The sequence below is a fragment of the Kitasatospora sp. NPDC051984 genome, assembly GCF_044593455.1.
Classification (GTDB): domain Bacteria; phylum Actinomycetota; class Actinomycetes; order Streptomycetales; family Streptomycetaceae; genus Kitasatospora.
The window spans coordinates 1-55829 of sequence record NZ_JBIUCB010000027.1; the positions used below are offsets into that span (position 1 = coordinate 1).

Consider the following 55829-nt stretch of genomic DNA (forward strand, 5'->3'; position numbering starts at 1 on the left):
GCTGGGCAGACCAGCGGATGCCCCACACCCACCCACCGGCCAACCCCCCACGAACCTCCGAAACGATCACACTCGCATCGGCCGGTGGATTCGGGCTGAGACGCACACCGGCTCCCCTGGACAGCCCGGCCCGGCGGTCCCCCGCTCAGTCCCTGGACCGGCGCGGAACAGGCGTTCACCTCGGCGACCGGCGGCGAGGCCCGCCCGCGGGACCTGCACGTGACGATCGCCGCGCTGCTCGTCGCGCACGGCTGCAACGTTGGCTACACCCCGGGCCGGCTCCTGGTGTCAATGCGGCGTGACCTTGCCTGCTGGCTGATCACTTCGCCTGGGAGAGCGAGACCGCGTCGGGGCCCGCGGGGAATCGCAGCTGGCCCGTCGTGTCGTGCACGGCTCGCCATACTGTCTCGGCGACGTCGCTCTCCTTGGTGAACAGGTCCTGGCCCGTGAAGTCGCCCATGGCCTTCTTCGCCCATGGCGCGTAGGGCGCCGGGACCAGCTCGTCCAGCGAGGCGCCCTTCGTCGCGTTGGCCGCGAAGTTCGTCGTCAGGCAGGCGCCCGGCTCGACCGTCTTGGCCTGCACACCGAAGGGCGCGAGCTCGAGCGCGAGGGATGCGGTGAACCCCTCGATGGCCATCTTGCTTGCCTTGTAGACGGCCGAGAGCGGCATGTGGCCCAGCACCACGCTGGAGGTCACGTTGACCACCACGCCGGAGCCGCGCTCGCGGAACTGGGGCAGCACCGCCTGCGTCGTCGCCATCACGCCGAACGTGTTGGTTTCGAAGACTTCCCGCACTCGGGCCATGGGGGTGCCCTCGAACACGCTGATCGACGGGACGCCCGCGTTGTTGACCAGGACGTCGATGGGCCCGGCCGCCTCGAACGCGGCGGTGATGGTCTGGGGCTTGGTCACGTCGAGCTCGACGACGCGGAGCCGGTCCGACTCGGGCAGGACGCCCGCGCGCGGCGTCCGCATCGTGGCGATGACGTTCCACCCCTGCGAGTGGAAGTACAGGGCGGTCTCCCGTCCGTATCCGGATGAGGCACCAGTGATCAGAACTGTCTTCATGCGGTGATCCTTGCGATGTAGTGGGATCCGCGAATGGACAGGCATTTTCCTGCCCCGCGGAAGAACCGGTGATCCCATTGAATCGCTCTGACCTGCTGGAATAGTAGAACTATTGTCGCTTCGTCTTGCACGATCCTCCCTCACGGTCCGGCCGCTCAAGGAAGGACGCCTGCAGTGCTTCGCAGGCGGGCCGCGTCCCGGCTCGGGGGTGCGCCGAACTGGCGGCGGTACTCGCGGCTGAACTGCGACGGGTTGTCGTAGCCGACGCGGTGGCCGACTCCGGTGACGTCGCCCGGGTGGGTGGCGAGCAGCAGCCGGGCCTCCTGGAGCCGGATCTGTTTCTGGAACTGGATGGGGCTCATCGCGGTCACCGCCTGGAAGTTGCGGTAGAACGCGGAGACGCTCATCCCGGACAGCCGTGCCACGTCCGCGACCCGGAAGGGCTCGGCGTAGTGCTCGCGGATCCAGCGCACGGCCCGGGCGACATGGCTGAGGCCGCTGTCGGCGAGGCCGAGCTGGCGCACCGTCGCGCCCTGCTCGCCGGTGATCAGGCGCCACAGGATCTCGCGTTTGACCAGCGGGGCCAGTACGGCGCGGTCGCTGGGCTCGTCGAGCAGGCGCAGTAGCCGGACCACCGCGTCGAGCAACGCGGGCGGGGCGTCGCTGACGACGATCCCCGACGGAGTGCCTCCGGCGGGGCGGGGGATGTCGCCGGGACCGGCTTGCAGTAGCAGTTCGGCGACGGCGGACGGTTCCAGCGTGAGGCCGAAGCCGAGGGCCGGCTGCTCGGGGGCGGCCTGGGTGAACTGTCCGGTGACGGGCAGGTCGACGGATGCGACCAGGTACTGCCCGGCGCCGTACGCGTAGACCCGGTCGCCCAGCGCGAGGCGTTTGGCGCCCTGGGCGATGACTGCGAGCACCGTGCCGGACATCGAGGGCGCCGGCGGATCCGGCCGGTCGACCTTGGAGATGAGGACGCCGTCGATGGCGGTGGTCCAGTCGGGCCGGGCATGCCGGGCCAGCAGGGTGCGGAGCTCTTCGAGGTGCATGCGTCCATTGCAGCACTGTTCTGTGCTGAAATTCCCGTACCCGCGAGGATCGTGCAAGTACCAGCGAGCATCGTTCTAACGTTTACGCAGGTCACGGCGATTGAATGGAATCACCGCACTCCATCAACGCAGAAAAAGGCCTCCATGATTGCCACGTACGGTTTCAACGCCACGCTGACCGCCAGGCCCGGAATGGGCGACCGGCTCGTCGACCTGCTGCTGACCGGCCTGCACGAGGGCAGCCCCGGCGCGAGCGAGTACTGCGTGGTCTACCTCGTCTCCCGTTCCGCGTCCGCCCCCGACGTCGTCCACGTCACCGAGGGCTGGACCAGCGAGGAGGACCACCAGCGGATCTTCGCCGGCGAGGCCGCCCAGGCCATCGTGGCGCAGATCGGCGGACTGCTGGCCAAGGAGTCCGAGTACACCGACTACGTGCCGGTCCGCGGCAAGGCCGCCTTCTGACCCGCCGAACACCCCGCACCCCAGCCTCTGCCGCCTCGGTGCCCGCCGAGGCGACCCCCGTCCTCGCCCGACCGTCCGCCACCACCCATGAAAGGCACGACCATGACCACGGCACGCCCCTCCCTCGACCCCGAACTGCATGAACTCCTGGCCGACATGCCACTGATGTCCCAGCTCAGCCCGGAAGTGCTGGCGCAGGTACGCCCCTTCTCCTCGATGCCCGTCGAACCCCTCCTGGAAGGTCGCGCGATCGACCGGCGCGAGGTCACCGCCGCGAGTCCGGACGGCACCCCGATCCCCTTGTCCGTCTTCAGCCCCGCGAACACCGATCGCGCCACCGCCGCCCCCTGCGTCTACTGGATGCACGGCGGCGGGATGGTCATGGGCGACCGCTTCTCACAGATCGACATCCCGTTGGAGTGGTTCGACGAGTTCGGCGCCGTCGTGGTCTCCGTCGACTACCGGCTCGCGCCCGAGTCCACCGGTGTCATCCCGGTCGACGACTGCTACCAGGGACTGCGCTGGATCGCCGAACACTCCGAAGAACTGGGCATCGACCCCGCCCGGATCATCGTCGCAGGCGCCAGCGCGGGCGGCGGCCTCGCCGCCGGCGTCACCCTGCTGGCCCGCGACCTCGGCACCCCGACGATCGCCGCCCAAGTCCTGATCGGCCCCATGCTCGACCACCGCAACACCACCGCCTCCAGCCTCCAGTACTCGAACGGGCCCGGCGTCTGGACCCGCGAGATGAACGGATTCGGATGGCGCTGCCTCCTCGGCGACCTCACCGACGACGAGGTACCCGCATACGTCTCACCCGCCCTGGCCGACGACCTCGCGGGCCTGCCGACCACCTACATCGACACCGGCTCCGCCGAAGTCTTCCGCGACGAGGACACCGACTACGCCACCCGCATCTGGGCGGCCGGCGGCCAGGCCGAACTCCACGTCTGGGCAGGCGGGTTCCACGGATTCGACGCCCTGTACCCGCAGGCGCACATCTCGGCCACAGCCCGCCGAACCCGCACTGACTGGCTCGCCCGACTCCTGCCCACGAACCCCGCCGCATAGGGGAAGTCGACGAGTTTCGGTCAACGTCCCCCGGGCCGCCCGCGCTGCCACGTCTGCCGCTACGGGGCGCCGAGCAGTTGGGTGCGGAGCGCGGCGGAGCCGGTCTCGGTGAGCCAGTCCGTGAACGTGCGCAGTCCGGGGTGGATGACCCGCAGGGCCTCGATGTCGGCGTGCCAGCGGTGTCCGGTGTCCCACTGCCGGCGGATCTCGGCGAAGCCGGGGTTCAGTGCGGTCGCTTCGTCGTGGGTGAGTTGCTCGTAGCGCACGGCGATTCCGGTCGCGGCGGTGATCGCGGCGGCGGCTTCGACCGGTGTGGGGGCGTCGCCGGCGAGTTCCAGGGTGCGTCCGGCGAAACGGTCCGGCTGTTCGAAGGCCAGGGCCGCGAATTCGGCGATGTCTTCCAGGGCGATGATTTGGAGGGGCTGGTTCGGCGTGAAGAGGTGCCGGTGGACGCCATTGACGATGCCGTCGAGGGCGAGGCCGTTCATGCCGAGGTAGTTGGTCATGAAGCGGACCGGCCGCAGGACGGTCACCAGCGGGATCCGCTCGTGCAGGTACTCCTCGATGCGCCGCTTCCCGGGTGCGGCGAACGCCGCGCCGGAGGTCGAGGCGACGCCGGTGAACACCGCTTGGCGGATGCCGGTGGCGGCTGCCGCGTCGGCGAGAGCCCGGCCGCGGGTGAACTCCAGTTCGTCGTCGCTGCCTGACGGTCCGTAGGCGACCGGCGGCACGGCGAACAGTGCGGTGGCGCCGGCCAGCGCCGGTTCGAGGCCGGCCGGATCGTCGAAGTCCGCGACGGCCAGTTCGGCCCCGGCGTCCGCGAGCGCGACGGCGGCGGGTGCGGTGCGGTCCCGTACCAGCGCGCGCACGGGCCGGCCGGCGGCCAGCAGGCGGCGGGCGGTCGCGCCGCCCTGCTTCCCGGTGGCGCCGGTCACGGCAACGACGCCCCGAACGGTTTCGGTGGTCATGCGGTCCTCCCTCTCGCCCGGGCCCGGTTGCGGATGGGTGTGCTCGGCCCGAGCTATCTGAGACACTCCAACCCGGTTGACTCCGAGGGCACAAGGGGTTTCGTGACATGACCGCAGTGATCGACGGCGGCGACCGGGCCGACGCCCGCCGCAATCGGGCGAAGGTGCTGTCCGCCGCCGGGGAGGCGTTCGCCGAGCACGGGCTCGACGTCCCGCTCGGCGACATCGCCCGCCTGGCCGGTGTCGGCGCGGGCACCGTGTACCGGCATTTCCCGAGCAAGCAGGCCCTCCTGGAGGCGGTACACGCCCAGCACCTGAGCGACCTGATCGCCTCCGGGGAGCGGCGGCTGGCCCAACTCCCGCCCACCGAGGCATTCTTCGGGTTCCTGCTGGAGGTCGTCGAGACGTCCCAGCGGCGCGGACCGGTCTGCGACCTGGTGACCGCCGACCCGAGCTGGCCGCGCCCGGTGCTCACGGCGGCCGTGCAGCGGTTCCGCCAGGTGCTGACCGCCCTGCTCCACGCCGCCCAGCGGGCGGGCGGCGCCCGTCCCGACCTCGACCCCGAGGGCGTCGCCTCGTTCGCCGTCGGGTGCACCGCGATGCTCGCCGCGCGCCGCGACCGCCAGGCCGGCCTCGCTCTCGTCCGGCTCGCCCTGGACGGTCTGCGGCCGTCCACGTTCGTCACGGAACACCCGCCTTTTCGTGACGGACTGAACGCCCGCTGCGAGGAGTGCGGCACCGCACTCACGCCCCGCCCCACCGGCCGCCCGCCGCGCTACTGCGGAGCCACCTGCCGCCAACGGGCCCACCGCCGCCGCCCGGCCGGCTGACCGAGTGCCACAATCGCGCACTCACCCACGCCGCGTCCCCGTTACCCGGGCCCGGTCGAGTACGCCGCGCCGGGTGCCGCCCTCACGATCGGTCAGCGCTGAGCGTAGGCTCCCCCACCGCCGGTTCGAGCAGCGACAGCGTCCGCCGCTCCGCGTCGAGGCCGACGCGAATGCCCACCGGCATCGGCAGGTTCGGACCGGCGTGGCCGAAGTCGACGTTGCCCAGGACCGGGATGTCACGGTCGCCGAGGACGTCGAGGACGATCTCGCGCAGGGTCGGGGACGCGCCGGGCTCGAGTCCGCCGATCTCGCGCGGGACGCCCACGACCATGCCGGAGATCCGGTCGAGGATGCCGCTGTGCCGCATCACCTGCAGGTAGCTCCACACGTACGAGGCCAGGCCGCCGAACTCCTCCCAGAACAGCACCGCACCGTCGAACCGTTGGGGCGGCAGCGCGAACGGCGTTGCCTGCGCCAGCACGATGCGGTTGATCACCCCGCCGATCAGTCGGCCTTCGGCACGACCCGGCCGCCAGCACTCCCAGGACGGGCTCGCGGGCAGCGCACCGACCGCCCCGGTCCCGGTCAGTAGGTCGAAGTAGAGCTTCTCGAGTTCCGCCTGGCGCGCCACGGACGCGGACGGCCAGCAGCCACCGAAGCCGGGGACGGCCATGTCGGCGTGGAACCCGACCAGACCGGTGCGCGCGTGGAGCACCAGGTGCAGGAGCGAGATGTCGCTGTAGCCGAGGATCGGCTTCGGGTCGGCCCGGATCGCCTCGATGTCGATCAGGTCGAGGTAGCCGAGCGCCGTCTGACCGCCGTCGCTCGCGACGATCGCGCGCACCTCGGGATCGCGCAGCAGACCGTTGAGCTCCCCGGCGATCTCCGCCGGCGTGGCCGCGCTCCACCAGCGACGGCGGCCCACTTCGAGCAGCGGAGCCCGGCGCACGCGGAATCCCATCCGCTCGAACACCGCCACCGTCCGCTCGACGTTGGGTTCGTGGGCGGCGGGCAGCGGACCGGACAGCGCGGCGATGACGACGAGATCTCCGGGCCTCAGCGCGCGCGGCCGAAGCAGGTGAGGCAGTACGGAAACAGTCACGGCGTCAGTGTCACCGATGCCGTGGGGCAGGGTCACCCGACTTTCGCCATCGGGCCGGGCCTAAAATCCCGCCGTGACAAAGGACTTGAAGTGCACCCACTGCGGGAATCCCGGACTCGACCAGGGCTTCATCGAGGACACCGGCGAGCACAGCCGCGGCGACGCCCGCTGGATCGCGGGCCCACTGGAACGCGGCCTGTTCGGCGGAGCCAAGCGAATGGGCCGCACCCGCTTCCAGATCGACGCCTTCCGCTGCCCCCAGTGCGGCCACCTGGAGCTGTTCGCCAGCCAGCAGCTCGGCTAGGACTCGTCCGACTCGGGCACCGGCCGCCGCCGTTCGCCCTCCGGCGTGAAGGTGAACGACTCCAGGAACGGCCCCTCGCCGAAGCGCACCGCCAGCAGCAGCGGCTGTTCGTACGGCGGGGGCCACTGCCCTGCCTCGCCGTTGCCCAGGTGGAAGGACACCATCGGCAGCCGGGGGTCCGCGCCGAGGTAGCCGAGCGTCTTGCCGTACAGCGGGTTGGTCCCGCCGACCAGCACCGACGGCGGCCCGAACTCCGCCGTCACCTCCGGCCAGGTCCGGTCCTCCCGCGCCCATGCGCGGGCCCGGCCCGTCAGCGCCGCGTACTCGTCCTCCGTGAGCACCCGGTCCGGCTCCAACCAGCCGCAGCGGTGCGCGAATTCGGCGTACACCGAGGAGGCCGCATATTGCTCGTCCTGCCCGGGGAGCACCTCCCGGAACGCGCCGACAACGCCTCGGCACGTCCAGACGCCCCGGGTCTCCCATTCCCGCTGCTGCCGGGTGAGTTCCTCGGGCCTGCGCTCGACGAACAGCAGGTGGTCGATCATCATCCGAAGGACGCTCTCGCCCCCGTAAATCATGATCCGGCGGAGCGCAAGGTTGGTCCGCTCCACCAGGTGGGCGTGGATCTCTTCGACGGTGGCGCGCGGGCCGGGAGCTGGCATCCCCGCAGTCTTCCCTACCGCGGCGGCTGCGACGAGCCCCCGGCACCGATCTCGGCCAGGTCGTCCGCCAGGTCCGCCAGGGTCAGTTCGGGGTTGAGGGCGGCCACCAGGTCGTCCGTCAGCGGCTCGCCGGCGAAGACGGCGCGGACGGCCGCCAGGTCGATCTCCTCCTCCAGGTAGTCCTCGGCGTGCGCGTGGTACGCCTCCGGCCGACGGTCCGTCAGCAGCGCGAACAGGCCGTCCGCGCCGTCGGGATCGGCCCCGGCCGGGAAGTCGATCGTGCCGTGCCGCCACGCCGGGTCGGTGCTCTCGCGCCACAGGCAGGCCGTCACCGCGGGGGTGCCGTTCTCGTCGCTGAACGCCGGTTCGGCGACCTGCGCGGCGAACGCGGCGGGTACCTCGCCCAGCACGCCGGGCCACACCTCGTGGTCCTCGTCGCGGTACGGGCTCATCTCCGTCTCGTGCGCGAACCCGCGCACGTACGCGCCGGCGGGGCCGAACACGATCGAGTACTCGTCGCCGCTGCCGTCCCGCATCGAGGCCATCTCCTCACCGGCCGCCGCGCCCCACCGCGCGTCGTAGCTGAAGTACCGGTCGTGCCAGACGGGCAGCAGGATCGCGTCCAGCACCGCCAAGGTCCGGCAGTGGTCCTGGAGTTCGGCGATCCCGGGCAGCGACGCAGCGACGCGCTCAACAGTCATACCGTCATCCAAGCAGGTCACACCCACACTCCACCCCGCACCGCCTGGCCCGAAAACCACATGCCCAGGGCCGCCGGCGCACAGCACAATGCCGCATGCTGATCGATCACTGGCCCGTACTGGGCCTGCGTCTGAGGACGCCCCGGCTGGAACTCCGGCTGCCCGGGGACGCGGAGTTGGCCGCACTGGCGGCGCTCGCGGCGGACGGCATCCACGAACCCGACCGCATGCCCTTCATGGTCCCGTGGACGGACCTGCCGCCCGCCGAGCGGGCCCGCGCGGTGGTGCAGCACCACTGGCGGCGGCTCGGCTCGTGGGCGCCGGACGACTGGGCGCTCAACCTCACCGTGCTCGCGGACGGGCAGGTGGTGGGCCTGCAGACCGTCGCCGCACGGAACTTCGGCGTGCTGCGGCAGGTGAGCACCGGATCGTGGCTGGGCGCGCGGTACCAGGGGCAGGGCATCGGCACCGAGATGCGCGCGGCCGTCCTGCACCTGGCCTTCGCGGGCCTGGGCGCCGACGAGGCGGTCTCGGCCGCGTTCGCGGACAACCCCGCCTCGTCCGCCGTCTCCCGCAAGCACGGCTACCGGCCGGACGGCGTCGAGCACGTCGTGGTGCGCGGCCGCCGGGTGACGTCCCACCGGTACCGGCTGACCCGCGCCGACTGGGAGGCCGGCCGCACCACACCCGTCACGATCGACGGCCTCGCGCCCTGCCTCCCCCTCTTCGGCCTGCCCGCCGCGGAACGCTAGGCCCCGCCCTCGCCCCCGCAGGAGGTGCGGACCTTCAGGGTGGGGAGCAGTTCGACGTGGTACGCGGGCAGGCCGGCTCCGCCGTCGAGGCGGCGGAGCAGGATTTCGAGGGCGGTGGCGCCGACGGACTTCTTGGGCGGGGCGACGGCGGTGAGCGGGGGTGCGGCGAGGGCGGCGAAGACGTCGTCGTAGGAGATCAGCGCGACGTCCTCGGGGACGCGCAGGCCGCGGATCCGCAGCAGGGGCGGGAGTTGGATGGCGTCCTGGTCGTTGTGGACGAGGACGGCGCGGACGCCGTCGGCGACGGCTTCGGCGATCTGCTGGGCGACCCATTCGGGGTCGGGGACGCCGGCGGGGGTGCCGGGGCGGTGCATGTCGATGACGGGGCGGGTGCGCAGGCCGAGCAGCGGGCCGGCTTCGGCGTAGCCGGTGCGGACCTGGTGGGCCGTCCAGGTGTCGGCGCGGGCGGCGAGCAGCACGGTGTCGTGGCCGAGGGTGGCGAGGTGGCGCAGGGCGAGCAGGACGCCGTGGCGGTGGTCGGAGCCGACCGCGTCGAGTTCGGCGGCGGCGCTGCCGGGGTCGGCCTTGCGTTCCACCAGGACGGCGGGGACGGGGAGTTCGGCGAGCCAGTGGTGGTCGCCGGGGTGGTGCGGCGGGTCTCCGGGCTGCCAGTTGGGGGTGAGCAGCAGGCCGTCGACGCCGGATTCGAGCAGGCGCTCGACCTGGGCGCGGTCGTCGCGGGCCTCGTAGGCGGCGATGCCGAGGACGAGTCGGGCGCCGGCGGTGGCGGCGGCGGCGCGGGCGCCGGCGATCACTTCGTCGAAGTAGGAGCCGACGGTGGGGACGAGCATGCCGATGACCCGGTCGTGGTGGCCGGGGCGGGCGTTCGGGCCGCTGTCGGGGAGGGCGACGGAGCCGTGCGAGCGGGCGAGTTCGCCCGCGTCGGCGAGGGCGGCGACGTCCCGGCGGACGGTGACCGCGGGGATGCCGAGGCGGGCGGCCAGGTCGACCACCCGGACGGTGCCGAGGTCGCGCACGACCTGCAGGATCCGCGTCCGGCGTTCGTCTGCCGTGACGGTCATGGCGTCCCCTCCTGGTTCGGGCCGCGGCCCGGGCGGGCCGCGATGGCAGTTGCCGCGACCGGTGCGACGACAACTACCCGATCAATTTTTATCATTCGATCGCCATTCGATCGAAAGGTCTGAATGTATTGACTCGATCACATGGTCAACCTACGGTGCCGGAACGGGCGCCCCATCCCACCCTCCATTCTCGGGAGTCCCAACGATGCTCCTGCACCGTTCCCTCCGGCGTGCCCTGCCGCTGGCACTGGCCGCCGCCACCCTCCTGACCCCCGCGCTGCCGGCAGCCACCGCGGACGCCGCCACCGGCACCGCGTGGTACCTGGACTGTTCGGCCGCCAACAACGGCTCGGGCAGCCAGGCCGCCCCGTGGAACAGCCTCGCCTCCGCCAATGCGCACCTCTTCCAGCCCGGTGACCAGTTGCTGCTCAAGCGCGGCGCGACCTGCACCGGCACCCTGCGGCCGCAGGGCTCCGGAACGGCCGGCGCGCCGATCATCCTGGCGGGCTACGGTACCGGCACCGCCCGCCCGGTGGTGGCCGGCGACCCGGCGAGCAGCCAGAACGCGGCCGTCCACCTCTACAACGTGGAGCAGTGGGAGATCCGCGACCTGGAGATCACCTTCCGGGACACCGCCGCCACCAAGCGGGAGCGCAACGGCCTGCTGGTGGAGATCGCCGACCTGCCGAGCGGTGTCGGCACCCACTACCTGGTGGACGACGTGTACGTGCACGACGTCAACGGCGATGCCACCAAGTGGTCGAACGGCATCCAGTTCCGGGTCTCCGGCACCACCACGCCGACCAACTTCGACGACGTCACGGTGCAGAACTCGCAGATCGCACACGTCGACCGGGAGGGGCTGACCAACCGCTCGACCTGGATGTGCCGGCCCAGCTACGGCACCGGCGACGGCTGCGGCACCACCGACAACTGGCGGGCCAGCACCCGGCTGGTGTTCCGCGGCAACACCATCCAGGACACCGGCGGCGACGGCATCGTGGTGCGGGCCGCCGACCACGCGCTGGTCGAGCACAACACCGCCTTCGACCTGGCGATGCGCCCGATGGGCTCCAACGCCGGGATCTGGACCATCAATTCGGACTTCACGACGGTCCAGTACAACGAGGTGCACCATGTGCGCCGGCTCTCCGACAACAACGACGGCATGGCCTTCGATTCGGACTACGGCAACAACGGGGCGCTGTTCCAGTACAACTCCAGCCACGACAACCAGGGCGGCTTCATGTTGTTCTGCGGCGCCTGCGGGGCGGGCTCGTCCTCGACCGGCACGGTGGTGCGGAACAATCTGAGCCGGGCCGACCAGAGCCGCTGGCTGTTCGCGGTCGGTGAGAAGAACGCCCGGATGTACAACAACACCGTGTACCTGCCGGCCGGTTCGACCACGCCGATCATCCAGCAGGGCTCCGGGACCTCGACCACCGCGCTGAGCGGCAACCTCTTCTACAACCTGGGCAGCGGCGGCTACACCGGCTTCGGCACCAGCACCTACAAGCCCGGCGACTTCAGCTGGGACGCCAACGCCTTCTTCGGCACCCACCCGGCCAACGAGCCGGCCGACGCCCGGAAGGTGACGGCCGACCCGCAGCCGGCGAACCCGGGCGGCGCCGACCCGGCCGACTACCGGTTGGGCGCCGCCTCCCCGGCCCGGGGCGCGGGCGCCGTCGTCCCCGCCAATGGCGGGCAGGACTTCTTCGGCGCCCCGGTGCCGCAGGTGTGCCGCCCCGACATCGGCTTCCAGCAGGCCAGTGCCTTCGACGACGCGGGCTGCAGCGCGCCCGACCCCGTCCGCAACGGCGGTTTCGAGGCCGGGACGCTCGCCCCGTGGACGTACTACGGCGGCGTGCAGCTGGACACCGCCAACCTGCACAGCGGCAGCGCCGCCGTCCGGGTCGGACCCGCGCAGGCCGCCGCCGAGCAGGTGATCGCCGTACATCCCAACACCAGCTACCGGCTGACCGGTTGGGGCCGGGTGTCGGCGGCCGGCACCGAACTGTCGCTGGGCGCCAAGGAGTACGACACCGCCGGCTCCAGCAACCGGGCGGCGTTCACCGCGACGGGCTGGAGCCAGGGCTCGGCCGTCTTCACCACCGGCCCGACCGCCACCACCGCGCGCATCTACTGCTACGCGCGCACCGGCAGCGGCTACGGCTGGTGCGACGACGTGACCGTCACCAAGGCCTGACGCCGCAGGAAGCAGCTCAGCGCGGATCCACCGCGTGGAGCTCACCCCCGTCCCACTCCAGCCAGCGGGTGATGCCGATCTCCCGCAGGAACGGATAATCGTGGCTGGCGACGACCAGCGCGCCCCGGTAGCCCGCGAGGGCCTGGGTGAGCTGGCGGACGCTGGCCAGATCCAGGTTGTTGGTCGGCTCGTCGAGCAGCAGCAGCTGCGGCGGCGGGTCGGCCAGCAGCAGAGCCGCCAGCGTCGCCCGGAAGCGCTCTCCGCCGGAGAGCGTGCCGGCCGGCTGATCGGCCCGGGCGCCGCGGAACAGGAACCGGGCGAGCCTGGCCCGGATGTCGTTGTCGGTGGCGGCCGGGGCGTGCGCCTTCACGTTCCGGAAGACGGTGGCTTCGTCGTCCAGCACGTCGAGGCGCTGCGGCAGGTACCGCATCGGCACCGGCGTGGTGATCATGCCCTCGGTGGGGGCGAGTTCGCCCGCGACGGTGCGCAGCAGCGTGGTCTTGCCGGAGCCGTTGCGGCCGATCAGGGCGACCCGCTCGGGGCCGCGCAGCTCCAGGTCGACCGCGCCACCGTAGGCCAGCCGCACCCGTTCGAGCAGCAGCACGCTGCGCCCGGCGGGGACGGCCGTGCGGGGCAGGTCGATGCGGATCTCCGCGTCGTCCCGGACCGCCTCCTCCGCGGTGGCGAGCCGCTCCTTGGCCTCGTTGAGGCGTTCGGTGTGCATGCCGCGCAGACGGCCGGCGGTCTCCTCCCCCTTGCCCTGGAGCTTGTCGGCCAGGGCCTTGGGGTCGTTGCGCCGCACCGAGCGGGCCTTGCCGTAGGCCGCGGACTTGGCCAGCCGCTGACTGGCCTCGACCAGATCCCGCTTCTGCCGCTTCACATCGGCCTCCGCGTTGCGGACCAGGCGCTCGGCGGTCTCCTGCTCGGCCGCCAGGGTCTCCTGGTAGGCGCTGAAGTTGCCGCCGTACCAGGTGACTTCGCCGTCCCGCAGGTCGGCGATCTGGTCGACCCGCTCCAGCAGCTCCCGGTCGTGGCTGACCAGCAGCAGCACGCCCGGAAAGGCCGTCACGGCGTCGTACAGCCGGGCCCGGGCCTGGGCGTCCAGGTTGTTGGTGGGCTCGTCGAGCAGCAGCACGTCGGGGCGGCGCAGCAGCAGGGCCGCCAGGTGCAGCAGAACGGCCTGGCCACCGGAGAGTTCGCCGGTGGTGCGGTCGAGGTGCAGCCCCGTCAGGCCGAGCCGGTCGAGGGTGGCGCGGGCGCGCTCCTCGACGTCCCAGTCGTCGCCGACGGCGGTGAAGTGCCGCTCGTCGACGTCTCCCGACTCGATGGCGTGCAGGGCCTCGCGCTTGGCCCGGATGCCGAGCGTCTCGTCCACCCGCTGCTCGGACGCGACCGTCAGGTCCTGTGGCAGGTAGGCGAGTTCACCGGCGATCCGGACGGTGCCGGAGGCCGGGGTGAGCTCGCCCGCGATCAGCCGCAGCAGGGTGGACTTGCCGGCGCCGTTCAGGCCGACCAGCCCGGTGCGGCCGGGGCCGACCGCGAGATGGAAACCGCTCAGCACAGGGCGGCCGTCGGGCCATTCGAAGCCGAGGTCGGTGCAGAGGATCGAGGTGGTGGGTTGCGCCATGGAGGGCCTCCGTCAGTTGCCGTGGGAAAGGGGACAACACGGGGAGACACCGAGGACGCGGCTGCGAGAAGGGCCGTCACGGGAAAGCAAAAACCCGCACGGGAGCCATGGATCGCTGCCCAGCCGAGGTCGCACTCGCGTCCGCACACCAGGAAACCCGGAAACAACACGGGTGTGGCGTGGCGCGGTGTCTCATGACCTCAGACAAGCAACGGCCTTCTCCAGACATGCGGGAATGTGACGCCTCCGAGCGTACGGAACCCCCGCCGCCGGATGCAACGGAATTAACTCCCGGTGTCGTACGCCCCACATCCGGCCCGGCCGGGAGCGCTTCGCTCTCCGTCTAAAATCGACTCATCATGACTGCCACTCTCGTCGTCAAGGACCTCGCCGCCGGCCACGGTGAGCGCACGCTGTTTGCCGGGCTGGACCTGGTCGTCGCCCCCGGGGACGTGATCGGGCTCGTCGGGGTGAACGGCGCGGGCAAGTCCACGCTGTTGCGGCTGCTGGCCGGGCTGGACGCGCCGGAGGGCGGCAGCCTGAAGCTGAGCCCGCCGACGGCGAATGTCGGGCACCTGCCGCAGGAGCCGGAGCGGCGGGAGGGCGAGTCGGTGCGCGACTTCCTGGCCCGCCGGACGGGCGTCGCGGCGGCGCAGGCCGCGCTGGACGAGGCGACCGAGGGTCTGGTGGAGGGCCGTCCGGGCGCGGACGACGCGTACGCGGTGAGCCTGGACCGCTGGCTCGACCTGGGCGGCGCGGACCTGGACGAGCGCGCCGAGGAGGTCGCCGACCAGCTGGGGCTGAAGGTTTCGCTGGACCTGCCGATGACGGCGCTGTCCGGTGGCCAGGCGGCCCGCGCGGGTCTGGCCTCGTTGCTGCTGTCCCGCTACGACGTGTTCCTGCTGGACGAGCCCACCAACGACCTGGACCTGGACGGCCTGGAGCGCCTGGAGTCGTTCGTCAAGGGCCTGCGCGCGGGCACCGTGCTGATCAGCCACGACCGCGAGTTCCTGGCCCGCACCGTGACCCGGGTGCTCGAGCTGGATCTGCACCAGCACCAGGTGAACCTGTACGGCGGCGGCTACGAGTCGTACCTGGAGGAGCGGGCGATCTCCCGCCGGCACGCCCGCGAGCAGTACGAGGAGTACGCGGACACCAAGGCCGGTCTGGAGGCGCGCGCGCAGATGCAGCGCAACTGGATGGACAACGGCGTCCGCAACGCCCGGCGCAAGGGCGGCGACAACGACAAGAAGGCCCGTGCGCAGCGCGCCGAGTCCAGCGAGAAGCAGGCCGCGAAGGCCCGCCAGACGCAGCGGATGATCGAGCGGCTGGACGTGGTGGAGGAGCCCCGCAAGGAGTGGGAGCTGCGGATGGAGATCGCCGCCGCGCCGCGTTCCGGTTCGGTGGTGGCGACGCTCCGGCAGGCGTCGGTCAAGCGCGGCGATTTCGTGTTCGGCCCGGTGGATCTGCAGATCGACTGGGCGGACCGGGTGGCGATCACCGGCGCGAACGGCGCGGGCAAGTCGACGCTGCTGGCGGCGCTGCTGGGCCGGCTGGAGCTGGACTCGGGCAGTGCGGCGCTCGGTTCGGGCGTGCAGATCGGCGAGGTCGAGCAGGCCCGCGGCCACCTGTTCGGCGGCGACGCCGGGCGTCCGCTGCTGGAGGCGTTCTCCGCCGCCGTGCCGGACCTGAACCCGGAGGACGTCCGCACCCTGCTGGCCAAGTTCGGCCTGAAGGCGGTGCACGTGATGCGCCCGGCCGCGACGCTGTCGCCGGGCGAGCGGACCAGGGCGGCGCTGGCGCTGTTGCAGGCCCGCGGGGTGAACCTGCTGGTGCTGGACGAGCCGACGAACCACCTGGACCTGCCCGCCATCGAGCAGTTGGAGTCGGCGCTGGCCTCCTACACCGGCACGCTGCTGCTGGTCACCCACGACCGCCGGATGCTGGACACGGTGAAGGTGAACCGGCGGCTGGTGGTCGCGGACGGCCGGGTCACCGAGGCCTGACCGACAGGTCGTGGCAGCCCTGGCACAGCCCGGCACGGCCTGACCGACAGTTCTGGCACGGCCTGGCAAGTAATGGCAAGGCCGAGCCTTCCGCTGGGTACCTGTCATGTGCTGTGCTGTCGCCCATGGTTGACAGTGCATCCACCACCGAAGCGCCGTCCTTTCCGACGGTGCCCCTGCGTCCGATGAGTGTGCCTGCCGAGCAAGCGGCGGACCGCTGCCGGGACTTCCACGAGGTGATGGCGCAGCGCCGCACCGTCCGCGACTATTCGACCCGCCCGCTGCCCGAGGGCGTGCTGGAGTGGGCGATCCGTACGGCGGCGACGGCGCCCAGCGGCGCGCACGTGCAGCCATGGCGGTTCGTGGTGGTGACCGATCCGGAGTGCAAGCAGCGGCTGCGGGAGGCTGCCGAGGCGGAGGAGCGGGAGTTCTACGCGCACCGGGCGTCCGAGGAGTGGCTGACGGCGCTGGCCCCGATCGGCACCGACTGGCGCAAGCCGTTCCTGGAGGACGCACCCGCGGTGATCGTGGTGTTCGAGGTGCACAAGGGCCCCAACTCGCCGCGCCCGTACTACACGAAGGAGAGCGTGGGCATCGCCGTCGGCCTACTGCTGGCCTCGCTGCACCAGGCGGGCCTGGCGACGCTGACGCACACGCCGAGCCCGATGCGCTTCCTGAACGAGATCTGCGACCGTCCGCAGGAGGAGCGCGCCGCGTACGTGATCCCGGTCGGCTACCCGGCGGACGACGCCCGGGTGCCGGACCTGGAGCGCAAGCCGCTGGACGAGGTGCTGGTCCGGCTCTGACGGCGGGCGGCGTGCGGGCGAGGTCGGCGCTCCGGGCGTGCGCGACCCCGCCCCGGCCCGGGCGGTGAACAAGCCGTGTTGGTACGGAATATCGCTGGTCGGAGCGGTTGCGGATGACCCATACTCGCGATCATGAGTCATTCCACCGACGCTCCTGACACCGGTGCCTCCGAGCACACCGCGCACCCGCTGACCGCGGGCCGCCCGCCCGAGCTGCTGCCGATCGGCGGCGGCGCCCACCTGCGCCGCCGCCGGCTGGCCGATGCCGCCGCGCTGAACGCCGCGGTGCTGGCCAACCTCGACCACCTGCGCCCCTACATGCCGTGGGCCGCCAACGCGCCGACGCTGCCCGAGAGCGAGCAGCTCTCGGTGCGCGGCGAGCAGGTCTGGGACGAGGGCACCGACTTCATGTACCTGCTCGGCCTGGACGCCGAACCGGCCCTCGTGATCGGCGGCTTCGGCCTGCACGGCCGGCTCGGCCCGGGCGCGCTGGAGATCGGCTACTGGGTGCACCGCGAGCACACCGGCCGCGGCCTGGCCACCGCCGCTGCCCGCGCGCTCACCGAAGCCGCGCTCGCCCTGCCGGGCATCACCCGGGCGGAGATCCACTGCGACGAGTCGAACACCGCGAGCGCCGCCGTGCCGCGCAAGCTCGGCTACACGCTGGACCGGATCGACTCGGCGGCGCCGACCGCCCCGGCGGAGACCGGCCGCAAGATGATCTGGGTGACGGGCTCCTGACGCTCGCTCGGCAGTACTGACGGGGACGGACGGCGGCCGTCCCCGTTCGCGTTTTCCGGCCGCCGAAGTTCGCGTTTCCGACGCGCTTCCAACGCGCCCTCCGACCGCCGAAGAAAAGTTCCCCGGCGACCGTGACGTCTCAGCGCCGGGCGAGCCGTTCGATCAACGCCTGCCAGCCGTCGGCGAGCAGCGTGGGGAGGTCGCCCTGGCAGCTCTCGGCGCGCTGCTCGGCATCGGCCGGGTCCATCGCCAGGAACAGCAGCGGTGGGCCTTCGAGGGCGCTGGTGAGCTGGAAGGCGAGGGTGTCCAGGTCGGACAGGCCGAGCCCCGCCTGCCCGATCAGCATCCGGATGTGCGGCTGGGTGAACACCGGCCCGCCGGCCGGAACGGCGCCCTTGCGTTCGATCGCGGCGCGCGCGATGTCGTGCCGCGCCAGCAGGAACACCGTCCGCTCGCGGCCGTAGGCGATCAGCCGGTCGATCGGGTCGGCGCCGGGGCCGAGCGGCGGCGCGCCGGTCAGCACCTCGTTCTGGAAGCACCGTTCCTCGGCGTCCAGCAGGGCGCGGAAGATGCCGGCCCGGGTGCCGAAGCGGCGGAACACGGTGCCCTTGCCCAGGCCCGCCCGTTCGGCGAGCCCGTCCATGGTGACCTTCTCGGTGCCGAGCTCGGCGATCATCTCGCGGGCCGTGCACAGCAGCGCCTCGCGGTTGCGGGCCGCGTCCGCGCGCTCGACGGGGGGTTTGCCGAAGGGGACGTCCATGGCTGCCAATTTACCTTCCGAGCGAAACGGGGTAAAGTCCGTTTCATCGAAGCGGGGTAAAGTCCGGTTCGACGGGAGCGCCACCCCAGGGCGCCGCCCCCTGCCCTGCCTGCCCACGGCCGCCTCCCCGGCGGGCCGGAATCCGAGGAGAACTGTCATGCACCTGTTCCGCCTGGACGCCAGCATCATGCCCGCCACCTCGAGCAGCTCCGAACTGGCCGACACCGCCCACGCCGAGTGGACCGCCGCCCACCCGGAGAGCACCGTCACCCACCGGCACCTGGGCACCGACCCGCTGCCTGCCGACGCCTGGACCCACGCCGCCATCGCCGCCTTCACCCCCGCCGAACAGCACACCGACGAGCAGCGCGCCGCCGCCGAGCTCGGCAACCAGCTCGCCGACGAACTGCGCGCCGCGGACGCCGCGATCATCGCCGTCCCGCTGTACAACTGGGGCGTCTCGCAGCACTTCAAGACCTGGCTCGACGTGGTGATCGCCGGCGCCGGCCCGACCGCCCAGCTGCTCAAGGACAAGCCCGTCCTGCTCGTCACCTCCGCCGGCGGCGGCTTCGCCCCCGGCACCCCCCGCGAGGGCTGGGACCACTCCACCCCCTACCTGGAGCGCATCCTGCGCGACGTCTGGGGCGCCGACCTCACCGTGGTCCGCCGCGAACTCACCATGGCCGCCGTCAACCCCGCCATGGAAAGCCTCCGCGGCCTGGCCGCCGAGTACCACACCCAGGCCCTGGACGCCGCCCGCGACGCCGGCAAGCAGCTGGTCACCGCCCAGAACGCCGAAAACCGCCTGGTCACTGCCGCCTGACGCACCACCAACGCCCGGGCGCCGGAAGGGACTTCTCCCTCTCGGCGCCGGCCGCGTTCTCCGCTCCGCTCTGCCACCGGGAACAGGCAGCCTCACCCCAGCCGTCGGAGCCGACCCGAGCCCAAGTCCCGCCCCGGAAAACCGGAAAAGCAGTCGGCCCGGTCGGCGACACCGGGAAGAATGACCCGCATGCCTCCGCTCGACGCCGCGCCGCCGCCGGCCAGCCCCCCGGCCGCACCGCGAGCCCACCCCGAAGTCCGCGCGACAGCCGACGAGCCGGCCACCGCATCGGAGTGAGGGAGTGCCGTGCCGATCAAACTGTCGAACTGCACCTTCGGTTATCGCCGCGGCCTGCCGGTCATCGAGCGGTTGAGCATCTCCTTCGAACCCGGGGCGACGGTGCTGCTCGGGCCCAACGGCGCCGGGAAGTCGACGCTGCTGGGAATCGCCGCCACGGCGCTGAAACCGAAGGCCGGTGAAGTCCGGCTCGGTGACAGCACCACCTCCGTCCGGGCGTACCGGCGCAAGGTCGGCTGGCTCCCGCAGCAGGTCCGCCCGGTGGCCGGGCTCAAGGTCCGCGAGCAGGTCGCGTACGGCGGCTGGCTCAAGGGCATGAGCCGCGCCGCCGCCTGGGACGCCTCGGCCGCCGCCCTCGCCAAGGTCCGGCTGACCCAGCTCGCCGACCGCCGCGGCACCGAACTCTCCGGCGGCCAGCTCCGCCGCCTCGGCATCGCCCAGGCGCTGGTGCACGACGCGGAGGTGGTGCTGCTCGACGAGCCCACCGCCGGTCTCGACCCGGCGCAGCGCGCGGCCTTCCGCAGACTGCTCGCCGAACTCCAGGACACCGTCAGCTTCATCGTGTCGACCCACCAGACCGAGGACCTGGCCGCGAGTTACCGCAGCGTGGTCGTCCTCGACCAGGGGCAGGTCCGGTACCAGGGCTCCATCGGCGAGTTCCTCGACCGGGCGCCGGCCGCGGTGCCCGAGGAGCGCCGGGCCGAGGCCGCGTACGCCCGACTCGTCGTCGAGGAGGCCTGATGCGCTGGTCCACTCTCCTGCGCACCTCGATCGCGCTCCGGGTCGCGCCGGCGCTGCTGATCTGGGTGGTGGCGTACGTCGGCAACCTCAACGCCTGGGTGGTGCAGGGCTATTGGGAGTCGGTCACGGCCCAGAGCTCGTTCCTGCTGGGCTTCACCGCCCCGGCCTGCGCCGCGTGCGCCGCCTGGGAGGGCGCCCGGGTGAAGGCCTCCCGGGTGCTGGACGGAGCGCCCGTCAGGTCGGCGGCGGCGATCGCCGGCCGGCGGATGCTGCCGGTCCTTGCGATGGGCCTGATCGCCGTGCTGCTGCCGCTCGCGCTGCTGGCACCGGAGGCCGCCGGGTCGCCGGGCGGTCCGACGCTGTCGGTCCTGGGCACCGAACTGCTCGTCGTGGCGGCCCACACCGCCCTCGGGTACGCCGCCGGCCACGCACTGCCGACGCTGCTCGCGGTGCCGCTGGTCACCGTGACGAGCTTCGTGTGGATGGCCTACCCGGCCTCGCTGAACACGCCCTGGGTACGGCAGTTGAACGGTCACAACCTCGCCGAGTGCTGCGCGCTCGACCAGCAGGTGCCGTACCGGGCGCTCGCCGCGACCTGCCTGGTCGCCGTCGGCCTGATCGCCGGTGCCCTGCTCCGGCTCGCCGGTGCGGCCCGGCCGCTGCGGGCGGTCTCGGCCCTCGCGGTCGCGGCCGCGCTGGCCGCCGGGTCGCTGGTCGCGATGCCGCTCGGGACCCGGGCGTCGGTGGCCCGGGACGAGAGCCTGCTGCGCTGCGACTCCGGACGTCCGCAACTGTGCCTGTGGCCGGAGCAACGCAAGTCCGAGGCCGACATCCGCACCTGGGCGGACCAGGCGCACGCGCACCTCGCCGCCGCGGGCGTGCAGGACTCCGGCCGGCTGACCCTGCTCTCCGCGACCCCCTCGCGGGACGAGGTGATCAACGCGGTCGCCCACTCCGCCGTCACCCACACCGTGCCGGACTGCACCGGCAGTTGGCCGGGCTCCCGAGCCGTCGGACCGGTCGACGCCTGGCTGACGGCCAGCGCGGGCGGCAGGCTCCGCCAGGACGAGGCCCCGCTGGTCCGCCAACTCCTCGCGTCCCCGGCCGACGCCCAACTCGCCTGGTTCCAGCGCAATGCGGAGACCCTGACGTCCTGCGACCGGACGCCGGACCTGGACCCGGCCCACTACCTCGCCGACCCACCGGGACGGGGTTAGCCGTGCTCTGGTGGCTGCGCGTCCGCGCCCTCCCGGCGGTACTGGCCGGCACCGCGCTGGCGGTACTGCTCGGCTCGCAGGCCCGGTCGCTCGTGGTGCCCGTCCCGATCGTGGTGGGCGGGATCTCCTTCCCACTGCCGATGGCCTTCCTGTTCCCGCTGGTCCCGGTCTGCCTCTTCCTGTACGGCCACGGCCGGGCCGACGCGGCCGCCGAACGGACGGCGGTGCGCCGCGTCCCGCTGCTGGACGTGGCCGCGGCGCTCACGGCGACGGCGGTGGCCGGCGCCGCCGGGCTCCACTCCGCGACGGGGGTGATGGTGGCCCGGGACTTCGCCGGCTACCTGGGCCTGGCGCTGATCGTCCGCTGGTGCGCGGGGGTGCTCACGGCGGGCCTGGTGGTGTCCGTGTTCCCGTTCGTCTGCGCCTCGTTGGGGATCCGGGCCGGCGTCCCCCGCGTCTGGGCCTGGCCGTTCCTGCCCGCCGGCTCGGTGCCTGCCGCCCTCGAAGTGCTGGTCCTGCTCTCTTCCGGCCTGCTGCTGCTGTGGCACGGCCCGCTGGAGTGGTCGCGGCGAGCGGATCTTGCCGCGAACTGACCCGCCGGAACGACCGGGAGGCCACCGTCGGGTGACGCCCCGGTGCGGTGAATTGACGTAAGGACACTGGAGGGTGACGTTCCGTCCGATTTGTTGACCGTCCGGGTCCGGTTCCGCCCACTCAGGACTACGATCGATCGATGACGGACACAACGCCCAGAACAGACGACAGAGCCGCCGTCGCGGCCAGGTTCCCGGCCCTCCACGCGCCGCAGCGCTGGGAGTGGGGCGGCATGGACGTGCAGTTCACGACGGAACTGCCCCCGGACGAACTGGTCACCAACATCCACCTGGTGGGTTTCACCGAGGGCCGCGTGGTCCTCTGCCGCGACGTCCGCGGCCACTGGTTCCTCCCCGGCGGCACCCGCGAGGCCGCCGAGAGCATCGAGTCCTGCCTGGCCCGCGAACTCCGCGAAGAGGCCGGCGCCCGCCTCACCGGCCCCCCGACCTGGATCGGCCACCACCTCGCCGTCTCCGAGGGCCCCACCCCCTACCGCCCCTGGCAACCCCACCCCGTCAAGGCCTGGCTCTGGGGCTGGGCCGAAGTCCAGGTCGACTCCGCCCCCACCAACCCCGCCGACGGCGAACAGGTCCTCGAAGTCCGCCTCACCACCCCCGAAGAGGCCCAACACCTCCTCGCCCACCACCGCGAACCCTGGTGGCCCGAACTCGTGGCCCTGGCAACGGAATCCCGCACCGGCGGGTGAGTCAGAACGGACTTCCGTCCTGGAAGTCCGTGTGCCACCACTGAACGGCGGTGAGCACCACATGGCGATGGGGGCCGGTGACGATCTCGTACTCGACGAGGGCGGCGTGACCGTCGAGCGGAATGTCACGAGTGCAGGGATCGTCGCCGATCGGCACACTGGCCCCGTCCCACGGATCTCGCATGAGACGCAACTGCACGGCCAGCAGGGCGTGGTACAGCGAGTCCGGCGCGGCAACCAGCAGCTCTTCGACCTCCAACGAGGGCTCGACGGGCCACAGGTCGGCGGCGTCGAACTCCTCGTCCACCCCTACCCCTCCCGGTTCGCCCTCCGGCTCCGGAGCGAATCCCAGGAGCCCAGCGGGAGTGTACCCGCGCGGGCGGCGGCGGTTCGGGCCTCACGCCCACCACGCCGGTCCAGGGTGGCTCGACACCACCAGACCTCCAGCAGGCGTTCGAACGCCTCACCGGTAGCGGTCCGGCCGAGCTCGACGCGGAACTGCATGCGCCTGCTCGGCGAGAGCGCGGCCGCGATGCCGTCCGGCGTGCGGGGGATCCCGGGGCTCGCACCGGTGTAGTCGTGCGGTTGAGCGCTCACCGTTGCCTCCTCAGCCGGACCGCAGGTCGCTGTTTGTCCAACTTGCACACCCACTTGTATGGGGAATCTTACGCTGCGGGCAGCACAAGACGGCCGGATCCCTGCCATGGGACCGGCCGTCGTGCGGAGGCCTGCTACTTGCCCAGGCCCGCGCGGCGGAGGGCGTCGGCCATCGCCGAGTTGGCGGGCGGCGGCGGGGTGCGGTCGTTCTGGCGGCGGTCCTGGCGCGGGGGGCGGGAGTCGCGGCGGGGTGCGCTCTCGCGGGGGGCGGCGGCAGGACGGGTCTCGTCGTCGAGGCGCAGGGTGAGGCCGATGCGCTTGCGCTGGACGTCGACGGCGGTGACCTTGGCGCGGACGATGTCGCCGGGCTTGACCACCTCGCGCGGGTCCTTGACGAAGTTCTTGGAGAGCGCGGAGACGTGCACCAGGCCGTCCTGGTGGACGCCGATGTCGACGAAGGCGCCGAACGCGGCGACGTTGGTGACGACGCCCTCCAGGATCATGCCGATCTCCAGGTCGGAGATCTTCTCGACGCCGTCCTTGAAGCTGGCGGTCTGGAACGCGGGCCGCGGGTCGCGCCCGGGCTTGTCGAGTTCGCCGAGGATGTCGGTGACGGTCGGCACGCCGAACTTGTCGTCGGCGAAGTCGCCGGGCCGCAGCGAACGCAGCACGGCGCCGTTGCCGATCAGGGCGCCCAGTTCGCCGCCGGTCGCGGCGAGGATCCGTCGCACCACGGGGTAGGCCTCGGGGTGCACCGCGGACGCGTCGAGCGGGTCGTCGCCGTCGGGGATGCGCAGGAAGCCCGCGCACTGTTCGAACGCCTTCGGGCCGAGCCGTGCGACGTCCTTGAGCGCGCGCCGGGTCCGGAACGGCCCGTTCGCGTCGCGGTGGGCGACGATGTTGTCGGCCAGGGTGCCGGTGATGCCGGAGACCCGGGTGAGCAGCGGCGCGGAGGCGGTGTTGACGTCGACGCCGACGGCGTTGACGCAGTCCTCGACGACGGCGTCCAGCGAGCGGGAGAGCTTGAGTTCGCTCAGGTCGTGCTGGTACTGGCCGACGCCGATCGACTTGGGGTCGATCTTGACGAGCTCGGCCAGCGGGTCCTGCAGGCGGCGGGCGATGGAGACGGCGCCGCGGATGGAGACGTCCAGCTCGGGCAGTTCCTGGGCGGCGAACGCGGAGGCGGAGTACACGGACGCGCCGGCCTCGCTGACCATCACCTTGGTGAGCCCGAGCTCGGGGTGGCGCTTGATCAGGTCGGCGGCGAGCCGGTCGGTCTCCCGGGAGGCGGTGCCGTTGCCGATCGCCACCAGGTCGACGTCGTGTGCCGCGGCGAGCCGGGCAAGCACGCCCAGCGCCGCGTCCCACTTGTTGGCGGGCTGGTGCGGGTAGATCGTCTCGTACGCGACGACCTTGCCGGTGGCGTCGACCACGGCGACCTTGACGCCGGTGCGGAAGCCGGGGTCGAGGCCCATGGTGGCGCGGGTGCCGGCGGGGGCGGCGAGCAGCAGGTCGCGCAGGTTGGCGGCGAAGACGCGCACCGCCTCGTCCTCGGCCTCGGCGCGCAGCCGGGTGCGCTGGTCGATGCCGAGGCGGACCAGGATGCGGGTGCGCCAGGCCCAGCGGACGGTGTCGGTGAGCCACTTGTCGGCAGGCCGGCCGCGGTCGGCGATGCCGAACCGGGCGGAGATCCGCTGTTCGTAGTCGCTCGCGCCGGGGAGGTCGGCCTCTTCGGCGCCGTCGTACGGGGAGAGTTCGAGGTCGAGGACCTCTTCTTTCTCGCCGCGCAGCATGGCGAGGATCCGGTGCGAGGGCAGCTTGGTGTACGGCTCGGCGAAGTCGAAGTAGTCGGCGAACTTGGCGCCGTCCTGCTCCTTGCCGTCGCGGACCTTGGCGACCAGCCGGCCGCGGGTCCACATCCGGGTGCGCAGCGAGCCGACCAGGTCGGCGTCCTCGCCGAAGCGTTCGACGAGGATCGCGCGGGCGCCGTCCAGCGCGGCGGCGGCGTCGGCGACCTGCTCGCCCAGGAACGTGGCGGCGAGCGCGGCCGGGTCCTGGGTCGGGTCGGCGAGCAGCGTGTCGGCGAGCGGTTCGAGGCCGGCCTCGCGGGCGATCTGCGCCTTGGTGCGCCGCTTGGGCTTGTACGGGAGGTAGATGTCCTCGAGGCGGGCCTTGGAGTCGGCGGCGAGGATCTGGGCGCGCAGCTTGTCGTCGAGCTTGCCCTGGGAGTCGATGGACTCCAGGACGGCGGTCCGGCGCTCCTCCAGTTCGCGCAGGTAGCGCAGCCGCTCCTCGAGGGTGCGCAGCTGGGTGTCGTCGAGGGCGCCGGTGGCTTCCTTGCGGTAGCGCGCGATGAAGGGGACGGTCGCTCCGCCGTCGAGCAGGCCGACGGCGGCCTGCACCTGGTTCTCGCGGACGCCCAGTTCCTCGGCGATCTTGCGTTCGACGGGCATGGTCACGATGCCGGTCACCCTTTCTGGTGGTTTCGCTTTCTCGCCCGTGCATTCTGGCAGGTCCGGCCGACGGATGTCCGTCGGCCGGGTGGCGGCAGGGGGCGTGGCGCGTTCCGGGGACGTCGGCGGACACGCACCGGCGCCCATCAAGGCGTGCCCGATTTGTCTGATATGAGAAAGTTCGCACGAAGGCTCGCCCCTGTAGTACGACCGCAGTACGACCGCACTGGAGGACACGGTGGCGCAGGTCCCCGCCCGGCCGATCCGCTGGACCCGCCCCGCGACCTGGCCGCGCGAGGTCGTCGCGCTGGCCGTGTACTGGATCGCCAGCCGGATGCTGATGATCGGCGTGATCCGCTCGGGCCGGACCGAGAACGCCGTCGAGGTGGAGTGGCTGTACCAGGGCTGGTCCCAGGTGCTGCGCACCGGCACCTTCCCGGTGAACGACGTCACCTGGCAGTACCCGCCGGGCGCGGCGCTGTCGATGCTCGCGCCCGACCTGCTGCCGTTCCTGACGTACCTCCAGGCGTTCTGGCTGCTGATGCTGATCGCCGATGTACTGACCCTGTGGGCGCTGCTGCGGGTCTCGCTGGGGCGGCCCGGCCGTTCGACGTCGGGCGCGTGGATGTGGACGCTGACGCTGCCGCTGCTGCTCGGCCTGCCGTACGGCCGCTACGACCTGGCGGTGACGGCGCTGGCGGTGCTCGCGCTGCTGCTGCTTCCGGCCCGGCCGCGGCTGGGCGGGGCGCTGGCCGGGATCGGCGCGATGGTCAAGGTGTGGCCGGCGCTGACGGTGCTCGGCACCCCGCGCGGCCGCACCACCCGGCAGGCGTGGACGTCGATGGTGGTCGCCGCGCTCGCCCTGCTGCTGGTGCTGGCCGCGCTGTTCGACCACGCCTTCGACTTCCTGCACGCGCAGCGCGCCCGCGGCGTGGAGATCGAGTCGCTGGGCGGCACGGCCTTCCAGGTGGCCCGGCTGTTCGGCTGGCCCGGCCGGGTCGAGCACCACTACGGCTCGATGGAGTTCCTCGGCCCGTACGTGCACCGGGCGTCCCAGCTGTCCCTGCTGCTGACCGCCGCCGCGTTCGGCTGGCTGCTGCTGTGGCGGCTGCGCGCCCGCCGCTGGACGGCCGCCACCCCGTACGACGCGGCGCTCAGCGCGGTGCTGCTGTTCACCCTGACCAGCCGGGTGATCTCCCCGCAGTACCTGATCTGGCTGGTCGGGCTGGCCGCGGTCTGCCTGTCCGTGCGGGGCACCTGCCAGCGGCCGGTGGCGCTGCTGCTGATCCCGGTGGTGGGTCTGACCACCGTCGACTACCCGCTGTTCTTCGAGGCGGCGATGGCCGGCGGCTGGCGGCCCACCGTGGTGATCGTGGCCCGCAACGGGCTGCTGCTGGCGGCGGGTCTGTGGTCGGCCGGCCGGCTGTGGCGGGCCACCGTCCCGTCCCGTGCCCGCCGCGCCGCGGACGCGCCCGCCGGGCCCCGGCCGGACGCCGATCCGGTCCGCACCTCCTGACCGCACCGGCCGCCGGCCGTACACTCGCGGCCATGGCCGACACCGAATTGGACCGGCTCGCCGCCGGGAAGTACCTGCTGGTCACCAGTTACCGCAAGGACGGCAGCGCCGTGCCGACCGCGGTGTGGATGGTGCGCGACGGCGACACCCTCGGGGTGTGGACCGCCGCCGAATCGTGGAAGGTCAAGCGGATCCGGCGGCGCGCCGACGTCCTGGTCGGCGCGTGCGACCTGCGCGGCAACCCCAGCGGCGAGAGCGTGCCGGCCACCGCGGTGATCGCCGACGCGGCCACCACCGAGCGCTACCGGAAGCTGCTCGCCCGCAAGTATCACGTGCTCTTCTGACTCACCCACCTCGGCAGCCTGCTGCGCCGCGGCCGGACCGGCACCGTCGGCCTCACCATCCGGCTGTCCTGACGGCGCCTCAGGCCTGGTAGGGCAGCAGCTCCGGGCGCTTGGCGGGCCGCCCGTCGCCGGAGGAGCGGCCGCGCAGCCGCCGGCCGATCCACGGGCCGACGTGGGTGCGCAGCCAGCGGGCGTCCTCGCGGACCTTCTGGCCCCGGGTGCGGGTGTCGGGCTCGGCGAGCGGCGCCCGCCAGTCCTCCTCGGACGGGCGGCCGAGTGCCTCCAGCACCGCCAGCGCGACCCGGCGGTGGCCCTCCGGCGACAGGTGCAGCCGGTCCTCCGCCCACAGCCGGCGGTCGTCGAACGCGGGCGCCGAGAACAGGTCGACCAGCACCACCCGGCCCGGGTACTCCCGAACCGTCCGTTCGACGAACGCCTTCATCCGCAGGATCGCCGGCAGCAGTCGCGCGCTGCCGGCCATCCGCCGGGTCGGGTCGGTCGAGGTGAACAGCACCACGGTGCGGCCCTCGGCGACCAGTTCGGCCGTGCACTCGCCGAGCCGCCGCTCCACCTCGGCGACGTCGCACCCGGGCCGCAGTACGTCGTTCAGCCCGCCCGCCAGCGTCACCAGGTCGGCATCGGTCGCGGCCGCCAGGCCCACCTGCTCGTCCCGGATCTGGCCGATCAGCTTGCCCCGCACGGCGAGGTTCGCGTACCGGAAGCCGTCCTGCTCGGCCGCCAGCACGCCCGCGACCCGGTCCGCCCAGCCCAGGAACTCCCCGTCCGGCAGGACGTCGTCGCACATCCCCTCGGTGAACGAGTCCCCGACCGCCACCATCGCCCGGTACTGCCGCACACCGCCTCCTGGATTTTCGCTCCTGCCCGCCCCACCCTACCCAGGCGTAACCGGGGCGCTGCGGGGCCGGGGCACCACCTCCACGGCCTCCGGGCCGTTGACGACCAGCGACGGGAGACGGGCGGGCCGCTGCCCGGGTTCGGCCAGGGCCAGCTCGGGCAGTCGCTCGAACAGGGTGCTCAGTGCCACCTCCGCCTCCAGCCGGGCCAGCGGTGCGCCGACGCAGAAGTGCGGGCCGTGGCCGAACGCCAGGTGGCTCTTGTCCGTGCGGGTGGGGTCGAACTCGTCGGGGCGGTCCGGGTGTTCCTGCGGGTCGCGGCCCGCGGCGGCGAAGCCGACCATGATCGGGTCGCCCTTGGCGATCAGCACGCCCTCGCCGAGGTCGATGTCCTCCAGCGCGTACCGCAGCGGGACGTACATGACGGGGCCTTCCACCCGCAGCGTCTCCTCGATCACGTCCGTCCAGTCGATCGTGCCCGCCCGCAGCCGGGCCAGTTGCTCGGGGTGGGTGAGCAGTTCCAGCGCGGCGCTGGAGATCAGGTTGACGGCCGTCTCGAAGCCGGCGGCGATCATCGTGAACAGCGTGCCGACCAACTCGTGTTCCGCCAGCGGCTGTTCGCCCGGCCGGTCGGAGAGCAGCAGGTCGCTGGTCAGGTCCGCGCCCGGGTTGGCCCGCTTGTGGGCGGCCAACTCGCCGAGGCGCTCGTAGAGTTCGTTCTGCACGGCGAGCGCGGCGTCCTCGGCCATGGAGGAGTCCAGCGCCCGGTCGATCAGCGCGCCCAGCCTCTCGCGCCGCTCCTCGGGCACGCCGAACAGGTCGCAGATCACCGTCATGGTCAGCGGCCTCGCCAGCGCGGACCGCAGGTCGGCGCACTCACCCGGCGCGAGCGCGCCGAGTGCCGCCACCAGCTGGTCGGCCATCGCCTGCACCTGGGGGCGCATCAGTTTGACCCGGCGCGGCATGAAGCTCGGGGCGATCCGGCCCCGGGCCCGGCGGTGCTCCTCGCCGTACCGGTTGACCAGGCTGTCCTGGAACGCCACCGACCCCAGCACCCAGCCGTCCGGTACGTCCGCCATCCCCGGCCAGTGGCGGCGGAAGTCCCGCGACACCCGCGGGTCGGTGGTCAGTGCCTGGATCACGCTGTGCCTGGTCACCGACCAGGCGCGGACCCGGCCCGGCAGCTCGACCAGCACCGCCGGGCCCTGCACCCGCAGTTCGGCGGCCTCCGCGTGCGGCGAGGCCGCGGTGGGGTCGAGAAACGGACACTTGGGAACGGAAGGATCGGACACGGCGTGCTCCCCTCATCACCGAACGCCCTTGCGATGCCTCACATCGTGGCGCCCCCGCCCGACCCCCGGAAGCCTCCCTTCACCATTGGCCTGATTCCGCCCCTCCCAACGCCAACTCCCGCTCCACTGAAGCCAATTGATCAGCCGGAGGTGAGGGACACCGAGGCCTCGGGGGTGTGCAGTTGGAAGGTGAGCGACTCCTGCAGGTAGAGGTGGACGGTGCTGTCGTCGTGCGAGAGGTAGCCGATCGACAGGTCCTCGCCGAGGTGGAGTTCGAAGTCGCCGCCGCGGGCGGAGAGCAGGATGGCGCCCTCGACGGCGGGGGCCCAGATGATGTCGCCGTCGAGCAGCCGGGCGAGGTGGTTGTGGACGGGGTAGCCGTGGTCGGAGGTCTCGTTGACGGCGGTGAAGATGTCGGCGCCGAGCAGCAGCGAGTAGGGGCCGCCGACGCCGGCCAGGCGCAGCGCGGTGAGGCCGCGGCTGACGGCGTTGGGGTACTCGCGGACGTCGGCGGGCAGGGCGACGGGGTGGTTGCTGGAGCCGTCCCGGATGCCGGTGATGCCGGCGGCGGACCAGCCGTCGAAGACGGCGCGGTCCTCGGCGAGGGCGATGGTGCGGGCGGCGTCCTTGACCGGGTCCCAGTCGGAGTCCTTGGAGCCGCGTTCGACGTCGTCCACGGCGGCCCGGGTGACGGTGAACGGGACGCGCAGTTCGACCAGTGCCCGGCATTCCCGGGCCCGGGCCTGGACGTTGTAGGACGGGGCGGCGATGTCGGCGAGGTGGCCGGTGCCGATCGCGGCGAGTTCCGGCCCGTCGGGGCCGAGCAGGTCGATCACCCGGCGGCCGGCCAGGTGCAGGGTGAAGGTGCGCCGGGCCTCCTCCTCGATTTCGGCCCAGGCGGCGGCGGAGACGGGCGCCAGCTCGCGGTGCAGGTTGTTCACGGGGAGAGACTCCTCTTCAGGCTGCCGATGTGGAGACTGCCGTCCCGGGCCGCCGAAGGTGCGGACGGTTCCGGTGGCTGCGGTGCGGACGGTGCGTCGGTGCGCGCCCGGGCCGCGTCGGGGGTGCCGGGCGCGGGCGGCGGGTCGCTCAGGAAGTCCTTGCTCGGGACGTGAAAGAGCGTCCCGGTGACGGGAGTCGAGAAGTCCAGCAGCCGGTCGTGGGTGGCGGGCCCGCGGCCGAGGAACATGTTGCGGAGCATCTCCTCGGTCACCCACGGGTCGCGGGCGTAGCCGATGAAGTAGGTGCCGCACTCGCCGCCCTCGGTGAACGAGCCGAACGGCATGTTCAGCCGCCAGATGTCGAGCCCCTCGCCGTCCGGCCCGGTGACGGTGTTCAGCGCGACGTGCGAGTCCGCGGGCTTGGCCGCATCGTCCAGTTCGACGTTGTCGAGCTTGGTGCGCCCGATGATCAGCTCCTGCCGTTCGGTGCTGAGCGCGTTCCAACCGGCCATGTCGTGCAGGTACTTCTGCACGATGACGTAGGAGCCGCCGGCGAACGCCGGGTCCTCCTCGCCGATCAGCACGGCGTCGGTGGCGTCCTGGCCGACCGGGTTCTCCGTGCCGTCGACGAAGCCGATCAGGTCGCGGCAGTCGAAGTACCGGAAGCCGTGCGTCTCGTCGAGGACGCTCACCGCGGCGCCGAGCCGGCCGGTGATCTTGGTGGCGAGTTCGAAACACAGGTCCATGCGTTCGGCGCGGACGTGCAGCAGCAGGTCGCCGGGGGTGGCGGGGGCGAGGTGCCGGGAGCCGGCCAACTCCTCGAAGGGGTGCAGCCCGGCGGGGCGGGGGCCGGCGAACAGCCGGTCCCAGGCGTCCGATCCGATGCCGACGACCAGGGCCAGCCCGTCGTGCGGGGCGCGGCTGCCGACCGAGCGGGTCAGCCCACCGAGGTCGGGCAGCAGGTCGCGGACGGTCTGCTCGCCACCGTCCTCGATGCCGAGCACCAGGAACACGGCGGCCCCGGTCAGATTGGCGAGGACCGGTTGGGGCTGCGGCATGGCGGATGCTCCCAGGGGGGACGATCGGACGCCCGCCGACCATACCGGGCAAAAGGCCCAAGACTCCGCGATAGCACCCTAATCGGGCGTGTCCCCATGCTGGGGAGCCACTGTCAGGCGGAGGCCCCGATCGCGGCCACCGTCAGCATCAGCAGCGCGAACAGGCCGCCGTACACGGCGAGATGGAAGCGGCCCCCGCGGCCGGTGAAGCGCAGCCAGTGGCGGCCCGGCTCGTCGACGGACTCGCCGCACAGTGCGCCGAAGACCGTGCCGAACAGCAACACCCCCGGGGCGTAGCCGAACAGAAGTTGAGCGAGGCCCGACTGATCGTGCTCCTCCGCGTAGAGGTCGCCGAGGGCGGTCGCGAACAGGACGACCAGCAGGAGCAGGAGCAGCGCGACCAGCACGGCGGGCCGCCGGTTCACGGGCCGGCGCTCCCACAGCGAGCGCATGGGGCCGCCCGCCGGAATGAGCGCCGCACCCAGGAGGCCGGATGGGAACTCGCCGTCGCCGAGCAGCGCCATGACGCCCCAGGCCAGCAGGATCAGGGCCACCCCCAGGCCCGCCCCGAGCGCCCCCGCCACCAGCCCGCCCAGCGCGCGCGAACGGTCGGTCTCCGGCATGTCCCCTCCTCCTACTGGGCGTTGAGCACCGCGATCCCCGAATCCCCGGCCTCGAACCCGGCGAGCAGTTCGTCCAGGGTGTGCACCGGCCCGAGGTGGTCGATCAGCAGGACGGCCTGCTTCTCGCCGTCCTGCTCGGCCGGCTCGAAGTCGGTGACGAGTTCGCGGCGCAGCAGCGTCACCCAGCCGCCCTCGTCCAACTGTCGCTCCGGTACGGCGAGTTCCTCGTCGAGCACGGCCCGCTGGGCGACCAGCGTGACGGCCAGCCGGTCGCCGGTGCGGGTGTAGCGGGCGGAGAGGTCGAAGGGCAGCAGGTAGAAGACGCCCTCCTCGCCCTCGTGGCCGCGGTCCAGCAGGCGGAAGGCGGCCTGTTCACCGGGGTCGGCGGACTCGCCGTCCAGCGAGAGCAGCACCCCGATCTCGTCCGGCCCGAACGGGGGTACGGCGGTGATCCACATGCGCGAGGAGTCGTCCATGGCCGCCAGCCAAGCACAACTCGCCGACAGCACCGGGCTATTGCGCCGGTCCTCCGCCGGTCCAGGTGTGGTTGGCGGAGCGGTGGTGCCGGGCCGCCGCGACGTCCCGGCCGACGGCGGCGCGGTGGGCCTCGGTGTGGTCGTACGCCGGGCGCCGGCGCCCGAACCGGCGGCGTGACCAGCGGTAGACATCGACAAGCATCGCGATTGGACGCAGCACAGCGGAACCCCCCGTTCGCCGCCGGGCGACCGGTCGTGCCCGGACGAGGTGATTTTACCCAACTATGGTACGGCTCAACTCATTTGGCGGCGTACCAGTGTCCGCGGAAGGCGTCGGTCGGGCGCGGCTCGCCGAGTTCGGGGGTGCCCCAGTGGGCGAGCGCCTCGATGACGGGGCGCAGTTCGGTGCCGCGGTCGGTGAGTTCGTAGACGGTGGCGTTGGCGGGGCGCTCCAGGCGGCGGCGCTCGACCAGTCCTTCGGCCTCCAGCTGCTTGAGGCGGGTCGCCAGGATGTCGGTGGAGACGCCCGGCAGGTCGGCGTGCAGGTCGGTGTAGCGGCGCGGTCCGCCGAGGAGTTCACGGACGATCAGGAGGCTCCAGCGCTCCCCGACCGCGTCCAGGGCGCGGGCGACGGCGCAGTACTGGTCGTAGCTTCGGCGTGGCATGTCGTCAGCATAGCCAAGAAGTTGGACTTTCCAAGTGCTCACTTGGTAGAACGAAGCAAGCCGGCCGCAGGGGCTCGGTGACGGGTCGGGAGGCCGCTGATGGAGTTTCGCCAGTCCAGCAAGCTGAAAGACGTGTGCTACGAGATCCGCGGCCCGGTCGTCGACACCGCCAACGCCCTGGAGGAGGCCGGCCACAGCGTCCTGCGCCTGAACACCGGCAACCCGGCGCCGTTCGGCTTCGAGGCGCCCGAGGAGATCGTCCAGGACATCGTCCGCAACCTCGCCAACGCGCACGGCTACAGCGACTCCCGCGGCATCCTGCCGGCCCGCCGCGCCGTCGTGCAGTACTACCAGCAGCGCGGCGTCCCGAACGTCGGCGTGGACGACGTGTACCTCGGCAACGGCGTCTCCGAGCTGATCCAGATGAGCGTGCAGGCCCTGGTGGACACCGGCGACGAGGTGCTCGTCCCGATGCCGGACTACCCGCTCTGGACGGCCGTGGTGACCTTCGCCGGCGGCAAGGCGGTGCACTACCTGTGCGACGAGGAGTCCGACTGGTACCCGGACCTGGACGACATCGCCTCGAAGATCACCGACCGCACCAAGGCCATCGTGGTGATCAACCCGAACAACCCGACCGGCGCGGTCTACCCGAAGGAACTCCTCCAAGGCCTGCTCGACCTGGCACGCCGTCACAACCTGATGGTCTTCGCCGACGAGATCTACGACAAGATCCTCTACGACGGCGTCGAGCACCACTGCCTGGCCGCCCTCGCCGACGACGTCCTCACCCTCACCTTCAACGGCCTCTCCAAGTCCTACCGGGTGGCCGGCTTCCGCAGCGGCTGGCTGGTCGTCTCCGGCCCCAAGCAGCGCGCCAAGGACTACCTCGAAGGCCTCACCATGCTGGCCGGCATGCGCCTGTGCCCCAACGTGCCCGCCCAGTACGCCGTCCAGGCCGCGCTCGGCGGCCGGCAGTCCATCAACGACCTGGTCCTGCCGAACGGCCGCCTCACCGAACAGCGCGACGTCACCTGGCGGGCGCTGAACGAGATCCCCGGCGTCTCCTGCGTCAAGCCGCGCGGCGCGCTCTACGCCTTCGCCAAGCTCGACCCCGCCGTCCACAAGATCGTCGACGACGAGCGCTTCGTCCTCGACCTGCTGCTCCGCGAGAAGATCCACATCGTCCAGGGCACCGGCTTCAACTGGCCCCGCCCCGACCACTTCCGCTTCGTCACCCTCCCCCGCGCCGACGACCTGGAGACGGCCATCAACCGGATCGGGCGCTTCCTGGCCACCTACCGCCAGTAGCGGCGCGTCAGCCGACGGCCGGGGCCGCTCGCCGCTCCGGCCGGGCCCCAGCCGTCCAGGGTGGGCAGCATCTTCTCGGCGAGGCGGAGCAGCGTCTCGCGGTTCACCGGGCCACCGTCGTCGCGCCACACGGCCAACTCGATGCGGCCGCCGGGGCCGTCACCGGACTTGGCCTTGCCCGAGGAGTCGAAGCTGATCCAGGACGTGGGCTCCGAGTGACCCATGGCCGGCCGACCGGCCACCGGGTCGCCGAGCGGGCTGACGCCGGTCGGCCTGCCCGCCGCGTCGTACCGGACGGTGGGGTATCCGGTCCCGGCTCGGCGCCCGGCTCAGCGCCCGGCTCAGCGCCCGCCGAACGGCCGGACCGGGGTCTGGGACGGGGACGGCCGGGGCGACTTGCCCGGCTCGGCGGCGAGCGGGGGCGAGGGCCAGCCGTCCAGGGTGGGTATCAGCTTCTCGGCCAGCGTGTTCAGCCGCAGGCCGTTCACCTCGCCGCCCTGGACGTCCCAGATGACCAGTTCGAGGGAACCGCCGCTGCCGTCCGCGTTCTGGGCGACCGACAGGTGTTCGGCCCGGCCGCTTGACCGCTCGGCAGGGGCGGCCGTACCGGGGCCGAGCCGGACGGCGATCGTCGGGTCCGAGTAGTGCATCGTGGGCCGGCCGGCGACGTGGTCCAGGCCGGCGACCACGTCGAGGAGGGCGCTGTCCGCGTCGTACTGCCGGGTGGGATGCACCGACAGGGCGACCTTGACACTGCCGATCTGCACCTCCGCCGCCGACTTGGGGGCGGTCAGCAGGAAGCCCGCGGGCTGCGCGATCGAGACGTGCTCACCCGGCAGGTTCAGCAGCTGCGGCAGATCGGGGCGGTTCAGCGCGGCGCAGGTCGCCGGATAGCCCGGGTCGTCACTCGCGGTGGGCGGCCTGCAGGCAGCCGGCTCGGCACCCCCCGGCCCGACCGCCGACGGCATCAACCCGGAGCCCCAGGCCACCGTGCCCAGCAGGACCAGCGCCCCCACCGCCGACATCCCACACACCCACTGGCTCGTGATCCGCTGCACCGGCTGCTCCGCCATGCCCCACCCTCGTGATCATCCGCTGTCGAAACCAGGCGAACCTAGCACGGCAGTTCGAACCCGCACCGGCAGCTCCCAGCAGGGAGGCTGGCGATGCGGGCACCCGGTCGCCCACAATGCGCGGCATGCGAACCTCGGCCGTCCGGGCCTTCACCCACCGTCAACTCCGCGGCCGCACCGTCATGTTCGACGGCACCCCGACCCTGGCACTGGACGGCATCGAACAGCTCGCCACCGCCGTCGCCGCCCGCACCGCCGACCCGATCACCGTCGCCGCCGTCTACGTGCACGGCCTGGCGGAACACGGCGGGTGGCGGCGCCCGCAGCTGGTCGAGGCCGGGATCGACACCCGGCTGATCGACGCCGCCGAGGCCGTCCGGGGCGAGTGGACCGCGCGCCTGCGCCTCTCCGCCAAGTCCCTTGCGCGGGGCGCCCTGATCCGCGACTGCCAGCGGACCGTACCGGGGCCGAGAGCCGCGATGGCCGAGTACTGGGCCTGGCAGCGGGCCGAAGCCGACCTGGTCCGGCACGGCGCCCCCGATCCCGCCGGCATCCGGCAGCTGATCGCCGACCTGGAATCCGCCGACCCCGAGACCGCCCATTACGCCAGGGTGATGTGCGATCGGATCCGTCCCGCGGAAGCGGTCGAACCGCTGCTCGCCGCCGCCGACCGGCTGGACCCGGCCCAGGCACACAACGGACGGCTCACGCTGATCCAAGTCGCCGCCAGCTGCATGACCACCGCCCAACTGCCGCTCGCCCTGCGCCTGGTCACCTACCCCGACGAGCTGCTGCGCGACAGCGCGGCCCGGGTCCTGCGCCGCCTCGACGACCCCGCCGCCCGCGCAGCCGTCACCGAGTACGACCTACAGCGGCTGCGCCCGGTCCTGGGGCTCGCCGAGGACGAACCGACGCCCCGCCGGCCGCAGGAGATCAACCGCCGGCTGATCGCCCTCGTCACCGCCGACCCGTCACACCTCGGCGCCGTCCGCGCCCTGGGCCGCCACGGTGACGCGTCCGCCCTGCCCGTGCTGACGGCCGCCCTCGGCCACCGGAGCAGTGTGCTGCAGCGCGCCGCCGACGAGGCGATCGAGGCGATCGGCGGCACCGAGGCCCGCCGTCGCGCCGCCCTCGCCGTGCTGCGCGACCCGACCGCCGCACCCGACCGGGCCGCGCACGTCGCCCACCGGCTCGAACTCACCGAGGCCGTCCCCGAGTTGATCGCCGCCATCGGCCGCACCAACGGGGTCGTCCACGACGTCGTGGTGGCCCTCACCCGACTCGGCGCGACCGAGGCGGTGCCCGCCCTCGTCGACGCCTTCCGCCGCGCGAAGTGGGCACAGCCGATGCTGATCACGGCCCTGACACAGCTCGGCCCCGACCCGGCCGTGGACCTGCTCCTCGCCGAGGCCCGCAACCCGCTCCACGGCAACCGCACGCTGGTCATGAACGCCCTGGCCCGCTGCACCGACCGACGCGCCACCGACCTGATCGTCACCCTGCTGCTGCACGGCGTGGTCCGGCCCGAGCTGGTCCGCCCGCTGGCCGACCGCGGCGACCCCGAACTATTCGACGTGCTGGCCGAGTTGGTCAACACCACGACCAACCGGAAGATCCGGCGACTCGCCACCCACGGCATCCGGCGGATCGCCGAGACCGACCCCGCCCTGGTCGAACGTCGGATCTCCTGGATCCGCGAACCGATCTCCCGAACCTGGCTCGAACCCCGGCTCCCGGACGGACCGGAGCGGCTGAAGCGCCTCGAAGCCGCCACCCGGGACGGCGACCAGCGGGTACGCGCCCAGGCCGTCAAGTCACTTGCGCTGATCGGCACTTCGGAGGCCTTCGCGGTGATCCGGCAGCTACGCGAGGACCCGAGCCGGCACGTCCGGGCCTGCGTCGAAGGTACGTTGCTGCACCGCGCTCCGGTTGCCGATCGATAACGAACCCATCACTCGAACTACACGGCTCGCACACACTCGGAAGGATGGCGTCCCGTCCTGAGCCGCCCTTCCGAGATGAGCCGTCTTGTCCTTCTCCCTCCGCCTGCGCCGGGCCTCCGCGGCCGGTGCGCTGCTGGCCGCCGCACTGTTCGCCACCGCCTGCGAGCCCGCCGACACGGCGCCCGCCGCGCCGTCCACACCCGCCGTCGTCAGCAGCAGCGCGCCATCGCCCAGCGCGTCCGGGACGCCGTCGCCCACGCCGACACCGAGCCCGACACCGAGCCCGACGCCGAGCCCGAGCGCCGAGACGCCGACCCCGCCGGCCACCCAGCCGCCGCAGCCCGCGCCGAAGACCACCACCGCCAAGCCGCCGGCGGAGCCGACGCACACGCAGGAGGCGGCGGGGTGCCACCCGTTGTCGAACGCGGGGAACTGTTACAAGGCGGGCCAGTACTGCCGGGCTTCGGACCACGGGGTGTCGGGTACGGACGCCTCGGGGCGCACCATCCGGTGCGAGGACAAGAACGGCTGGCGGTGGGTCGCGGCCTGAGGCCCGCTCAGCGGCGCGGTCCGTACATGATCACGCCGACGCCGGCCAGGCAGATCAGCGCGCCGAACACGTCCCAGCGGGTGGGGCGGAAGCCGTCCACGACGACGCCCCACAGCAGGGAGCCCGCCACGAAGACCCCACCGTACGCGGCCAGCACCCGGCCGAAGTTGGCGTCGGGCTGGAGGGCGGCGGTGAAGCCGTACAGGCCGAGCGCGAGGACGCCGAGGCCGGCCAGCCACCACGGGCGGGACTCGCGGACGGACTGCCAGACCAGCCAGCAGCCGCCGATCTCCAGCAGCGCGGCCACGGCGAACAACGTGATCGAACGGGCGGTACTCACCGAACAACCCTAGACGGCGGCGCCCCCGGACCCGACAGCACCGGGGCCGGGGGCGCCGCACGTGGGCGTCAGTGACCGTGCTCGCTGCGGCCCGCGCGGCGGGTGATCGAGTAGTGGTCGATCTGGGTGCCGTTCTCGGCGAGCGCGGTGACCTTCATGGTGCTGGTCGCACCACGGTGCGCCGGGGTGACGTCCACCTTGATGAACGAGTAGCCGGTGTAGCGGACCCGCGACCACTGCACGGTCTCCGCGACCTTCACGCTGCCCTTGTCGAAGTGGTAGGTGACCACCTCGTCCTGGTGGTTCTCGTGGCCCTCGTAGGTGTCGGGGGCGTCGAACGAGTACAGGCTGCGGCCGGCCGCACCGGCGGTCACGTACACCACGCCGTCCTTGGCCGGGTCGATGCCGGCACCGCTCGGCACCGCCTTGTTGACCTTGTTGCCGAGGATCGCGTCGGTGCGCTCGTACACGTGGTTGTGGCCGTTGATGACCAGGTCCACCCGGTACTTCTCGAACAGCGGCACCCAGGCGTCCCGGACGCCGCCGTCGGAGGCGTGCTGGTGGGTGGTGGAGAAGGCGCAGTGGTGGAAGAAGACCACCACGAAGTCGATCGCCTCGTCCGCCCGCAGCTCGCGCAGCTTGCGCTCCAGCCACTCGGTCTGGCGGCCCGCGGTGATGCCCAGGTTGGCCGGGATCTCGTAGGAGACGTCGTTGGCGTCCAGCGAGATGACGCCCACGTTGCCGTAGTTGAACGCGTAGACGCCGGGCGCCTTGCGCGGGTCCGGGCCGTTGGTCGGCAGGGTGAAGCGGGCGTCGTCGCCGCCGTACCCGTTGTGCGAGTACCAGGCCTCCATGTCGTGGTTGCCGTAGGCGACCATCCACGGGATCTTCGCCGCCACCGTCTCGGTCTGCGCGAGGAACGCGTCCCAGGTCAGCGCGTTGAACGCGACGCGGTCGCTGTCCTTGCCCTGGCCCATCGGGTCGGCGTAGCAGATGTCGCCGGCGTGCAGGTGGAACACCGGCTTCTGGGCCAGGATCACGTGGTCGTTGCCGGCCGCGTGCGAGGAGACGCCCTGGTCACCGAAGGCGGTGAAGGTGAACGGCTCGAACGGGCGGCCCCGCCGGCCGTTGCGGGACGGCGCGGTGGTGAAGGTCTGGAGCGTCGAGATCGCCTGCTGCGACGCCGGGTCGAAGCCCTCGTGGCCGACGCCGTAGTAGTAGGTGGTGCCGGGCTGCAGGTGGTTCAGCTCCACGTGCAGGTAGTACTGGTCGACCGGGGTGGCACCGTCGACCAGCGCGGGGGTGTGCAGCGCCCGAACCTCGGCCTCGATCTTGTGGCTGAGCTCCCACGGGTGCCGGCCGAAGCGCAGGAACGGCTTCTTCACCGGCGCCGGCACCTGCCAGGACACCCGCATCTGGGTGTCGGCCTCGGCACCGAACTGCAGGTGACGACCGACCGGGGCGACCAGCGCACCGGACACCGCGTCCGTCGCGTTGCCCTGCTTCGCGGCCTGGTCGGCGAACGCCGTGCCGGAGCCCAGCGCCCCGCCGACGGCCAGCACGCCGACCGTCACCGCGCTGGAGCGCAGCAGGGTGCGGCGGGAGAGCTTGCTGCGCAGGTACTCGTGCTGCTCGGCCATGTTCATGCGAGCGGCCAGCTGGGCGGGCACGCCCATGTTGGGGATATCCATGCGCGGGAGACTGTCAGTGACCGGTGGCCGCCATCCGGATGCTCGGTGAACGAGCGTCATCGCGTCGGTCTGGCCGAGCACATGATCAGACCATGTGTTGGTAAAGCCACCTCCGCCGCGAGGTGCCCGGCCCGATCATGACTCGTCGTCACAGCTCACAGCGGGTCACCCGGCACCTCCAGGTACGCCGCGAGGTGCCCGGCCCGATCACGACTCGTCGTCACAGCTCACAGCGGGTCACCCGGCACCTCCAGGTACGCCGCCCGCAACCGCGCCAGGCCCGCCGCCTCGACATCGAACTCCCGGCCGTCCACCGCCGCCACCGCCCGCACGCCGGTGGTCGCATTGGTCGCGAACACCGCGTCCACGCCCGCCAGTTCCCGGCCCACCCGCTCCTCACTGCCACCGCACTCCTGCCGCAGCAGCGCCATCGCCGTACCCGCCAGGTACTCCCCCTGCGGCCACACCACCTCACCGCCCCGCAGGAACCCGACGTTCCACGTCGCGCCCTCCGTCAGCCCGCCCGCCTCGTCCACGAACAGCGCGTCGTCGAACCCCGCCTGCTGCGCGAGCCGCCGCTGCCGCAACGCCCCGAACAGCGCCACACTCTTCACCTCCGGCAGATCCCGCCGATACCGCACCGTCCGCACCCTCGTCGCCCCCGGCACCCCACTCCCCGCCGAACGGGCCGTCACCAACACCCGGGGATGCGCCGGCCCCCCGACACTCCCCAGGTCGATCGCCGGATCGAACAACGTCACCCGCACCACCACCGCCCCCCGCGCCGGAGCCTGCCGCCGCGCCAACTCCCGCACCCACTCCCGATCCGGCCGCACCCCGAACACCGCCGCACAGTCCCGCTCCAACCGCGCCAGATGCAACCCCAGCCCCCGCACCCGGCCGTCCTCCACCAACATCGTGGTGAAGTGCCCGTAATTCGTCAGCGCCAACACCTGCAACTCCCCGACCGTCACCGGCCGCCCATCCAACTCCGCTCTGTTCACGCTCCCCATTCTCCGCACCCGCCCACTCAGTACCGGCACACCAGCACCCCGCCGAGGCACCCGATCCAAAATGCCCCCTCGGACTCGATCACGTCCGCCACGATCTCGGCGGCCCGCGCCACCGTCTCCCGGAACGGCACCCCGCACTGCCCCGCCCATGCCTCGTACGACGCCAGGTGCGCCACCACCGGTGCCGGATCGGTCAGTTCGATCACCCCGGGCAACGGCCGCACCCGCACCTCCCCGAACACCTCACCGAGGATCCCGGGTGCCCGCTCCAACGAGAACCGCGCACTCAGCGACACCCGCCCCGGCCCCTCCGCCACCCCGAGCACGTCCCCGGCCGCCCGCGCCCAGAGCCGGTCCAGCTCCACTTTGTCGCTCTCGCTGTTGGTCGAAGCGATCAGCACCCCGCCGGGCCGCAACACCCGCGCCAACTCGCCGACCGCGCCCGGGATGTCGCCCACGTGGTACAGCATGTGCAGGGCCAGCACCGCGCCGGCGCTGTCGTCGGCGAAGGGCAGGGCTTGGGCGTCGGCCACCAGCACCGGCTTCTCGACATCGGCGAGGATGCCGGCCGAGATGTCCGTCCCGACAACCCGGAGGTCCGGGCGGTCCCGGTGCAGGCGGCTCACGAACTTGCCGTTGCCGCACCCCACATCGAGGACGGTCCCGCTCGTATCGGCCAGCTCCTCGACGACGATCCCGGGCAGGTCGTACTGCGGCCACTGCCACCGGTAGATCGACTGGCGGGCGGCCAGGTGGCGTCCGTCGGCGTAGGCGCTGTTCGCAAGGATCGCCTTGTCCGCAACGGCGGCGTCCTGCTGTGCAGTGTTGCTCGTCACTGGGGCAACTCCGGAGGGTTCGTGGGTGCGGGCCGGGAGCAGGCTTCTCCGACACTCTCATGGAGCCTCAGGGAGCCCGCGTACTTCTCCTCCACGCCGGCTCTCTGCACCCGGTAGCCTCACCCGACGGATTTGCTGCGACGAGTGGGGGTACCGATGGCCGGACGGGTTGTGTTCAGGGACGAGGCGGGGCGGGAGCTCACGGAGGAGGACCTGGCCGGGGTGAGCGGGGAGGTGGGGTGGGAGCTCGTCGGGGGTGAGGAAGTACCGGCGCAGGCGCGGCTGTTGCATCAGCGGGGGCGGGAGGCTGGGGAGCGCGGCGAGTACGAGGAGGCGCTCGGGCTGTTGGGGCAGGCTCAGGCGCTGGCGCCGGGGTGGCCGCATCCGTCGTACGACGCGGCGTTCACGGTGTTGTTGCAGGGTGACGCTGTGGGGGCGGAGAAGCTGTACGCGGAGGTGGACCGGATCGCGCCGCGCGGGTTCTTCACCTGCAAGACCACGCTGGACACGCTGCGCCGGGAGCTTCGCGGCGAGCTGTTCGACGGTTTCAGTCAGGCGTTCCTGCAGCTGGAGTGGCTGGAGGATCCGACGCAGAAGCGTGAGCTGCTCCAGGGCATCGTGCAGCGCTTCCCGGATTTCCCGCCGGCCTGGAAGGAGCTGGCCGCGCTGCTGACCGACCCGGACGAGCAGATCGACGCCCTGGAACGCGGGCTGGCCGGGGACCCGGACGGGGAGACCCGGGGGATGCTGCTGGTCAACAAGGCGCTGCTGCTCCAGCACACCGACCCGGCGGCGGCGGTCGCCGTTCTCGGCGAGCTGGCCCTCGATCCGGAGTCCACGCTCGGCGCCGAGACCATGGCCAAGATCGTCCTGGCCCAGCTGACCGGCCAGGGCTGACCGACCCGGAAATCTCGGTGCGACCCACGCGGGCGGCCGGATAGGTTCGAAGGATGACTGCGACCGAGACCCAGCGCCGCCCCGTTCCGTTCAACGACAGCGGCGAACTCGACACCGCGCTGGCCTTCCTGAGGTTCGCCCGGGAGTCCGTCGTCAAGAAGACCGAGGGGCTGACGGAGGAAGAACTGCGCCGCGTCCTGGTCGGGACGGGGACGAACCTGCTGGGTCTGGTGCAGCACCTGACGGCGGCCGAGCGGTACTGGTTCGGGCACCATGTGGCGGGCCAAATGGCGTACGAGAACGTGGACTTCGACATGGCGGTCCCGGCGAACACCAGCGCCGGGCAGGTGCTGGCCGCATACGCGGAGGCGATCGAGGCCAGTGACGCAGCGATCGGCGCGTCCGCCGACCTGTCGCGTCCGGTGGCGGTGCCGGTCCGTGAGGAGTTGCTGTCGGTGCGCTGGGTGGTCGCCCACATGACGAGTGAGACGGCCCGGCACGCCGGTCACGCCGACATTCTGCGGGAGCAGATCGACGGCGCGACCGGCCGGTAGTACGCGGATCAGGCGGTGGCGGCTGCCGCTGCCCGGCCGGCGGTGCGGCCGGTGAAGAGGCAGCCGCCGAGGAAGGTGCCTTCGAGGGAGCGGTAGCCGTGGATGCCGCCGCCGCCGAAGCCGGCTGCCTCGCCTGCCGCGTAGAGGCCGTCCAGCACCGAGCCGTCGGAGCGCAGGACGCGGGAGTCGAGGTCGGTGTGCAGGCCGCCGAGGGACTTGCGGGTGAGTATGTGGAGCCGGACGGCTATCAGCGGTCCGGCGGCGGGGTCGAGCAGGCGGTGCGGGGTGGCGGTGCGGATCAGCTTGTCGCCGAGGTAGCGGCGGGCGCCGTGGATCGCGGTGACCTGGAGGTCCTTGCCGAAGGGGTTGGCGATCTCGCGGTCGCGGGCCTCGATCTCGCGGCGCAGCGCGTCGGCGTCGATCGCAGGGGCGCCGTCCTGGCGCTCGTTCATGCCGCGCACGAGCTCCTCCACCGTGGAGGCCACCACGAAGTCCGCGCCCCGCTGCTTGAAGGCCTCGACCGGCCCGGGTGCGCCGGGCAGCGCCCGCCCGAGCACCCGTCGAAGGGAACGCCCCGTCAGGTCGGGGTTCTGTTCCGAGCCGGAGAGTGCGAACTCCTTCTCGATGATCTTCTGGGTGAGCACGAACCAGGTGTGCTGGTGGCCGGTGCGCATGATGTGGTCGAGGGTGCCGAGGGTGTCGAAGCCGGGGAACAGCGGGACGGGGAGGCGGGCGCCGGTGGCGTCGAGCCAGAGCGAGGACGGGCCGGGCAGGATGCGGATGCCGTGCCGGGCCCAGATCGGGTTCCAGTTCTCGATGCCCTCGGTGTAGTGCCACATCCGGTCGCCGTTGACGAGTCCGGCGCCGGCTTCGGCGGCGACGTCGAGCATCAGGCCGTCGACGTGCGCGGGGACGCCGGAGAGCATCCGGGCGGGCGGGGTGCCGAGCCGTTCGGGCCAGGCGGCGCGGACCTTGTCGTGGTTGCCGCCGATGCCGCCGGAGGCGACGATCACGGCCTGGGCGCGCAGTTCGAACTGCCCGGCGACGGTGCGGGAGCTGGCCTCGCCGCGCGGTACGGCGGACGGCGCGAGGATCTCGCCGGTGACGGTGTCGAGTGAACCGCCGCTCGCGGCAAGGCCTGTGACGCGGTGCCGGAAGCGCAGCGTGACCCGTCCGGCCCGGACGGCGTCGCGGACCCGGCGGGCGAACGGTTCGACCAGGCCGGGCCCGGTGCCCCAGGTGATGTGGAAGCGCGGGACGGAGTTGCCCGGTCCGGTGGCGAGCAGTCCGCCGCGTTCGGCCCAGCCGACCACCGGGAACAGCCGGACGCCCATCGCGTGCAGCCAGGCCCGCTTCTCGCCGGCCGCGAAGTCGACGTACGCCTCGGCCCAGCGGCGCGCCCAGGCGTCCTCGGGGCGGTCGAAGCCCGCGGTGCCGAGCCAGTCCTGCCAGGCGAGTTCGCGGGAGTCCTTGATCCGCATCCGGCGCTGTTCGGGCGAGTCGACGAGGAAGAGTCCGCCGAAGGACCAGTGCGCCTGCCCGCCGAGCGACCCGGCGGGTTCCTGGTCGAGCAGGATGACGCGCCGTCCGGCGTCGGCGAGTTCGGCGGTGGCGGCCAGGCCTGCGAGGCCGGCTCCGATCACGATGACGTCGGCGTCGAGGGCCATCCGAGGTCCTTCCCAGAGACAGTGAGCCCCGATCCTGCGGCCACCCGGCCGCGAGGTCAACCCACCGGTAACAACGCAGGAGCCCCCGCCCCACCGATTCAGGCGGAACGAGGGCTCCCGAAGGGCCGTCACGGCTTGACGCGGACCACCTGCGGGTCGTGGTCGGAGGCCTGCGTGGCGAACTCGCTGTTGATGTGCACCACGTCGTAGCGGACGTGCTGCTGCTTGAACGCGGGGCTGACCAGGATGTGGTCGAGCACCTGCGAGTTGCCCTGGTAGACGTACGAGTAGCGCTCGCTCGCGGGCAGGTCGTTCACCAGGTCGCGGAGCACGCCGTCCTTGGTGAGGGTCTGCATCGCGGGCGAGAACTGGTAGTCGTTGAAGTCGCCGAGCGAGACGATCCGGGCGTTCGGGTCGGCGGCCTCCAGCTTGGCGATGAAGGCGTGCTCGATCTCGGCCTGCTTCTGGCGCTGCACCTCGGAGCTGCGGGTGGGGGCCTGGAAGCGGCTGTCGATGCCCTGGTCGCCGCCCTTGCTGTTGAAGTGGTTGGCGATCACGAAGACCGGCTTGTTGTGGAAGCTGAACTGGCCGACCAGCGGCTTGCGGCTGCTGTTCCAGGCCTCGTTGTTCGGGTCGATGCGGCCGGGCGAGGCGGTCAGCGAGGTGCGCTTGCCGGTGCCGGTGACGTCGACGGCGGTGGTGGAGTCGCCGCCGGCGATGTCGGTGAAGGAGACCCGGTCGGGGTTGAACAGGAAGACCTGGCGGATGTTGCCGCCGGGCTGGCCGCCGTCCTTGTCGTTCACCGGGTCGATGGAGCGCCAGTCGTAGGCGGGGCCACCGGCGGCCTTGACCGCGTCGATGAACTTCTGCACGGTGACCGAGGCGTCCACGGTGCCGTCGTCGACGGCGCCGCTGTTGTCCTGGATCTCCTCCAGGGCGACGATGTCGGGCGAGCGCAGGTTGGTGACGACGGCCTGGGCGAGCTCGCTGTACTTGGCGTCGGGGTCGCCGGGGGCGAGGTTCTCCACGTTGTAGGTGGCGATGGCGAGTTCGCTGGGCAGTGCCCGGTCGGCGACCTCGCGCTGCAGGCCGTTGTCCTGGATGGTGCCGACGGTGTTCGCGGCGATGGTGTAGCCGCCGAACTGGTTGTAGTCGAGCGGGCCGGCGGTGGAACCGGTCAGCTTGTCACCGACGTTGGCGACCGGGAAGGGCTGCTCGGTCAGCGGCGGCAGCGACTGGATCATGATCCGGCCGTTGTTCGGCTTGTCGTAGCCGAGGTAGACCACGCCGCCGCGGTTGGTGCGCGGGTCGGCCGACGAAGCGTCCACCCAGAGCTCGTGGTACTTGTCCGTGGCCTGCACCACCGGCACGTCGCGGACCTCGACGTTCATGCCCTCCAGCGACTCGTACAGGTCGAGGGCGTACTTCGACGGGTCCAGCGGCAGGTTGTCGATCGAGCCGCCGGCGGCGTCCGGGGCGTACGCGGCCGGGATCTTGGCGGCGTCCAGCACCACGGGGGCGGGCACGGCGTTGCCGGAGGACAGCACGGTGACCTTCGGGCCGGTCAGCTCGGTGACGGACTGCGAGCCGCCCGCGCTGTTCGGGTAGTACTCGCTCACCTTGGCGGTGACCAGCACCGAGTCGCCGACCTTGACGGTCGGGGCGGCGGAGCCGGTGAAGACGAAGACGGCCTCGCTGGTGGCGGGGTTGTTGTCCGGGTTGGGGTCCTGGATCCAGAAGCCCTTGGTGCCGTAGCCGCGCACGCCGGTGACGATGCCGGGGACGTTGGTGACGGTCTTGGTGTTCAGCGGCGATATCCGAGTGGTGCCCTGGATGTCGTGGATCCGCACGTCGCCGGGGACGGGCGTGCCACCGCCGCCGCCGGGGGTGGTGCCGCCGCCCGTGGTCTGGCCCTTGGAGTTGACCGGGGTCGGGTCGCCGGCGGTGAAGTCCTTGGCGTTGTCGTCGGTGTCGGCGAGCGACGAACCGCGGGCCACCGAGGCGCTGTTGGACGCGCCCGCGGCCGGGCCGCTGCCCTCGCGGACCACGGCGGAGCCGAAGCCGACCAGGTCGACGATCCGGGTGTCGGCGGCGCAGTCGGCGGCGGTCTTGCAGCTCAGCGGCGCGGTGCCGTTGACCAGCGCGACGGTGCCGGAGGTGGCGGACATGTTCAGGCTGCCGCCGGCGTCGGCGGCCGGGAGGTCGGCGGTGCCGCCGGCGCCGGGCGCCTCGGAGATCAGGTAGCGGCCGCCGGCCGGGATCGAGCCGTTCAGCGGGGTGACGCCCCACTGGGTGGTGGCGCCGGGGCTGCCGGGCAGGTACTGCACGCTGTAGCCGGACAGGCCGAAGGCGGCGCCGGTCGGGTTGCCGAGCTCGATGAAGTCGTTCTTCAGCGTCGCACCGGAGTTGCCGCCGCCGCCGTACACCTCGGCGATCACCGCACCGGTGGACGGCGCGGCGAACGCGCCCGGCAGCGGGACGAGGACCAGGGACGCGGCGACCGCGGCCGGCGCGGTGACGCGCAGCAGCGTGCGGCGGGAGCGGCGGGCGGGGGTGGGGCTGGGCACCTTGGCGGGGCTCCTTCGTGGCAGGACCATGGCCCGGTCGCCGTCACTCGGGCGCCGGGTGGCATTGAGGGTTCGTCAGGAGGCTGACCGCCGGGGCCTCTCCGGCCCTGCCGGGCGGGCCCCGAACGGCAACTCGCGTAGATCCAGCCAGAAAGATACGCGCGTAGAAGTTGGCCCGACAAGGGCCTTGACGTGAACTTCTCGCCACCGAGCGGGTACACCCCGGCCCCCGCACATGCGAAAGGGGCACCCGCCGGGTGCCCCTTGTGCGCTGACGACGCGTCGGTCAGGACTGCTCGCGCAGCCCCGCCGACCACTTCTGCTCGACCTTGCCGAACTTCCAGAACGCCATCGCGGCGCCCCAGGTGAGCACGAACAGGCCGACGATCACGTAGCCGACCAGGTTGAGGTCGAGCGAGCCGATCCAGCCGATCGGGCCGCTGGTGATGTCCAGCTTCTCGGCCAGCAGGCCGACCAGCTCGACCACGCCGATCACCAGCGCCACCAGCACCGACAGGCCGGTGACGGTGAGGTTGTAGTAGATCTTGCGGACCGGCTTGGAGAACGCCCACTCGTAGGCGAAGTTCATGAACGAGCCGTCGATGGTGTCCAGCAGGCTCATGCCCGCCGCGAACAGGATCGGCAGCACCAGCAGCGCGTACCAGGGCAGCGAGAACGCGGCCGCGCCGCCGGCCAGCACCAGCAGCGACACCTCGGTGGCGGTGTCGAAGCCGAGGCCGAACAGCAGGCCCACCGGGTACATGTGCCAGGGCTTGGTGACCGCCCGGGTGACCTTGCCGAGGATCCGGTTCAGGAAACCGCGCTTGTCGAGCTGGCGCTCCAGCTCGGCCTCGTCGAAGTCGCCCTGCCGCATCCGCCGGAACACCTTCAGGATGCCGTTGAAGGCGCCCAGGTTGATCAGGCCGATCAGCACCAGGAACGTGCCGGAGACGGTGACGCCGATCAGGCCGGTCGCCTTGTGCAGCGCCGACTCGTCGGACTCGACCTGCCCGGCCAGCGAGCGGATGCCGAACGCCAGCAGGGCGCACAGGCCGAACACGATCGAGGAGTGCCCGAGCGAGAACCAGAAGCCCACCGAGAGCGGGCGCTTGCCCTGGCCCATCAGCTTGCGGGTGGTGTTGTCGATGGCGGCGATGTGGTCGGCGTCGAAGGCGTGCCGCATGCCCAGGGTGTACGCCGTCAGGCCCATGCCGGCGCCGAACACCTGGCCGCCGACGTCGTAGTGCTTGGGCGCGATGACCGCCAGCAGGGTGAACCAGCCGACCACGTGCAGGGCGAGGACGAACGCGGCCATTCCGGCCAGCCGGATCCACTCCTCGCGGGTGAGCCGGTCGCGCAGGCGCGTGGGCGCGGGCATTGGGGAGGTCCTTCCGGGAGGGTGGCGAGCCGCATCATCCTTCCTTTGATCAGCTCGTAATTGCAAGTCATATGCAACTGAAAGCCAAAGGCGCACAACGGCGCGATCCCCGGCCCCGCCCGGCCCTCCCCAACCGAACCGATCGGAAAGCTTCCTGACGGTTCGTGAGCCGAAATCCTTGACCCGGACGATTGGTCCAGTCCAATCTAGGTGACGCGCTCACCCCAAAGCGCACAGGCTCCCACCTGGGCCCGTCGGGCCACCGCACCTACCGGACAAACCCCACTGACTCCGGAGGTTCCTCCATGCTTGAACGGGCCACGCCCGCACCCGGGTCGACGCGCCGGGCCCCCTCCCGTCGCCGCGCCGGCGCCCTCGTGGTGGCCGCCGCCATGACGGTCGGCTCCACCGCGCTCGCGCTCTCCATGGGCAGCGCCTCGGCCGCCGCCGTCAACCTGCTCGCCAACGGCGACTTCGAGACCGGCAGCCCGAGCGGCTGGACCTGCACCAGCGCCTCGGTGGTCAACACCGGCGCACACGGCGGGACCTACGCACTGAACGCCAACGCCACCGCCGGCGACACCGGCCAGTGCCAGCAGACCGTCACCGTCCAGCCGAACACCAAGTACACCCTGGCGGGCTGGCTCAAGGGCAACTACGTGTACCTGGGCGCCACCGGCACCGGCGTCAACGCCTCCACCTGGACTCCGGCCGCGGCCAACTGGACCCAGCTGAGCACCACCTTCACCACCGGCGCGACCACCACCTCGGTGACGGTGTTCACCCACGGCTGGTACGGCGCCGGCGCCTACCAGGCCGACGACCTCAGCCTGACCGGCCCCGACGGCGGCGGCTCCCCGAGCCCGTCGACCTCCGCGAGCGCCAGCGCCTCGGCCTCGGCCAGCCCCTCGCAGAGCGCCTCCCCCAGCCCGTCCACCTCCACCTCGCCCTCGCCGTCCGCGAGTTCCAGCTCCGGCACCGGCAACGGCCCCGCCGGCGACGGCAAGATCACCGTCCCGGGCGGAGTGACGGTCGGCAGCACCACCGCCAACGCCGTGGTGCTGAAGTGGAACGCCTCGACCGACTCCACCGACAACTACGTCGGCTACAAGGTCTGGTCGAAGGGCCAGCTGGTCGGCACCTCGATGGGCACCTCCATCGCGATCTCCTCGCTGCTGCCGAACACCTCGTACACCTTCACCGTCCAGGCGTACGACAAGGCCGGCCACGCCTCCCAGCAGTCCGCCGCGGTGACCACCTCCACCGCCGCCGCGCCCGCCACCGCCAAGCCGGTCAAGTCCGCCTACTTCGACCAGTGGTCGGTGTACGACGCCGCCTACTACCCGAAGAACGTCGACACCTCCGGCGCGGCCGGCAAGCTCGACGTCATCTCCTACGCGTTCGAGAACATCCACCCGACCAACCTCAACTGCTTCGAGGCGGTCAAGGCCTCCGACGCCAGCCACGAGGACAACCCGAACGCGGGCGACGGCGCGGCCGACGCGTACGCCGACTACCAGATGGACTACAGCGGTGCCATCTCCGTCGACGGCTCCGGCGACGACTGGCAGCAGCCGCTGAAGGGCAACTTCAACCAGCTGCGCCAGCTCAAGGCGAAGAACCCGAACCTGCGGGTCACCCTGTCGCTCGGCGGCTGGACCTACTCCAAGTACTTCTCCGACGCGGCGGCCACCGACGCCTCGCGCAAGAAGCTGGTCTCGTCCTGCATCGACATGTTCCTCAAGGGCAACCTGCCGACCGGCGTGGCCGGTGACGCCTCCGGCGGCGCCGCCAGCGCCGCGGGCATCTTCGACGGCATCGACATCGACTGGGAGTACCCCGGCTCGGCCGGCGGCCACACCGGCAACCACTACTCCGCCGCCGACAAGCAGAACTTCACCGCGCTGCTCGCCGAGTTCCGCAGCCAGCTGGACACCTACGGCGCCAGCCTCGGCAAGAAGTTCCTGCTCACCGCGGCCCTGCCGTCCGGACAGGACAAGATCTCGTCCATCGAGACCGACAAGATCGGCGCGTACCTCGACTACGCCGACATCATGACCTACGACATGCACGGCTCCTGGGACGCCACCGGCCCCACCAACCTCCAGGACCCGCTGCACGACAGCCCCGCCGACCCGACCCTGCCGATCGCCCCCGGCACCGCCAAGTACAACGTGGACACCGCGCTGGCCGCCTACACCACCGGCCTCCCCGAGTACGGCATCACCGGCGGCTTCCCCGCCAACAAGATCGTCCTCGGCGTCCCGTTCTACTTCCGCGGATGGACCGGCGTCCAGGCCGGCAACAACTACGGCCTCTACCAGAAGGCCACCGGCGCCACCCCCGCCAAGCCCGGCAGCCAGGAAGCCGGCCTCGCCAGCTGGCGCGAGCTCACCCTGACCGCCCAGAACACCCACTGGGACCCGATCACCGAGTCCACCTGGGTCTACGACGGCACCAACTTCTGGACCGGTGACGACCCGAAGGCCATCCAGGCCCGCGCGGCCTACGCCAAGTCCAAGGGCCTGGCCGGCATGTTCGCCTTCGCCCTGGAGAACGACGACAACTCCGGCACCCTGCTGAACTCCCTCTTCACCAGCCTGGGCTGACACCTCGTCGCACAATGAACGGACGGCCCGCCGCATCTTCCCCATGGGTGCGGCGGGCCGTCACTATGTCAGGACTGCTGGGCGAGCAGCAGCCGGGCCTCCGCGCGGAGTCGGTCCTCCTCGCGCATGTTCCAGAAGTGGTCCTCCCCGACCGGTACGCGCTGGTCCGTGGCCAACCACCCCTCGAGCAGCGCCCGGTGCTCGGGCGGCAGCGGCCGGCCGATCCGGCGCAGCACGGTGAGGGCGTGGACGGCCGGCGCGCGGCGGGACAGTGCGGCGAGCAGGACGGGGAGGGCCCGGTCGGGGTCGCCGGTGATTCGCCAGTGCGCTTCGGCGGCTTCCACTCGCTGCCGCGGGTGGCCCTCCGTCAGGCAGCGTTCCACCAGTGGCAGCAGCGGCGCGCCGGGCGGGCCGAGCAGGGCGATGTCGGCCAGGCAGTCGGTGCGTTCGGCGAGCAGGTGCAGCGCGGGTTCGGGGTCGGCGCCGAGCCGGGCGGCGGCGACAGCGGCCGCGGGGGCCAGGTTCCGGTCGCCCCTGGTCACCAACTCGCCCAGCAGGTTGAGGAGTTCGGGGTCGGTGAGGCCGGTGCCGCCGAGGAAGCGGACGAGTTTCACGGTCGGGCGGGCGCCCAGCAGCGCGGTCAGTTCGGGCAGCAGCGGGGCGGCGTTCTCCGGCGTGAGGGTGTCGAGGAGTTCGTCGGCGCGGCCGTGCATGCTGCCGCACCCGCCGCAGGGCTTCGGGGCGAGGGCCCGGCGGCGCAGGTCGAGGTCGTCGGTGCGGGCGGCGAGCGCGTCGAGTGCGGCCGCTTCGGGCTGGGGGACGGTGGTGAGCAGGCGGGTGTCGCCGGCCCGGCCGAGGGCGAGTTGGGCGGGCCGGTGGATCCGCCAGTCGGGGTCGGTGGTGTGCGGCAGTACCGCTTCGACGATCGGGCCCGGGTCGGCGCAGCGGGCGACGAGATCGGCCAGGCCGTCCAGGACTCTCATCCGCCAGTACCACTCGTGCTGGTGGGGCAGCGCGGCGGCCAGCAGCGCGGCGGCCTCCTCCTCGTATCCGCGCCAGCGTTCGGCCAGTCGCAGCGCGCGGCGGGCCCCGCGTCCGTCGTGGTCGCCGGCGGCGATCCAGGCGGCGGCGACGGCCCGGGTCGCCTCCGCGTCCTCGTCGAGCAGGTGCCGCAGCCGGTCGTCGGTGTTGCCTACGCCGGGGAACCACTCGCCCGAGACCACCCGGAACGCCGGGTCGCCGCCGTCCGCGACCAGGACGTCCAACAGCTCGGCCGGGTACGGAAGTTCGGCCGCCTCCAGCAGCCCGAGCGCGGCGGTGGCCCGGACGGCCGGCTCGGGGTCGGCCAGCGCCGCCCGCAGCCGCCCGGCCGGGTCGGCGTCGAGGAAGCGCAGCACCGTCAGCGCCTCGGCCCGCACGGCGGGCGCCGGGTCCTCGCGCTGAAACGCGGTCAGCGCGGCCACCGCGAGCGGCAGACACTCCCCCGCCGCCGCCCAGCGCGCCACCCGGACGAGCCGGCGGCGTACCTCGGGGTCGGGGTCGTCGCGCAACAGGCCCAGCAGGCCCGGGAGTTCCCCGGCCGCCAGGGTCCGCCCCGTCACCTTGTCCTCGAACCCGAACTCGTCCGCCTCGCCCTCGCACTCCTCCTCGGCCCCGCCGGTGGTCGCGATGAACGCCAGCATGTCGTCCCGCCGGTGGACGGCGTGCACGGCGGCGTGCGCCAGGTACGGGACGGCGGCGGCCCCCGCCGAGGAGACCGTCCCCTGATGCAGGGCCCGGTTGAACAGCTCACCGAGCACCCGATCGACCACCGCCCGGTCCTCGTCGTACAGCCCGCGGATCCAGTCGGGGACGTCGGTGCCGCTCCCGTACGAGTGCTCCAGCGATGCCCAGTCGGTCAGGTGCAGTTCCCCAGGTGATCTCACGAACGCCGGACCTTAGCCGAGCGCCCTGACAAGGCCCTACGGCTGTTGGTCGAGCAGCAGCCGGACTTCTTCGTGCAGCCGCTCTTCGTCCTGCCGGCTCCAGAAGATCTCGTCCGCCATCACGGCCGGGTCCAAGTCCCGCCAGCCCTCCACCAGTGCCCGTTGCCCGGGTGGCAGGGGTTGGCCCGTCCGGCGCAGCACCGACAGGGCCTGCACGGCCGACCAGGTCGGGATGGGCCCGGCGATTTCGGCGAGCAGCGCAGGGACGGCCCGGGTCGGGTCGCCGGTGATCCGCCACAGGGCCTCGGCGGCGTCCACCCGCGTCCTCGGGAAGTCCGCTGCCAGGTACGGCTCCACCAGTGGCAGCAGCGGCGCGCCGGCCGGTCCCAGCAGGGCGGCCTCGGGCAGGCGGTCGGCGTCGGTGGCGAGGCGGTCGGCGAGCAGGCGGAGGGCCGGCCCGGGATCCGCGCCGAGCCGGGCGGCGGCGACAGCGGCGGCGGGCGCCAGCAGGTGATCGGTGCGCTGCGCCAACTCGTCCAGGGCGGCCAGGAGTTCGGGGTCCGTGAGGCCGAGCTCGCCGAGCAGGTGGAGGAGGCGACGGTTCGGGCAGGTGCGCAGCAGCGCGGTCAGTTCGGGCAGCAGCGGGACGGCGCTCTCGGGGGTGAGGGCGTCGAGGAGTTCGTCCGTGCTGCTGTGCGAGCCGCCGCAGCCGCCCGGGCAGGGGTGCGGGGTGAGGGCCTGGCGGCGCAGGTCGAGGTCGTCGGTGCGGGTGGCGAGTGCGTCGAGGGCGTCCGGGTGGGGTTCGGGGACAGTAGTGAGCAGGCGGGTGTCGCCGGCCCGGGCGAGGGCGAGTTGGGCGGGCCGGAAGATGCGCGGGTCGGGGTCGGTGGCGTGCGGCAGCACCGCCTCGGCGACGGCGGCGGGGTCGGCGCAGCGGGCGACGCGGTCGGCGAGGCCGTCCAGGACGCGCATCCGCCAGTACCACTCCCGCTGGTGCGGCAGCGCGGCGAGGAGCAGCGCGACGGTCTCCTCCTCGTAGCCGCGCCAGTGGGTGGACAGCCGCAGCGCGCGGCGGGTGCCGCGTCCGTCGTGGTCGCCGGCCGCGATCCAGGCGGTGGCGAGCTCGTGGACCAGCTCCGGGTCGTCGTTGATCAGGCGCTGCAGGCGGTCCTCGGTGCTGCCGACGCCCGGGAACCACTCGGTCCAGACCAGCCGGAAGTCGGGGTCGCCGCCGTCCGCCACCAGGACCGCCGGCAACTCGGGGGTCGGGTCCTCCTCCAGCAGGGCGAGCGCGGCCGTGGCCCGGACGGCCGGCTCGGCGTCCTCCAGTGCCGCGCGCAGCAGCGGGCCCGGGTCGGCGTCGAGGCGGCTCAGCACCGTCAGCGCCTCGGCCCGCACCCGCACGACGGGGTCGTCGCGGTGGCAGGCCGTCAACGCGTCCAGCGCCGGCCGCAGGCTGTCCCCGGTCGCGCGGCGGGCCACCCGCACGGCCTGTCGGCGCACCTCGGGGTCGGGGTCGCGTATCAGGTGCAGCAGGCCGGGCAGTTCCTCGGCGACCAGGCCGCACCCTTCCTGCTGCGGCCCGGGCCAGGTCTCCGCCTCCGTACCGCCGGTCGCCGCCAGGTACGCCAGCATGAGGTGGCGCCGGTGGACGGCGTGCACGGCGGCGTGCGCGACGTACGGCACCGCCGCGACGCTCGCCGGGTAGACCGAGCCCTGGTGCAGCACCCGTCCGAACAGCTCGTCCAGCGCCCCGTCGACCACCGCCTCGTCCTCGGAGTACAGCGCGCGGATCCAGCCGGGCACGTCGGTGCCGTCCCCGTACGCGTGGTACAGCGATGCCCAGTCGACCAGGTGCAGTTCCTCAGGTGTTCTCACGAGCACCGGAACCTAATGATCCACACTGACAGAGCAGGGAGTTGGCATGCCCTTGGGGGGTGCTTGGCAAACCCGGGAAGGTGCTGGGAGGCGGCTGTGAGCCAGATGAAGCCGTACCTTACGATCATCGGGTGCCGAGCCTGACCGGAGTCCCGATCCAGATCATCGCCAGCCTGCTGGCGATCGCCGCCTTCGCCGCCAC

Annotated in this window: 52 protein-coding genes and 3 pseudogenes (1 of these 55 running past the window's edge); 24 read left to right on the top strand and 31 right to left on the bottom strand. The window is 72.3% G+C overall.

Translation table 11 applies throughout. From position 1 onward, the window contains the following. Nucleotides 1-153: 153 nt before the first annotated feature. Nucleotides 154-273: pseudogene (locus ACIHEI_RS32295) on the top strand (Tn3 family transposase); the annotation flags it as partial. Between the two features lie 46 nt (nucleotides 274-319). On the opposite strand, the gene ACIHEI_RS32300 reads toward ACIHEI_RS32295, so the two are convergent. After that, on the bottom strand, nucleotides 320-1069 hold the full coding sequence (locus ACIHEI_RS32300) for an SDR family oxidoreductase (RefSeq protein ID WP_396609189.1): 750 nt from the start codon (nucleotides 1067-1069) through the stop codon (nucleotides 320-322). 155 nt (nucleotides 1070-1224) lie between these two features. Further along, nucleotides 1225-2118, bottom strand: a complete 894-nt coding sequence (locus ACIHEI_RS32305; RefSeq protein WP_387863684.1) for an AraC family transcriptional regulator N-terminal domain-containing protein — start codon at nucleotides 2116-2118, stop codon at nucleotides 1225-1227. Nucleotides 2119-2262: 144 nt separating this feature from the next. On the opposite strand from ACIHEI_RS32305, the gene ACIHEI_RS32310 reads away from it, so the two are divergent. Further along, complete coding sequence (locus ACIHEI_RS32310) at nucleotides 2263-2580, top strand: putative quinol monooxygenase (RefSeq protein WP_387645488.1); 318 nt, start codon at nucleotides 2263-2265, stop codon at nucleotides 2578-2580. Nucleotides 2581-2682: 102 nt separating this feature from the next. Next, on the top strand, nucleotides 2683-3651 hold the full coding sequence (locus ACIHEI_RS32315; protein ID WP_396609190.1) for an alpha/beta hydrolase: 969 nt from the start codon (nucleotides 2683-2685) through the stop codon (nucleotides 3649-3651). Between the two features lie 59 nt (nucleotides 3652-3710). Here ACIHEI_RS32315 and ACIHEI_RS32320 read toward each other — a convergent pair whose 3' ends face one another. After that, nucleotides 3711-4619: an NmrA family NAD(P)-binding protein gene (locus tag ACIHEI_RS32320; protein ID WP_396609191.1), complete on the bottom strand. Its 909-nt coding sequence runs from the start codon at nucleotides 4617-4619 to the stop codon at nucleotides 3711-3713. 107 nt (nucleotides 4620-4726) lie between these two features. On the opposite strand from ACIHEI_RS32320, the gene ACIHEI_RS32325 reads away from it, so the two are divergent. Beyond that, nucleotides 4727-5449 carry a TetR/AcrR family transcriptional regulator gene (locus ACIHEI_RS32325; protein ID WP_396609192.1) on the top strand — a complete coding sequence of 241 codons (723 nt, stop codon included), beginning with the start codon at nucleotides 4727-4729 and terminating at the stop codon, nucleotides 5447-5449. Between the two features lie 82 nt (nucleotides 5450-5531). Here the strand turns inward: ACIHEI_RS32325 and ACIHEI_RS32330 are convergent, their stop codons facing one another. After that, nucleotides 5532-6551: an LD-carboxypeptidase gene (locus ACIHEI_RS32330; RefSeq protein WP_396609193.1), complete on the bottom strand. Its 1020-nt coding sequence runs from the start codon at nucleotides 6549-6551 to the stop codon at nucleotides 5532-5534. Nucleotides 6552-6624: 73 nt separating this feature from the next. On the opposite strand from ACIHEI_RS32330, the gene ACIHEI_RS32335 reads away from it, so the two are divergent. Continuing rightward, on the top strand, nucleotides 6625-6855 hold the full coding sequence (locus ACIHEI_RS32335) for a hypothetical protein (RefSeq protein ID WP_392948322.1): 231 nt from the start codon (nucleotides 6625-6627) through the stop codon (nucleotides 6853-6855). On the opposite strand, the gene ACIHEI_RS32340 is transcribed toward ACIHEI_RS32335, so the two are convergent. After that, the gene (locus ACIHEI_RS32340) at nucleotides 6852-7517 is read right to left on the bottom strand and encodes a hypothetical protein (protein ID WP_396609194.1); all 666 of its coding nucleotides are present in this window, start codon (nucleotides 7515-7517) and stop codon (nucleotides 6852-6854) included. The genes ACIHEI_RS32335 and ACIHEI_RS32340 overlap by 4 nt on opposite strands. Before the next feature lie 14 nt (nucleotides 7518-7531). Next, entirely contained in the window at nucleotides 7532-8218 is a 687-nt protein-coding gene (locus tag ACIHEI_RS32345; RefSeq protein WP_396609195.1) for a hypothetical protein, read from the bottom strand. Between the two features lie 95 nt (nucleotides 8219-8313). Here ACIHEI_RS32345 and ACIHEI_RS32350 point away from each other — a divergent pair, with 95 nt between their 5' ends. Then, entirely contained in the window at nucleotides 8314-8970 is a 657-nt protein-coding gene (locus tag ACIHEI_RS32350) for a GNAT family N-acetyltransferase (RefSeq protein ID WP_396609196.1), read from the top strand. Here ACIHEI_RS32350 and ACIHEI_RS32355 read toward each other — a convergent pair. Further along, entirely contained in the window at nucleotides 8967-10052 is a 1086-nt protein-coding gene (locus ACIHEI_RS32355) for a substrate-binding domain-containing protein (RefSeq protein WP_387863699.1), read from the bottom strand. The genes ACIHEI_RS32350 and ACIHEI_RS32355 overlap by 4 nt on opposite strands. A 205-nt stretch (nucleotides 10053-10257) precedes the next feature. On the opposite strand from ACIHEI_RS32355, the gene ACIHEI_RS32360 reads away from it, so the two are divergent. After that, the gene (locus ACIHEI_RS32360; RefSeq protein WP_396609197.1) at nucleotides 10258-12258 is read left to right on the top strand and encodes a carbohydrate binding domain-containing protein; all 2001 of its coding nucleotides are present in this window, start codon (nucleotides 10258-10260) and stop codon (nucleotides 12256-12258) included. A gap of 16 nt (nucleotides 12259-12274) precedes the next feature. Here the strand turns inward: ACIHEI_RS32360 and ACIHEI_RS32365 are convergent, their stop codons facing one another. Further along, nucleotides 12275-13885 carry an ABC-F family ATP-binding cassette domain-containing protein gene (locus ACIHEI_RS32365; RefSeq protein ID WP_396609198.1) on the bottom strand — a complete coding sequence of 537 codons (1611 nt, stop codon included), beginning with the start codon at nucleotides 13883-13885 and terminating at the stop codon, nucleotides 12275-12277. A 359-nt stretch (nucleotides 13886-14244) separates the two neighbouring features. Here ACIHEI_RS32365 and ACIHEI_RS32370 point away from each other — a divergent pair, with 359 nt between their 5' ends. From ACIHEI_RS32370 to ACIHEI_RS32380, 3 genes are all read left to right on the top strand, one after another. After that, entirely contained in the window at nucleotides 14245-15891 is a 1647-nt protein-coding gene (locus ACIHEI_RS32370; protein WP_387863711.1) for an ABC-F family ATP-binding cassette domain-containing protein, read from the top strand. Between the two features lie 125 nt (nucleotides 15892-16016). Then, nucleotides 16017-16697, top strand: coding sequence for a nitroreductase family protein (locus ACIHEI_RS32375; RefSeq protein WP_396609199.1), 681 nt, complete (start codon nucleotides 16017-16019; stop codon nucleotides 16695-16697). A 132-nt stretch (nucleotides 16698-16829) separates the two neighbouring features. Further along, the gene (locus ACIHEI_RS32380; protein ID WP_396609200.1) at nucleotides 16830-17438 is read left to right on the top strand and encodes a GNAT family N-acetyltransferase; all 609 of its coding nucleotides are present in this window, start codon (nucleotides 16830-16832) and stop codon (nucleotides 17436-17438) included. Between the two features lie 139 nt (nucleotides 17439-17577). Here the strand turns inward: ACIHEI_RS32380 and ACIHEI_RS32385 are convergent, their stop codons facing one another. Continuing rightward, entirely contained in the window at nucleotides 17578-18198 is a 621-nt protein-coding gene (locus ACIHEI_RS32385; RefSeq protein WP_387863716.1) for a TetR/AcrR family transcriptional regulator, read from the bottom strand. A 157-nt stretch (nucleotides 18199-18355) separates the two neighbouring features. Here ACIHEI_RS32385 and ACIHEI_RS32390 point away from each other — a divergent pair, with 157 nt between their 5' ends. The 5 genes from ACIHEI_RS32390 to ACIHEI_RS32410 all read left to right on the top strand — a co-directional run bounded on the left by ACIHEI_RS32390 (nucleotide 18356) and on the right by ACIHEI_RS32410 (nucleotide 22576). Next, complete coding sequence (locus ACIHEI_RS32390) at nucleotides 18356-19021, top strand: FMN-dependent NADH-azoreductase (RefSeq protein WP_396609201.1); 666 nt, start codon at nucleotides 18356-18358, stop codon at nucleotides 19019-19021. Between the two features lie 306 nt (nucleotides 19022-19327). Continuing rightward, complete coding sequence (locus ACIHEI_RS32395) at nucleotides 19328-20059, top strand: ATP-binding cassette domain-containing protein (protein WP_396609202.1); 732 nt, start codon at nucleotides 19328-19330, stop codon at nucleotides 20057-20059. Further along, a complete protein-coding gene (locus tag ACIHEI_RS32400; protein ID WP_396609203.1) occupies nucleotides 20059-21276 on the top strand; it encodes a hypothetical protein in 1218 nt (405 codons plus the stop codon). Before ACIHEI_RS32395 ends, ACIHEI_RS32400 begins: the two co-directional genes overlap by 1 nt. 2 nt (nucleotides 21277-21278) lie before the next feature. Then, nucleotides 21279-21869, top strand: a complete 591-nt coding sequence (locus ACIHEI_RS32405) for a hypothetical protein (RefSeq protein ID WP_396609204.1) — start codon at nucleotides 21279-21281, stop codon at nucleotides 21867-21869. A 140-nt stretch (nucleotides 21870-22009) separates the two neighbouring features. Further along, nucleotides 22010-22576 (top strand): NUDIX domain-containing protein, encoded by a 567-nt coding sequence (locus ACIHEI_RS32410; protein ID WP_392948358.1) that lies wholly within the window; start codon nucleotides 22010-22012, stop codon nucleotides 22574-22576. Between the two features lies 1 nt (nucleotide 22577). Here the strand turns inward: ACIHEI_RS32410 and ACIHEI_RS32415 are convergent, their stop codons facing one another. The 3 genes from ACIHEI_RS32415 to ACIHEI_RS32425 form a co-directional block, all read right to left on the bottom strand. Continuing rightward, nucleotides 22578-22883 carry a hypothetical protein gene (locus tag ACIHEI_RS32415; protein ID WP_392948361.1) on the bottom strand — a complete coding sequence of 102 codons (306 nt, stop codon included), beginning with the start codon at nucleotides 22881-22883 and terminating at the stop codon, nucleotides 22578-22580. A 2-nt stretch (nucleotides 22884-22885) separates the two neighbouring features. Continuing rightward, nucleotides 22886-23173: a hypothetical protein gene (locus tag ACIHEI_RS32420; protein ID WP_396609205.1), complete on the bottom strand. Its 288-nt coding sequence runs from the start codon at nucleotides 23171-23173 to the stop codon at nucleotides 22886-22888. A 134-nt stretch (nucleotides 23174-23307) separates the two neighbouring features. Continuing rightward, nucleotides 23308-25626, bottom strand: coding sequence for a Tex family protein (locus ACIHEI_RS32425; protein WP_396609250.1), 2319 nt, complete (start codon nucleotides 25624-25626; stop codon nucleotides 23308-23310). 238 nt (nucleotides 25627-25864) lie between these two features. Here ACIHEI_RS32425 and ACIHEI_RS32430 point away from each other — a divergent pair, with 238 nt between their 5' ends. Beyond that, on the top strand, nucleotides 25865-27142 hold the full coding sequence (locus ACIHEI_RS32430; RefSeq protein ID WP_396609206.1) for a glycosyltransferase 87 family protein: 1278 nt from the start codon (nucleotides 25865-25867) through the stop codon (nucleotides 27140-27142). A gap of 32 nt (nucleotides 27143-27174) precedes the next feature. Then, nucleotides 27175-27558: pseudogene (locus ACIHEI_RS32435) on the top strand (PPOX class F420-dependent oxidoreductase). 7 nt (nucleotides 27559-27565) lie between these two features. Here ACIHEI_RS32435 and ACIHEI_RS32440 read toward each other — a convergent pair. From ACIHEI_RS32440 to ACIHEI_RS32475, 8 genes and pseudogenes are all read right to left on the bottom strand, one after another. Then, entirely contained in the window at nucleotides 27566-28342 is a 777-nt protein-coding gene (locus tag ACIHEI_RS32440; protein WP_392948369.1) for an SGNH/GDSL hydrolase family protein, read from the bottom strand. Between the two features lie 36 nt (nucleotides 28343-28378). Continuing rightward, complete coding sequence (locus tag ACIHEI_RS32445; protein ID WP_396609207.1) at nucleotides 28379-29632, bottom strand: cytochrome P450; 1254 nt, start codon at nucleotides 29630-29632, stop codon at nucleotides 28379-28381. Between the two features lie 140 nt (nucleotides 29633-29772). Continuing rightward, nucleotides 29773-30573 (bottom strand): family 1 encapsulin nanocompartment shell protein, encoded by an 801-nt coding sequence (locus ACIHEI_RS32450; RefSeq protein ID WP_396609208.1) that lies wholly within the window; start codon nucleotides 30571-30573, stop codon nucleotides 29773-29775. After that, a complete protein-coding gene (locus tag ACIHEI_RS32455) occupies nucleotides 30570-31631 on the bottom strand; it encodes a Dyp-type peroxidase (protein ID WP_396609209.1) in 1062 nt (353 codons plus the stop codon). Before ACIHEI_RS32455 ends, ACIHEI_RS32450 begins: the two co-directional genes overlap by 4 nt. A gap of 113 nt (nucleotides 31632-31744) precedes the next feature. Then, nucleotides 31745-32254: a hypothetical protein gene (locus ACIHEI_RS32460; RefSeq protein ID WP_396609210.1), complete on the bottom strand. Its 510-nt coding sequence runs from the start codon at nucleotides 32252-32254 to the stop codon at nucleotides 31745-31747. An 11-nt stretch (nucleotides 32255-32265) separates the two neighbouring features. Next, nucleotides 32266-32730 (bottom strand): hypothetical protein, encoded by a 465-nt coding sequence (locus tag ACIHEI_RS32465; RefSeq protein ID WP_396609211.1) that lies wholly within the window; start codon nucleotides 32728-32730, stop codon nucleotides 32266-32268. A gap of 37 nt (nucleotides 32731-32767) precedes the next feature. Beyond that, complete coding sequence (locus ACIHEI_RS32470) at nucleotides 32768-32932, bottom strand: hypothetical protein (protein ID WP_396609212.1); 165 nt, start codon at nucleotides 32930-32932, stop codon at nucleotides 32768-32770. Between the two features lie 106 nt (nucleotides 32933-33038). Beyond that, nucleotides 33039-33395, bottom strand: a pseudogene (locus tag ACIHEI_RS32475) (winged helix-turn-helix transcriptional regulator); the annotation flags it as partial. A 99-nt stretch (nucleotides 33396-33494) separates the two neighbouring features. On the opposite strand from ACIHEI_RS32475, the gene ACIHEI_RS32480 reads away from it, so the two are divergent. Then, the gene (locus tag ACIHEI_RS32480) at nucleotides 33495-34706 is read left to right on the top strand and encodes a pyridoxal phosphate-dependent aminotransferase (RefSeq protein WP_396609213.1); all 1212 of its coding nucleotides are present in this window, start codon (nucleotides 33495-33497) and stop codon (nucleotides 34704-34706) included. Here ACIHEI_RS32480 and ACIHEI_RS32485 read toward each other — a convergent pair. After that, complete coding sequence (locus ACIHEI_RS32485; protein WP_396609214.1) at nucleotides 34694-34930, bottom strand: hypothetical protein; 237 nt, start codon at nucleotides 34928-34930, stop codon at nucleotides 34694-34696. The two genes, ACIHEI_RS32480 and ACIHEI_RS32485, sit on opposite strands and share 13 nt — an antisense overlap. A 117-nt stretch (nucleotides 34931-35047) precedes the next feature. Continuing rightward, on the bottom strand, nucleotides 35048-35779 hold the full coding sequence (locus tag ACIHEI_RS32490; protein WP_396609215.1) for a DUF6215 domain-containing protein: 732 nt from the start codon (nucleotides 35777-35779) through the stop codon (nucleotides 35048-35050). Nucleotides 35780-35904: 125 nt separating this feature from the next. Here ACIHEI_RS32490 and ACIHEI_RS32495 point away from each other — a divergent pair, with 125 nt between their 5' ends. Both ACIHEI_RS32495 and ACIHEI_RS32500 read left to right on the top strand, forming a co-directional pair. Continuing rightward, complete coding sequence (locus tag ACIHEI_RS32495; protein WP_396609216.1) at nucleotides 35905-37722, top strand: HEAT repeat domain-containing protein; 1818 nt, start codon at nucleotides 35905-35907, stop codon at nucleotides 37720-37722. A gap of 85 nt (nucleotides 37723-37807) precedes the next feature. Then, nucleotides 37808-38272, top strand: coding sequence for a hypothetical protein (locus ACIHEI_RS32500; protein WP_396609217.1), 465 nt, complete (start codon nucleotides 37808-37810; stop codon nucleotides 38270-38272). 7 nt (nucleotides 38273-38279) lie between these two features. On the opposite strand, the gene ACIHEI_RS32505 is transcribed toward ACIHEI_RS32500, so the two are convergent. From ACIHEI_RS32505 to ACIHEI_RS32520, 4 genes are all read right to left on the bottom strand, one after another. Next, a complete protein-coding gene (locus ACIHEI_RS32505; RefSeq protein WP_396609218.1) occupies nucleotides 38280-38612 on the bottom strand; it encodes a YnfA family protein in 333 nt (110 codons plus the stop codon). A 68-nt stretch (nucleotides 38613-38680) separates the two neighbouring features. Continuing rightward, entirely contained in the window at nucleotides 38681-40303 is a 1623-nt protein-coding gene (locus ACIHEI_RS32510) for a purple acid phosphatase family protein (protein WP_396609219.1), read from the bottom strand. A gap of 227 nt (nucleotides 40304-40530) precedes the next feature. Next, the gene (locus ACIHEI_RS32515; protein ID WP_396609220.1) at nucleotides 40531-41307 is read right to left on the bottom strand and encodes an aminotransferase class IV; all 777 of its coding nucleotides are present in this window, start codon (nucleotides 41305-41307) and stop codon (nucleotides 40531-40533) included. A 26-nt stretch (nucleotides 41308-41333) separates the two neighbouring features. Beyond that, a complete protein-coding gene (locus tag ACIHEI_RS32520; RefSeq protein WP_396609221.1) occupies nucleotides 41334-42152 on the bottom strand; it encodes a class I SAM-dependent methyltransferase in 819 nt (272 codons plus the stop codon). 156 nt (nucleotides 42153-42308) lie between these two features. On the opposite strand from ACIHEI_RS32520, the gene ACIHEI_RS32525 reads away from it, so the two are divergent. Then, nucleotides 42309-43049 carry a hypothetical protein gene (locus ACIHEI_RS32525; RefSeq protein ID WP_396609222.1) on the top strand — a complete coding sequence of 247 codons (741 nt, stop codon included), beginning with the start codon at nucleotides 42309-42311 and terminating at the stop codon, nucleotides 43047-43049. 53 nt (nucleotides 43050-43102) lie between these two features. Further along, nucleotides 43103-43603, top strand: a complete 501-nt coding sequence (locus ACIHEI_RS32530; RefSeq protein ID WP_392948406.1) for a DinB family protein — start codon at nucleotides 43103-43105, stop codon at nucleotides 43601-43603. 8 nt (nucleotides 43604-43611) lie between these two features. On the opposite strand, the gene ACIHEI_RS32535 is transcribed toward ACIHEI_RS32530, so the two are convergent. From ACIHEI_RS32535 to ACIHEI_RS32545, 3 genes are all read right to left on the bottom strand, one after another. Continuing rightward, nucleotides 43612-45270: an FAD-binding dehydrogenase gene (locus ACIHEI_RS32535; RefSeq protein ID WP_396609223.1), complete on the bottom strand. Its 1659-nt coding sequence runs from the start codon at nucleotides 45268-45270 to the stop codon at nucleotides 43612-43614. A 128-nt stretch (nucleotides 45271-45398) separates the two neighbouring features. After that, on the bottom strand, nucleotides 45399-47837 hold the full coding sequence (locus ACIHEI_RS32540) for an endonuclease/exonuclease/phosphatase family protein (RefSeq protein WP_396609224.1): 2439 nt from the start codon (nucleotides 47835-47837) through the stop codon (nucleotides 45399-45401). A 286-nt stretch (nucleotides 47838-48123) separates the two neighbouring features. Continuing rightward, nucleotides 48124-49215 (bottom strand): HoxN/HupN/NixA family nickel/cobalt transporter, encoded by a 1092-nt coding sequence (locus ACIHEI_RS32545; RefSeq protein WP_387645602.1) that lies wholly within the window; start codon nucleotides 49213-49215, stop codon nucleotides 48124-48126. 305 nt (nucleotides 49216-49520) lie between these two features. Here ACIHEI_RS32545 and ACIHEI_RS32550 point away from each other — a divergent pair, with 305 nt between their 5' ends. Beyond that, the gene (locus ACIHEI_RS32550) at nucleotides 49521-51824 is read left to right on the top strand and encodes a glycosyl hydrolase family 18 protein (protein ID WP_396609225.1); all 2304 of its coding nucleotides are present in this window, start codon (nucleotides 49521-49523) and stop codon (nucleotides 51822-51824) included. Nucleotides 51825-51892: 68 nt separating this feature from the next. On the opposite strand, the gene ACIHEI_RS32555 is transcribed toward ACIHEI_RS32550, so the two are convergent. Further along, nucleotides 51893-53749, bottom strand: a complete 1857-nt coding sequence (locus ACIHEI_RS32555) for a hypothetical protein (RefSeq protein WP_396609226.1) — start codon at nucleotides 53747-53749, stop codon at nucleotides 51893-51895. Between the two features lie 36 nt (nucleotides 53750-53785). Beyond that, a complete protein-coding gene (locus ACIHEI_RS32560) occupies nucleotides 53786-55627 on the bottom strand; it encodes a hypothetical protein (RefSeq protein WP_396609227.1) in 1842 nt (613 codons plus the stop codon). 131 nt (nucleotides 55628-55758) lie between these two features. Between ACIHEI_RS32560 and ACIHEI_RS32565 the strand changes: the two genes are divergently transcribed. Continuing rightward, a protein-coding gene (locus ACIHEI_RS32565) for an alpha/beta hydrolase (protein ID WP_396609228.1) crosses the window boundary here: on the top strand, nucleotides 55759-55829 show its 5' end (the start). Its footprint extends 1060 nt past the window's final position; the window shows 71 of its 1131 coding nt (coding positions 1-71); it begins with the start codon at nucleotides 55759-55761; the stop codon falls past the right edge of the window.

Bases quoted from the DNA above. Each gene is read 5' to 3' on its own strand.
- ACIHEI_RS32535 (WP_396609223.1), bottom strand. From the start codon at position 45,270: ATGGCCCTCGACGCCGACGTCATCGTGATCGGAGCCGGCCTCGCAGGC.
- ACIHEI_RS32320 (WP_396609191.1), bottom strand. From the start codon at position 4,619: ATGACCACCGAAACCGTTCGGGGCGTCGTTGCCGTGACCGGCGCCACC.
- ACIHEI_RS32400 (WP_396609203.1), top strand. From the start codon at position 20,059: ATGCGCTGGTCCACTCTCCTGCGCACCTCGATCGCGCTCCGGGTCGCG.
- ACIHEI_RS32350 (WP_396609196.1), top strand. From the start codon at position 8,314: ATGCTGATCGATCACTGGCCCGTACTGGGCCTGCGTCTGAGGACGCCC.
- ACIHEI_RS32380 (WP_396609200.1), top strand. From the start codon at position 16,830: ATGAGTCATTCCACCGACGCTCCTGACACCGGTGCCTCCGAGCACACC.
- ACIHEI_RS32305 (WP_387863684.1), bottom strand. From the start codon at position 2,118: ATGCACCTCGAAGAGCTCCGCACCCTGCTGGCCCGGCATGCCCGGCCC.
- ACIHEI_RS32355 (WP_387863699.1), bottom strand. From the start codon at position 10,052: ATGACCGTCACGGCAGACGAACGCCGGACGCGGATCCTGCAGGTCGTG.
- ACIHEI_RS32550 (WP_396609225.1), top strand. From the start codon at position 49,521: ATGCTTGAACGGGCCACGCCCGCACCCGGGTCGACGCGCCGGGCCCCC.
- ACIHEI_RS32455 (WP_396609209.1), bottom strand. From the start codon at position 31,631: ATGCCGCAGCCCCAACCGGTCCTCGCCAATCTGACCGGGGCCGCCGTG.
- ACIHEI_RS32385 (WP_387863716.1), bottom strand. From the start codon at position 18,198: ATGGACGTCCCCTTCGGCAAACCCCCCGTCGAGCGCGCGGACGCGGCC.
- ACIHEI_RS32495 (WP_396609216.1), top strand. From the start codon at position 35,905: ATGCGAACCTCGGCCGTCCGGGCCTTCACCCACCGTCAACTCCGCGGC.
- ACIHEI_RS32365 (WP_396609198.1), bottom strand. From the start codon at position 13,885: ATGGCGCAACCCACCACCTCGATCCTCTGCACCGACCTCGGCTTCGAA.
- ACIHEI_RS32465 (WP_396609211.1), bottom strand. From the start codon at position 32,730: ATGGACGACTCCTCGCGCATGTGGATCACCGCCGTACCCCCGTTCGGG.
- ACIHEI_RS32375 (WP_396609199.1), top strand. From the start codon at position 16,017: ATGGTTGACAGTGCATCCACCACCGAAGCGCCGTCCTTTCCGACGGTG.
- ACIHEI_RS32410 (WP_392948358.1), top strand. From the start codon at position 22,010: ATGACGGACACAACGCCCAGAACAGACGACAGAGCCGCCGTCGCGGCC.
- ACIHEI_RS32425 (WP_396609250.1), bottom strand. From the start codon at position 25,626: ATGCCCGTCGAACGCAAGATCGCCGAGGAACTGGGCGTCCGCGAGAAC.
- ACIHEI_RS32340 (WP_396609194.1), bottom strand. From the start codon at position 7,517: ATGCCAGCTCCCGGCCCGCGCGCCACCGTCGAAGAGATCCACGCCCAC.
- ACIHEI_RS32480 (WP_396609213.1), top strand. From the start codon at position 33,495: ATGGAGTTTCGCCAGTCCAGCAAGCTGAAAGACGTGTGCTACGAGATC.
- ACIHEI_RS32300 (WP_396609189.1), bottom strand. From the start codon at position 1,069: ATGAAGACAGTTCTGATCACTGGTGCCTCATCCGGATACGGACGGGAG.
- ACIHEI_RS32485 (WP_396609214.1), bottom strand. From the start codon at position 34,930: ATGGGTCACTCGGAGCCCACGTCCTGGATCAGCTTCGACTCCTCGGGC.
- ACIHEI_RS32510 (WP_396609219.1), bottom strand. From the start codon at position 40,303: ATGGATATCCCCAACATGGGCGTGCCCGCCCAGCTGGCCGCTCGCATG.
- ACIHEI_RS32530 (WP_392948406.1), top strand. From the start codon at position 43,103: ATGACTGCGACCGAGACCCAGCGCCGCCCCGTTCCGTTCAACGACAGC.
- ACIHEI_RS32360 (WP_396609197.1), top strand. From the start codon at position 10,258: ATGCTCCTGCACCGTTCCCTCCGGCGTGCCCTGCCGCTGGCACTGGCC.
- ACIHEI_RS32525 (WP_396609222.1), top strand. From the start codon at position 42,309: ATGGCCGGACGGGTTGTGTTCAGGGACGAGGCGGGGCGGGAGCTCACG.
- ACIHEI_RS32470 (WP_396609212.1), bottom strand. From the start codon at position 32,932: ATGCTTGTCGATGTCTACCGCTGGTCACGCCGCCGGTTCGGGCGCCGG.
- ACIHEI_RS32390 (WP_396609201.1), top strand. From the start codon at position 18,356: ATGCACCTGTTCCGCCTGGACGCCAGCATCATGCCCGCCACCTCGAGC.
- ACIHEI_RS32460 (WP_396609210.1), bottom strand. From the start codon at position 32,254: ATGCCGGAGACCGACCGTTCGCGCGCGCTGGGCGGGCTGGTGGCGGGG.
- ACIHEI_RS32325 (WP_396609192.1), top strand. From the start codon at position 4,727: ATGACCGCAGTGATCGACGGCGGCGACCGGGCCGACGCCCGCCGCAAT.
- ACIHEI_RS32310 (WP_387645488.1), top strand. From the start codon at position 2,263: ATGATTGCCACGTACGGTTTCAACGCCACGCTGACCGCCAGGCCCGGA.
- ACIHEI_RS32315 (WP_396609190.1), top strand. From the start codon at position 2,683: ATGACCACGGCACGCCCCTCCCTCGACCCCGAACTGCATGAACTCCTG.
- ACIHEI_RS32370 (WP_387863711.1), top strand. From the start codon at position 14,245: ATGACTGCCACTCTCGTCGTCAAGGACCTCGCCGCCGGCCACGGTGAG.
- ACIHEI_RS32490 (WP_396609215.1), bottom strand. From the start codon at position 35,779: ATGGCGGAGCAGCCGGTGCAGCGGATCACGAGCCAGTGGGTGTGTGGG.
- ACIHEI_RS32345 (WP_396609195.1), bottom strand. From the start codon at position 8,218: ATGACTGTTGAGCGCGTCGCTGCGTCGCTGCCCGGGATCGCCGAACTC.
- ACIHEI_RS32545 (WP_387645602.1), bottom strand. From the start codon at position 49,215: ATGCCCGCGCCCACGCGCCTGCGCGACCGGCTCACCCGCGAGGAGTGG.